General features: G+C 69.9%; 48 protein-coding genes (2 of these 48 running past the window's edge). 24 read left to right on the forward strand and 24 right to left on the reverse strand.

Annotated features, from left to right (window positions below; all coding sequences use genetic code 11):
- Together ABE85_RS03750 and ABE85_RS03755 are read right to left on the reverse strand one after the other, a co-directional pair.
- Positions 1–3,011, reverse strand: partial view of a response regulator gene (locus tag ABE85_RS03750; RefSeq protein WP_067270126.1) — the 5' portion only. 709 nt of this gene lie to the left of the window's left edge; the window shows 3,011 of its 3,720 coding nt (coding positions 1–3,011); its start codon is at positions 3,009–3,011; the stop codon falls past the left edge of the window.
- 122 nt (positions 3,012–3,133) lie between these two features.
- Positions 3,134–4,084, reverse strand: a complete 951-nt coding sequence (locus ABE85_RS03755; RefSeq protein ID WP_067270128.1) for a hypothetical protein — start codon at positions 4,082–4,084, stop codon at positions 3,134–3,136.
- 164 nt (positions 4,085–4,248) lie between these two features.
- Between ABE85_RS03755 and ABE85_RS03760 the strand changes: the two genes are divergently transcribed.
- The 4 genes from ABE85_RS03760 (at position 4,249) to pdeM (ending at position 10,670) form a co-directional block, all read left to right on the forward strand.
- Positions 4,249–5,409 carry a ligase-associated DNA damage response exonuclease gene (locus ABE85_RS03760; protein WP_082938293.1) on the forward strand — a complete coding sequence of 387 codons (1,161 nt, stop codon included), beginning with the start codon at positions 4,249–4,251 and terminating at the stop codon, positions 5,407–5,409.
- Positions 5,406–7,064, forward strand: a complete 1,659-nt coding sequence (locus ABE85_RS03765) for an ATP-dependent DNA ligase (RefSeq protein ID WP_067270132.1) — start codon at positions 5,406–5,408, stop codon at positions 7,062–7,064. Before ABE85_RS03760 ends, ABE85_RS03765 begins: the two co-directional genes overlap by 4 nt.
- 95 nt (positions 7,065–7,159) lie before the next feature.
- The gene (locus ABE85_RS03770) at positions 7,160–9,961 is read left to right on the forward strand and encodes a DEAD/DEAH box helicase (protein WP_082938969.1); all 2,802 of its coding nucleotides are present in this window, start codon (positions 7,160–7,162) and stop codon (positions 9,959–9,961) included.
- 13 nt (positions 9,962–9,974) lie between these two features.
- Complete coding sequence (pdeM, locus tag ABE85_RS03775) at positions 9,975–10,670, forward strand: ligase-associated DNA damage response endonuclease PdeM (protein WP_067270134.1); 696 nt, start codon at positions 9,975–9,977, stop codon at positions 10,668–10,670.
- 25 nt (positions 10,671–10,695) lie between these two features.
- On the opposite strand, the gene ABE85_RS03780 is transcribed toward pdeM, so the two are convergent.
- The 9 genes from ABE85_RS03780 to ABE85_RS03825 form a co-directional block, all read right to left on the reverse strand.
- Positions 10,696–10,932, reverse strand: coding sequence for a hypothetical protein (locus ABE85_RS03780; RefSeq protein WP_067270136.1), 237 nt, complete (start codon positions 10,930–10,932; stop codon positions 10,696–10,698).
- 92 nt (positions 10,933–11,024) lie between these two features.
- Positions 11,025–13,601: a hypothetical protein gene (locus ABE85_RS03785; protein ID WP_157521908.1), complete on the reverse strand. Its 2,577-nt coding sequence runs from the start codon at positions 13,599–13,601 to the stop codon at positions 11,025–11,027.
- A gap of 2,021 nt (positions 13,602–15,622) precedes the next feature.
- Complete coding sequence (locus ABE85_RS03795; protein WP_082938294.1) at positions 15,623–16,237, reverse strand: MgtC/SapB family protein; 615 nt, start codon at positions 16,235–16,237, stop codon at positions 15,623–15,625.
- Positions 16,234–18,036 carry an ABC transporter ATP-binding protein/permease gene (locus tag ABE85_RS03800; RefSeq protein WP_197507335.1) on the reverse strand — a complete coding sequence of 601 codons (1,803 nt, stop codon included), beginning with the start codon at positions 18,034–18,036 and terminating at the stop codon, positions 16,234–16,236. The genes ABE85_RS03795 and ABE85_RS03800 overlap by 4 nt, the downstream gene beginning before the upstream one ends.
- Positions 18,037–18,286: 250 nt before the next feature.
- A complete protein-coding gene (locus ABE85_RS03805) occupies positions 18,287–18,847 on the reverse strand; it encodes a hypothetical protein (RefSeq protein ID WP_067270142.1) in 561 nt (186 codons plus the stop codon).
- 159 nt (positions 18,848–19,006) lie between these two features.
- Positions 19,007–20,044: a serine hydrolase gene (locus ABE85_RS03810; RefSeq protein WP_157521910.1), complete on the reverse strand. Its 1,038-nt coding sequence runs from the start codon at positions 20,042–20,044 to the stop codon at positions 19,007–19,009.
- A 161-nt stretch (positions 20,045–20,205) separates the two neighbouring features.
- A complete protein-coding gene (locus ABE85_RS03815) occupies positions 20,206–20,733 on the reverse strand; it encodes a hypothetical protein (RefSeq protein WP_067270144.1) in 528 nt (175 codons plus the stop codon).
- Positions 20,730–21,224, reverse strand: coding sequence for a hypothetical protein (locus ABE85_RS03820; RefSeq protein WP_067270146.1), 495 nt, complete (start codon positions 21,222–21,224; stop codon positions 20,730–20,732). Before ABE85_RS03820 ends, ABE85_RS03815 begins: the two co-directional genes overlap by 4 nt.
- A gap of 132 nt (positions 21,225–21,356) precedes the next feature.
- Positions 21,357–23,441 carry an ATP-dependent helicase gene (locus ABE85_RS03825; RefSeq protein ID WP_231993223.1) on the reverse strand — a complete coding sequence of 695 codons (2,085 nt, stop codon included), beginning with the start codon at positions 23,439–23,441 and terminating at the stop codon, positions 21,357–21,359.
- A gap of 257 nt (positions 23,442–23,698) precedes the next feature.
- Here ABE85_RS03825 and ABE85_RS03830 point away from each other — a divergent pair, with 257 nt between their 5' ends.
- Entirely contained in the window at positions 23,699–24,577 is an 879-nt protein-coding gene (locus ABE85_RS03830; RefSeq protein ID WP_067270151.1) for a hypothetical protein, read from the forward strand.
- Here the strand turns inward: ABE85_RS03830 and ABE85_RS03835 are convergent.
- The 7 genes from ABE85_RS03835 to ABE85_RS03865 all read right to left on the reverse strand — a co-directional run bounded on the left by ABE85_RS03835 (position 24,492) and on the right by ABE85_RS03865 (position 32,887).
- The gene (locus ABE85_RS03835) at positions 24,492–25,637 is read right to left on the reverse strand and encodes an ABC transporter ATP-binding protein (protein WP_409072572.1); all 1,146 of its coding nucleotides are present in this window, start codon (positions 25,635–25,637) and stop codon (positions 24,492–24,494) included. The genes ABE85_RS03830 and ABE85_RS03835 overlap by 86 nt on opposite strands.
- Positions 25,579–26,502, reverse strand: coding sequence for a carbohydrate ABC transporter permease (locus tag ABE85_RS03840; protein ID WP_082938297.1), 924 nt, complete (start codon positions 26,500–26,502; stop codon positions 25,579–25,581). Before ABE85_RS03840 ends, ABE85_RS03835 begins: the two co-directional genes overlap by 59 nt.
- A gap of 13 nt (positions 26,503–26,515) precedes the next feature.
- Positions 26,516–27,394, reverse strand: coding sequence for a carbohydrate ABC transporter permease (locus tag ABE85_RS03845; protein ID WP_067270156.1), 879 nt, complete (start codon positions 27,392–27,394; stop codon positions 26,516–26,518).
- A gap of 109 nt (positions 27,395–27,503) precedes the next feature.
- Positions 27,504–28,757 (reverse strand): ABC transporter substrate-binding protein, encoded by a 1,254-nt coding sequence (locus ABE85_RS03850; protein ID WP_067270158.1) that lies wholly within the window; start codon positions 28,755–28,757, stop codon positions 27,504–27,506.
- A 176-nt stretch (positions 28,758–28,933) separates the two neighbouring features.
- Positions 28,934–30,133 (reverse strand): carbohydrate porin, encoded by a 1,200-nt coding sequence (locus ABE85_RS03855; RefSeq protein ID WP_067270160.1) that lies wholly within the window; start codon positions 30,131–30,133, stop codon positions 28,934–28,936.
- 398 nt (positions 30,134–30,531) lie between these two features.
- A complete protein-coding gene (locus tag ABE85_RS03860; protein ID WP_067270162.1) occupies positions 30,532–32,052 on the reverse strand; it encodes a sensor histidine kinase in 1,521 nt (506 codons plus the stop codon).
- A gap of 85 nt (positions 32,053–32,137) precedes the next feature.
- Positions 32,138–32,887, reverse strand: coding sequence for a response regulator transcription factor (locus tag ABE85_RS03865; RefSeq protein WP_067270164.1), 750 nt, complete (start codon positions 32,885–32,887; stop codon positions 32,138–32,140).
- A 156-nt stretch (positions 32,888–33,043) separates the two neighbouring features.
- Here ABE85_RS03865 and ABE85_RS03870 point away from each other — a divergent pair, with 156 nt between their 5' ends.
- The 9 genes from ABE85_RS03870 (at position 33,044) to ABE85_RS03910 (ending at position 41,231) form a co-directional block, all read left to right on the forward strand.
- The gene (locus ABE85_RS03870) at positions 33,044–33,259 is read left to right on the forward strand and encodes a hypothetical protein (RefSeq protein ID WP_067270170.1); all 216 of its coding nucleotides are present in this window, start codon (positions 33,044–33,046) and stop codon (positions 33,257–33,259) included.
- A gap of 90 nt (positions 33,260–33,349) precedes the next feature.
- Positions 33,350–34,642 (forward strand): acyl-CoA dehydrogenase family protein, encoded by a 1,293-nt coding sequence (locus ABE85_RS03875; protein WP_082938299.1) that lies wholly within the window; start codon positions 33,350–33,352, stop codon positions 34,640–34,642.
- 14 nt (positions 34,643–34,656) lie between these two features.
- Positions 34,657–35,586 (forward strand): methionine ABC transporter ATP-binding protein, encoded by a 930-nt coding sequence (locus ABE85_RS03880; RefSeq protein ID WP_082938300.1) that lies wholly within the window; start codon positions 34,657–34,659, stop codon positions 35,584–35,586.
- Positions 35,579–36,253: a methionine ABC transporter permease gene (locus tag ABE85_RS03885; RefSeq protein WP_067270171.1), complete on the forward strand. Its 675-nt coding sequence runs from the start codon at positions 35,579–35,581 to the stop codon at positions 36,251–36,253. Before ABE85_RS03880 ends, ABE85_RS03885 begins: the two co-directional genes overlap by 8 nt.
- Positions 36,254–36,299: 46 nt before the next feature.
- Entirely contained in the window at positions 36,300–37,115 is an 816-nt protein-coding gene (locus ABE85_RS03890) for a MetQ/NlpA family ABC transporter substrate-binding protein (protein WP_067270173.1), read from the forward strand.
- Positions 37,112–38,572 carry an LLM class flavin-dependent oxidoreductase gene (locus tag ABE85_RS03895; protein ID WP_067270176.1) on the forward strand — a complete coding sequence of 487 codons (1,461 nt, stop codon included), beginning with the start codon at positions 37,112–37,114 and terminating at the stop codon, positions 38,570–38,572. Before ABE85_RS03890 ends, ABE85_RS03895 begins: the two co-directional genes overlap by 4 nt.
- A complete protein-coding gene (locus ABE85_RS03900; protein ID WP_067270177.1) occupies positions 38,569–39,585 on the forward strand; it encodes an aliphatic sulfonate ABC transporter substrate-binding protein in 1,017 nt (338 codons plus the stop codon). The genes ABE85_RS03895 and ABE85_RS03900 overlap by 4 nt, the downstream gene beginning before the upstream one ends.
- Positions 39,586–39,618: 33 nt before the next feature.
- Positions 39,619–40,503, forward strand: a complete 885-nt coding sequence (locus tag ABE85_RS03905; protein ID WP_082938301.1) for an ABC transporter permease — start codon at positions 39,619–39,621, stop codon at positions 40,501–40,503.
- Positions 40,500–41,231, forward strand: a complete 732-nt coding sequence (locus tag ABE85_RS03910) for an ABC transporter ATP-binding protein (protein ID WP_067270179.1) — start codon at positions 40,500–40,502, stop codon at positions 41,229–41,231. Before ABE85_RS03905 ends, ABE85_RS03910 begins: the two co-directional genes overlap by 4 nt.
- 22 nt (positions 41,232–41,253) lie before the next feature.
- Here ABE85_RS03910 and ABE85_RS03915 read toward each other — a convergent pair whose 3' ends face one another.
- A complete protein-coding gene (locus ABE85_RS03915; protein ID WP_067270181.1) occupies positions 41,254–41,883 on the reverse strand; it encodes a LysE family translocator in 630 nt (209 codons plus the stop codon).
- Between the two features lie 148 nt (positions 41,884–42,031).
- Between ABE85_RS03915 and ABE85_RS03920 the strand changes: the two genes are divergently transcribed.
- On the forward strand, positions 42,032–42,523 hold the full coding sequence (locus ABE85_RS03920) for an Lrp/AsnC family transcriptional regulator (protein ID WP_067270183.1): 492 nt from the start codon (positions 42,032–42,034) through the stop codon (positions 42,521–42,523).
- Between the two features lie 155 nt (positions 42,524–42,678).
- Here the strand turns inward: ABE85_RS03920 and ABE85_RS03925 are convergent, their stop codons facing one another.
- Positions 42,679–43,680: an NADP-dependent oxidoreductase gene (locus ABE85_RS03925; protein ID WP_067270184.1), complete on the reverse strand. Its 1,002-nt coding sequence runs from the start codon at positions 43,678–43,680 to the stop codon at positions 42,679–42,681.
- A gap of 195 nt (positions 43,681–43,875) precedes the next feature.
- Between ABE85_RS03925 and ABE85_RS03930 the strand changes: the two genes are divergently transcribed.
- The 7 genes from ABE85_RS03930 (at position 43,876) to ABE85_RS03960 (ending at position 50,794) form a co-directional block, all read left to right on the forward strand.
- The gene (locus ABE85_RS03930) at positions 43,876–44,511 is read left to right on the forward strand and encodes a TetR/AcrR family transcriptional regulator (RefSeq protein ID WP_067270186.1); all 636 of its coding nucleotides are present in this window, start codon (positions 43,876–43,878) and stop codon (positions 44,509–44,511) included.
- 164 nt (positions 44,512–44,675) lie between these two features.
- Positions 44,676–45,287: an NADPH-dependent FMN reductase gene (gene ssuE / locus ABE85_RS03935; RefSeq protein ID WP_067270188.1), complete on the forward strand. Its 612-nt coding sequence runs from the start codon at positions 44,676–44,678 to the stop codon at positions 45,285–45,287.
- 52 nt (positions 45,288–45,339) lie between these two features.
- Entirely contained in the window at positions 45,340–46,323 is a 984-nt protein-coding gene (locus ABE85_RS03940) for a sulfonate ABC transporter substrate-binding protein (RefSeq protein WP_067270190.1), read from the forward strand.
- 28 nt (positions 46,324–46,351) lie between these two features.
- Positions 46,352–47,533, forward strand: a complete 1,182-nt coding sequence (ssuD, locus tag ABE85_RS03945; RefSeq protein ID WP_067270192.1) for an FMNH2-dependent alkanesulfonate monooxygenase — start codon at positions 46,352–46,354, stop codon at positions 47,531–47,533.
- 1 nt (position 47,534) lies between these two features.
- Positions 47,535–48,380 (forward strand): aliphatic sulfonate ABC transporter permease SsuC, encoded by an 846-nt coding sequence (gene ssuC, locus ABE85_RS03950; RefSeq protein ID WP_082938302.1) that lies wholly within the window; start codon positions 47,535–47,537, stop codon positions 48,378–48,380.
- Between the two features lie 34 nt (positions 48,381–48,414).
- The gene (locus tag ABE85_RS03955; RefSeq protein ID WP_197507193.1) at positions 48,415–49,347 is read left to right on the forward strand and encodes an ATP-binding cassette domain-containing protein; all 933 of its coding nucleotides are present in this window, start codon (positions 48,415–48,417) and stop codon (positions 49,345–49,347) included.
- A 124-nt stretch (positions 49,348–49,471) separates the two neighbouring features.
- Positions 49,472–50,794: a DUF4010 domain-containing protein gene (locus ABE85_RS03960; protein ID WP_067270194.1), complete on the forward strand. Its 1,323-nt coding sequence runs from the start codon at positions 49,472–49,474 to the stop codon at positions 50,792–50,794.
- A gap of 58 nt (positions 50,795–50,852) precedes the next feature.
- On the opposite strand, the gene ABE85_RS03965 is transcribed toward ABE85_RS03960, so the two are convergent.
- The gene (locus tag ABE85_RS03965) at positions 50,853–51,965 is read right to left on the reverse strand and encodes an alpha/beta hydrolase (protein ID WP_082938303.1); all 1,113 of its coding nucleotides are present in this window, start codon (positions 51,963–51,965) and stop codon (positions 50,853–50,855) included.
- Between the two features lie 238 nt (positions 51,966–52,203).
- Here ABE85_RS03965 and ABE85_RS03970 point away from each other — a divergent pair, with 238 nt between their 5' ends.
- Positions 52,204–52,569: a hypothetical protein gene (locus tag ABE85_RS03970; RefSeq protein WP_067270196.1), complete on the forward strand. Its 366-nt coding sequence runs from the start codon at positions 52,204–52,206 to the stop codon at positions 52,567–52,569.
- Positions 52,570–52,611: 42 nt separating this feature from the next.
- Here ABE85_RS03970 and ABE85_RS03975 read toward each other — a convergent pair whose 3' ends face one another.
- The 3 genes from ABE85_RS03975 to ABE85_RS03985 all read right to left on the reverse strand — a co-directional run bounded on the left by ABE85_RS03975 (position 52,612) and on the right by ABE85_RS03985 (position 55,732).
- The gene (locus tag ABE85_RS03975; protein ID WP_067270198.1) at positions 52,612–53,646 is read right to left on the reverse strand and encodes an aldehyde reductase; all 1,035 of its coding nucleotides are present in this window, start codon (positions 53,644–53,646) and stop codon (positions 52,612–52,614) included.
- A 30-nt stretch (positions 53,647–53,676) separates the two neighbouring features.
- A complete protein-coding gene (locus tag ABE85_RS03980) occupies positions 53,677–54,672 on the reverse strand; it encodes an AraC family transcriptional regulator (protein ID WP_067270199.1) in 996 nt (331 codons plus the stop codon).
- A gap of 106 nt (positions 54,673–54,778) precedes the next feature.
- Positions 54,779–55,732: an MBL fold metallo-hydrolase gene (locus ABE85_RS03985; protein WP_067270201.1), complete on the reverse strand. Its 954-nt coding sequence runs from the start codon at positions 55,730–55,732 to the stop codon at positions 54,779–54,781.
- Positions 55,733–55,890: 158 nt separating this feature from the next.
- On the opposite strand from ABE85_RS03985, the gene ABE85_RS03990 reads away from it, so the two are divergent.
- Positions 55,891–56,435: the 5' portion of a LysR family transcriptional regulator gene (locus ABE85_RS03990; protein ID WP_067270203.1), read on the forward strand. 358 nt of this gene lie beyond the right edge of the window; the window shows 545 of its 903 coding nt (coding positions 1–545); its start codon is at positions 55,891–55,893; its stop codon lies off the right edge, out of view.

Consider the following 56,435-nt stretch of genomic DNA (forward strand, 5'->3'; position numbering starts at 1 on the left):
GCCAGCCCCGCCTGCACGTCCAGTCCGGCGATCTGCGGCAGGCTGTCGGGCCTGGCCGCGGGGCCCGTGCCGCCTGCGTTGCCTGCGCTGCCCACGCCGTCGGCGCCGTCCGTCCCGGTCCCGCCGGGCTCGAGGACCTCGCTGCGCCCGTGCTGCGTGTCCACGCGCCGGCCCGCGCCGGAGCGGGTGTCCATCGGGACCTCCGCGGCGGGCATCGCGGGATGCACCCAGCGCGCGAGGGTCTCGAACAGCAGGTCGACGTTGAGCGGCTTGGCGAGGTGGTCGTTCATGCCGGCTTCCAGGACGCGCTCACGGTCGCCGCTCATCGCGTTGGCGGTCATCGCGATGACGGGCAGGTCCGCCCAGCGCGGCTGGGCGCGCAGTGCGCGGGTGGCGGCGTAGCCGTCCAGCACCGGCATCTGGCAGTCCATCAGCACGCCGTCGAAGCCTTCGGGCGAGGCCTCCAGCAGGTCCAGCGCGACGCGCCCGTTGCAGGCCAGGGTCACGTGCACGCCCGCGTCCTCCAGCAGCGCGGTGACGAGTTCCTGGTTCAGCTCGTTGTCCTCCGCCACGAGCAGCCGGGCGCCGGCCACCAGCCGCATCGCCTCGCGCGCGGAGTCGCGCCGGCGCTGCGCCGCCGGGGCGGGCAGGTCGGCGTGGCCGAGCGCCTCGCCGATGGCGCCCAGCATCGACGACGCGGTCACCGGCTTGGTCAGCAGCACCGGCCGGCGCGCCTGGCCCGAGGATTGACCGGCGGCGGCCAGCGCCGCGGTCAGCGAGTCGTCGCGCCCGAACGAGGTCACCAGCACCACGGCCGGCGGCACCCGCAGCCGCCCGTCGACGAGCTGGCGCGTGGCTTCGATGCCGTCGAGCACCGGCATCTGCCAGTCCATCAGCACCAGCGCGTAGGGCCGGCCGTCGGCCTGCGCGCGCTCGGCGTCGCGCACGGCCTCGGCGCCGTCGGCGGCGGTGGAGACCTCCAGCCCGAAGCCCGCGCCCAGCGTGGACAGGATCTCGCGCGCGGCGCGGTTGTCGTCGACCACCAGCGTGCGCAAGTGCGCCAGTTCGTGCGCCATCAGCGCGCGGCGCGCGGGCAGGTCGGAGCCCTCGGCCTGCAGCACGAAGCGGGCCGTGAAGTGGAAGGTCGAGCCTTCGCCCGGCGTCGATTCCAGCCAGATCCGTCCGCCCATCATCTCCACCAGCTGCTTGCAGATCGCCAGGCCCAGGCCGCTGCCGCCGTACTTGCGCGTGGTGGAACTGTCGGCCTGGCTGAAACTGCGGAAGAGCCGGGCCTGCTGGTCCGGCGTCATGCCGATGCCGGTGTCGCGGACCTGGAAGTGGAGCTCGACCTCGGGCGCGCAAGCGGCGACGACGTCCAGCGCGGCGAGGTCCGCCCCGGCCGACGGGCCCACCGCCGCCGCCGTCTGTTCCGGCGCGAGGGTCACGGCCTCGATGCCGACGATGATCTCGCCGTGGTCGGTGAACTTGGCGGCGTTGTTGCCCAGGTTCACCAGCACCTGGCCCAGGCGCAGCGGGTCGCCGATCAGCGCCGTGGGCAGGTCCGGCGGCACGTTCAGCAGCAGCTCCAACCCCTTGTCCTCGACGCGGAAGCCGATCAGGTTGACCAGGTGGTCCAGCACGTCCTCCATCCGGAAGGGCACGCACTCCAGGCTGAGCTTGCCGGCCTCGATGCGGCTGAAGTCCAGGATGTCGTCGATGACGCCGAGCAGGTTCTCGGCGGAGCGGTGCACCTTCTCGATGTAGTTGCGCTGGCGGGCGTCCAGCCCGGTCTGCAGGGCCAGATGGGACATGCCGATGATGGCGTTCATCGGCGTGCGGATCTCGTGGCTCATGTTGGCCAGGAAGTCCGACTTGGCGCGGGTGGCGCCCTCGGCGTCCTCCTTGGCGCGCTGCAGGGTCTCCTGGGCGCGTTCGCGTTCGGCCAGCAGCGACTGCAGCTGGCGGTGCTGGGCCTGCAGCTCCAGGTCCTTGCGGTCGCGCGACGCGCTGTGCGCCAGGCTGCGCAGGCTCGCCGCCAGCAGCCCGAAGGCGAGCAGCGCCACGAGCGCGGTGATCCCCACCCGCGTCGCGCTGGGCTCCAGCGCGTCCAGGTCGCCCAGCAGCACCAACCGCCAGGGACCGGTCGGATCGTTCCAGGACACGTCGGCGTGCGCGACGGCGTGCCGCACGCCGCCGATCTCCACGTCGGGGCCGTCCAGCGTGAACGGCAGGCTGCGCGAGCGCGCGGCGTCCTCGAAGAGCTTGCCGAACTGGCGGGCCGCGGTGATCGCCTGGGCCCGCTGCGGCGTGGCGGGGCCGTGCAGGATCATGCGCCAGTCGCGCCGGCTGGACGCCAGCACCACGCCCGAGGGCGAGATGAGCAGCGCCCCCGCGTAGCTGCGGGTGTCGAGGAAATGGTCCAGCCCGTCGACGTAGACCCGGGCGACGACCGCGCCGACGATCTCGCTGTCCTTGCCCGGACGGCGGTACACCGGCGCGGCGAGCCAGTAGACGCGCTGGCCGGTGCTGAGGCTGATGCCCGCGAAGACGTTGGGCTGGCCGCGCATCGCCTGGCGGAAGTACTGGCGGAAGGCGACGTCCAGGCCGATGGGGGAGGAACCCTCGTCGTCCCAGGCCGCGATGATGCGGCCGCGCGCGTTCACGACGAACACCTGCTGCGCGCCGACGCTGGTGGCGATCACCTCCAGCGTGTCGGCGGCGGGGCGCGTGCGGCGCGTCTCCTCGAAGTCGGTGAGCGTGGCGGTGGTCTTGAGCGACGGGTTCAACTGCCCCGCGAGCACGATGGCGCCCATGCCCTGGCCGGTGAGGGTCAGGCCTTGCAGCGCGAGCGCCTCGCGCTGGGCGGCGTTGTTCAGGCTGCGCTGGAAGTCATGCTCCAGCGAGCGGCGGTGCAACTCGCTCGCGGCGATGCCGAGCGCGAGCGCGGCCCCTGCGGCCAGCGCCCAGGCGAGCGGGCGATGTGCCAGCAGCCAGTCGGAGACACGACCCATCCTCTCCTCCCAAGGAACGCCCCGCGTGCGTGCGCGGGGCGACGGTGGATGAACGCCGGTTCAGTGTAGGGGAGGCGGCGCCCGGCGCAAGCCCCCGTGCGGACGGCGGTTCGACGAGGCGCTCAGCGCGCGGTCGCCGTGTCCTTCGTGTCGGGACCGGCGGCGAACCAGCGCTCGCGGGCCCGGGCGACCAGGGCCTTCGCCTGTGCGACGTCGTCCGCCAGGACGGCGGAAGGCCGGCGGATGGCGGAGCCGGTCGACTGGAAGAGGGGCTCCATGACCTCGCGCAATCGCTCCGAGCGCATCGCGCCGATCTCCCGCAGCGACTCGACCTTCCGGAGAACGACCTCGATGACGGGCACCGAGGCCGTCATGAAGGTCGCCTTCAGCGGAGAGGGGCCACCGGCGGTAGACACCGTGCGCCCCCGCGCGTCATAGCCGCCGAAGCCGGGCGCGCCCAGTGCCTTGAGGAAATCCGCCTCGGTGATCGTGCCCCGCCTGACGGCCAACGACAGCAATTCGAGCGAGGCCGCGAGCGTGGCGGTGCTGCCCAGCAGGGCACGTTGCACCAGCGTTTCCCCGTTCCACGCCTGGAGCAGCACCGAGGCGAAGTCGGTGTCCGGGAGCACACCCTTGTCATGCAGGGCCACGAGCGCCTCCGCGTACTCGCCGAGGCCACGCCAATCGGTCTTGGCGGCGAGCACATGCAGCGCGGGGCTCTGGGCGTCGTCGCTCGCACGGAACAGCGCCAGGGCCTCGGCGGGATCCAGCCTGCCGGCGGCGATCAGGTCGGAGATCCCGTCCAGCAGTTGACGCAGCGCGACGGTGCCCGTCTGCGCGCAGATCTCCTGCCAGGCCGAGCCGCCGTAGGCGTCCTGGCTCAACAGGACGTGGAGCAGGCCGGCCGGACTCAACCGGCCCTCCCGTGCCTGCCGCAGCAGCAGCGCCAGTTCGTCGCGGACGCTGGAAGGCGCGTTCGCCTTCAAGGCGGCCAACAACGGATGCAGGGGGGGCGGGCCCTCGGGGGTGCTCTCGAAGCCGGACTCGAAGCGGGCAGACGGGTAGTCGATCATGGGATCTCGAGGTGAGGGTCGGAGCTGCTTTGTCGCGTACGCCGCAGGCCGGTTCGATCGACTTGCAGGAGGCAGGGGCCGGATGCAGGGGGGGCGGATGCAGGGGGCCGGACGCGGGGTCGTCCTACACCTGCGACGCTGAGGCCTGGGTAGCATCGGTCGACATGGACAGCGCGAATGCCCCACGGGCCGGGGAGACGGTGCAGACGACGGGGGGCAGGGCGGACGCCGGCGCGCCGGCGGCCGGCGATCTCGTCGTCGCGAGGCCCGAGGGGCTCTACTGCCCGCCCGGCGATTTCTACATCGACCCGTGGCGGCCGGTGGACCGCGCCGTGATCACCCACGGCCACAGCGACCATGCGCGCGTGGGCCACGCGCACTACCTGGCGCAGCACGACAGCGCCGCGATCCTGCGGCGCCGGCTCGGCGACGACATCACGCTGCAGACGCTCGCGTATGGCGAGGCGATCGTGCATCACGGGGTGCGCCTGTCGCTGCATCCGGCCGGACACGTGCTGGGGTCGGCGCAGGTGCGGCTCGAACACGGCGGGCGGGTCTGGGTCGCGTCGGGCGACTACAAGCTGGAAGCCGACGGCACCAACGCGCCCTTCGAGCCGGTGCGCTGCGACACCTTCATCACCGAATCGACCTTCGGTCTGCCGATCTACCGCTGGCCTTCGCAGCCGGCGCTGTTCGCCGAGATCAACGACTGGTGGCGCCGCAACGCGGAGGCGGGCCGCGCCTCGGTGCTCTACGCCTATGCGCTGGGCAAGGCGCAGCGGCTGCTGCACGGCGTGGATGCGTCCATCGGCCCGATCGTGGCGCACGGCGCCGTGGAGCCGCTGAACGCCGTCTACCGCGCGGCCGGCGTGCGCCTGCCGCCGACCTTCAACGCCGGCGACCCCGCGCTGGACAAAGCCGCGTTGTCGCGCGCGCTCGTGATCGCGCCGCCGTCGGCGGCGAGCTCGCCATGGCTGAAACGTTTCGGCCCGGACCTCGCGGACGCCTTCGCCAGCGGGTGGATGCAGCTGCGCGGCACGCGGCGCCGGCGCGGTGTCGACCGCGGCTTCGTGGTGTCCGACCACGCCGACTGGCCGGGCCTGATGGCGGCCATCCGGGGCACCGGCGCCGAACGCGTTTTCGTCACGCACGGCAGCGTCGCGACGATGGTGCGCTGGCTGGGCGAGCAGGGCCTGCGGGCGCAGGGTTTCGCGACCGAGTACGGGGACGAGGAGGCGGCCGGAGATACGGCGGCCGGAGATACGGCGCCCGGAGATGCGGCGGGCGGTGATGCGCCGGCGTCGCCGTCGGAGCCTGCGCAATGAAAGCCTTCGCCGCGCTGTACCGCGACCTGGACGCCTCGACTTCCAACCTCGCGAAGCAGGCCGCGCTGCGGGGCTACCTGCGCCAGGCGCCGCCGGAGGACGCCGCGTGGGCGGTGTACTTCCTGGCCGGCGGCAAGCCGCGACAGCTGGTGCCGACCAAGCTGCTGCGCGAGCAGGCGCGTCTGGTGGCCGGCCTGCCCGAGTGGCTCTTCGACGAGAGCTACGAGGCGGTCGGCGATCTGGCCGAGACCATCTCGCTGCTGCTGCCCGAGCCCGCGGAGGTCATCGAGCGGCCGCTGTCGGTCTGGATGACGGAGCACCTGCTGCCGCTGCGCGGGCAGCCGCCGGAAGCGCTCGCCGTGACGTTGCAGGCGCAGTGGGCCGCGCTGGCGATCGAGCAGCGCTTCGTCCACCTCAAGCTCATCACCGGCGCGTTCCGTGTCGGCGTGTCGAAGCTGCAGGTGACGCAGGCGCTCGCCGCGGTCGGCGGGCTGGATGCCAAGCTCGTCGCGCAGCGGCTCATGGGCTACACCCACATCGGCGCGACGCCATCCGCGGCCGACTACGCCGCGCTCATCGCGCCCGCGGACCACGAAGGCGCCGACGGTGCCGGCCGCGGCCTGCAGCCGTATCCGTTCTTCCTCGCGCATCCGTTCAACCTGCCCGTCGAACAGTTCGACGCCGCGATCGGGCCGGCCTCGGAGTGGCTGATCGAGTGGAAGTGGGACGGCATCCGCGCGCAGCTGGTGAAGCGCGGCGGCGAGGTGGCGATCTGGTCGCGCGGCGAGGAGCTCGTCACCGAGCGCTTTCCCGAGTTGCGCGCGATGGGCGAGGCCTTGCCCGATGGCACCGTGCTCGACGGCGAGATCCTGGTCTGGCGCGACGGCCGCGCGATGCCGTTCGCGGAGCTGCAGAAGCGCATCGGCCGCAAGACCCTGAGCGCGAAGCTGCTGGGCGAACTGCCGGCGGCGCTGTGCGTCTACGACCTGCTCGAGGAGAATGGCGAGGACCTGCGTGGGCAGCCGCAGCACGAGCGACGCGCGCGACTGGAACGGCTCGTCGCCGCGCATCCGCTGGCGGGGCTTGAACTCAGTCCGCTCATCAGCGGCGCGGACTGGGACGACCTCGCCCGGCAGCGCGAGCAGGCGCGCTCGCTCGGCGTGGAGGGGATGATGCTCAAGCGCCGGGACGCGCGCTACGGCGTCGGCCGCACCAAGGACGTCGGCGTCTGGTGGAAGTGGAAGATCGACCCGCTCTCCATCGACGCAGTGCTCATCTACGCGCAGCGCGGCCATGGGCGGCGCGCCAGCCTCTACACCGACTACACCTTCGCCGTCTGGAACGGCCCCGCGGACGATCCGGCCCGGCAGCTGGTGCCGTTCGCGAAGGCGTATTCGGGGCTCACCGACGCCGAGATCCGCAGCGTCGACGCGGTGATCCGCAAGACGACGACCGAGACCTTCGGTCCGGTGCGCAGCGTGACGCCGACGATGGTGTTCGAGCTGGGCTTCGAAGGCATCGCGCGCAGCGGCCGGCACAAGAGCGGCATCGCGGTGCGCTTCCCTCGCATGCTGCGTCGGCGCGAGGACAAGCCGGTCGAGGAAGCCGATACCTTGCAGTCGTTGCAGGCGCTGCTGCCGGAGGAGGGCGCGTGACCGGCGATAGTGACGGCGTCGACGGCCGCTGGCCCTCACCCCCACCCTCTCCCGCAAGCGGGAGAGGGAGTCAGAGGGAGGCGGGACCCGACGGGATCGCCGCGATCGACGCGTGGCTCGAGGCAAAGGGCTGGACGTCGTTCCCGTTCCAGCGCCGCGTGTGGGAAGAGATCGGGCGAGGCCGCGGCGGGCTGCTGCATTCGAGCACCGGCAGCGGCAAGACGCTGGCGGTGTGGCTGGGCGCGCTGGCGGCGCTGCGCGACGAAGTCGGCGCCGAAGCGCGTGTCCATGCGGGCAAGTCCATCGCGCCGCCGTTGACGGTGCTGTGGATCACGCCGATGCGCGCGCTGGCCGCCGACACGTTGCGTGCGCTGGAAGCCCCGATGGCGGCCCTGTGTCCCGGCTGGAGCGCGGCGCTGCGCAGCGGCGACACGACGTCCGCTCAGCGGGCCGCGCAGGACCGTCGCCTGCCGACCGTGCTCGTGACGACGCCGGAGAGCCTGTCGCTGCTGCTGTCGCGGGCCGATGCGCGCGATCAGCTCGGTCAGGTGCGGCTGGTCGTCGTCGATGAATGGCACGAGCTGATGGGCAACAAGCGCGGCGTGCAGACGCAGCTCGCGCTGGCGCGGCTGCGCCGCTTCAGGCAGGAGTACTTCGACGGCCGCTGGCCCTCACCCCCCGCCCTCTCCCGCGTTGCGGGAGAGGGAGCCACGGAGCTCGGTGGCGGTTCCTCGAACTCCCTCTCCCGCTTGCGGGAGAGGGCAGGGGTGAGGGCCAGCGGCCGTGGAAGTACGCTGATGATCTGGGGGCTTTCGGCCACGCTCGGCAACCTGCACGAGGCGATGCGGACCCTGCAGGGCACCGCGGCGGCCGCCGCGGACGCCGCGATGGTGCAAGGCGAGACCGACAAGACGCTGGTCATCGACACGCTGCTGCCGGAGACCGCGGAGCGCTTCGCCTGGGCGGGCCACATGGGCCTGCGCATGCTGCCGCAGGTGGTCGAGGCGATCGAGGCCAGCGCGAGCTGCCTGGTCTTCACCAACATGCGCTCGCAGGCCGAGCGCTGGTACCGCGCATTGCTGGAGGCGCGGCCCGACTGGGCCGGCGTGCTGGCGCTGCACCACGGCTCGCTGGACCGCGAGGTGCGGGAGTGGGTGGAGCTCGGCCTCAAGGAAGGCCGCGTGAAGGCCGCGGTCTGCACGTCCAGCCTCGACCTGGGCGTCGACTTCCTGCCGGTGGACCGCGTGCTGCAGATCGGCTCCGCGAAGGGCGTGGCGCGGCTGGTGCAGCGCGCCGGGCGCTCCGGTCACGCGCCGGGCCGGCCGTCGCGGATCACTCTGGTGCCCACGCACAGCCTGGAACTCGTCGAGGCCGCCGCCGCGCGCGAGGCGGTGCGCACCGGCCGGATCGAGGCCCGTCACAGCCCGCGCGAGCCCCTGGACGTGCTGGTCCAGCACCTGGTCACCGTGGCGCTGGGCGGCGGTTTCCGTCCGGAGGACCTGCTCGCGGAGGTCCGCGGCACCGTCGCCTACGAGGCGCTGGGCGAAGCGAACTGGCAGTGGTGCCTGGACTTCGTCCGCCAGGGCGGCCCGTCGCTGACCGCGTACCCGGACTACCACCGCGTCGTGCCCGATGAGGGCGGCCTCTGGCGCGTGCCCGACGCGCGCCTCGCCCGGCGTCATCGCGTCAACATCGGCACCATCGTCAGCGACGCGTCCATCAGCGTGCAGTACCTGAGCGGCGGCAAGCTGGGCAGCGTCGAGGAGAGCTTCATCGCGCGCCTGAAGCCGGGCGACGCGTTCATGTTCAGCGGCCGGCTGCTGGAGCTGGTGCGCGTCGAGCAGATGACGGCGCTTGTGCGCCGCGCCACGGCGGGCCGTGCGGCCTTGCCGCGCTGGAACGGCGGCCGCATGCCGCTGTCGAGCACGCTGGCCGACGCGGTGCTGCGCGAGCTGGCCGCGGCCGACGAGGGCCGCTTCGACTCGCCCGAGATGCAGTGCGTGCGGCCGCTGATCGACATCCAGCGCAGCTGGTCCGGCGTGCCGGGCCCGGACGTGCTGATCGCGGAGACGCTCAAGTCGCGCGAGGGCTGGCACCTCTTCCTCCATCCCTTCGCCGGCCGGCAGGTGCACCTGGGCCTGGCCGGGCTGATCGCCTGGCGCGCGGCGCAGCCCGAGACGGGCACCTTCTCCATCGCGCTGAACGACTACGGCATCGAGCTGCTCAGCGCCAAGCCGATCGACTGGGCGGAGCGTCTGCCGGCGCTGTTGACGCTGCCGTCCATGGAGACGCTGCTGCAGGAGGTGCTCGCGAGCCTGAACGCCACCGAGCTCGCGCGGCGACGCTTCCGCGAGATCGCGCGCATCTCCGGCCTCATCTTCCAGAGCCACCCCGGCGAGCGTCGCAGCAACCGGCAGCTGCAGGCCTCGGCGACCTTGTTCTTCGAGGTGTTCCAGCAGCACGATCCGGGGAACCGGCTGCTGGCGCAGGCGGAGCAGGAACTGCTGACGCAGGAGCTGGACGTGCAGCATCTCGCCGCGGCGCTTGAACGCATGGGACGGCAGACGCTCCAGATCCACGCGCTCAGGAAACCGACGCCGCTGGCGTTCCCGCTGATGGTGGAGCGCTTCCGCGAGAAGCTCAGCAACGAGCCGCTCGGCGACCGCATCGCGCGGATGGTGTCGGAGCTGGAACGCAGCGCCGGCGGCGAGGCGGTCGGCACCGCGCGCGAACCCGCCGAGCGCGCGCTCGCGGTGTTCGCGAAGAAGGATTCGCCGCAGTTCGCCGTCGAGGCGGTGCGGGAGTCGCTCGCGCTGGAGACGCGCGGCGAGGCGTCCGCCAAACGACGCGACAGGCCGCGAGGCCGGCGGGCGGAGAAGGCGGCAGGGCGTCGGTGATGAGGGCGTGGCGATGACCGAAACGAGGCCGCAGGTCGACCCGCCGCCGGGAGCGCTCGCGATGACGCTCGCCGGCGAGCGCGTCTGGCTGCTGCCCGGGCGTGCGCTGTGGTGGCCGGCGACGCGCACGGTCTTCGTCGCCGACGTGCACCTGGGCAAGGCCGCGAGCTTCCGCGCGCTGGGCCAGCCCGTGCCCTCGGGCACGACACGCGACAACCTCGACCGCCTGAGTGCGCTGATCGACGACCTCCGCCCCGCGCGGCTCGTCGTGCTGGGCGACTTCCTCCATGCGGCCGCGGCGCAGCAGCCGCAGGTCCTCGATCCGGTGCACCGGTGGCGCGAGCGGCACGCGGACCTCGCCGGCCTGCTCGTCCGCGGCAATCACGACAGCCGCGCGGGGGATCCGCCGCCGTCGCTGCGTTTCGAGATCGTCGACGAGCCCCACGCGATGGGGCCGTTCGCGGCTTGCCACCATCCGCGCCGCGTGCCCGATGCCTACGTGCTGGCCGGGCATCTGCATCCGGCGACGACGCTGCACGGCCGCGCTCACGAGCGTCATCGGCTGCCGTGCTTCTGCGAGTCCGAGGGGTTGATGATCCTGCCCGCGTTCGGTGCGTTCACCGGCACCACGCAGGCCGGGTTGCCGGAAGGATCACGCTGCCACGCCGTCGGTGGCGGTTCCGTTTGGCCCGCGCCTGGATCCGAATGATGGAAGGGTGCGGTGCGGCCTCGAATTACAGGTTGAACCCACCTACATCGGTGTGGAAGTCGCCGATCTCCGTCCATTCCTTGAGGTCGGCGGGCACGGCGAACCGCGCGGACAGCGCCTTCGCGGCTTCCTCCGCCGACGCAAAGGAGTCCCCCCACGGCATGCTGTCATGTTTCACGCGCCAGCGCCTCGACAGCCGCGGCTTGATCGAGAACGTGCCCTCGGGGCTCTGGAAGATGTACGAGACGGTATCGAGGTCCATGCTGAACTCCGGGTCGGCTCCGGATCGACGACCCTAGCGCATCGAGCGGCAACTGTCATGCCCGCGTCGCCAGAACAGGGCGCGCCGCAGGGTCAAGCGGCGATGGCCACCGGCGGGTCCGCCAGGACAACGCCTCCGGCCGCCCTCACGGCATCGGCCCGCTGCGCGTCGGAGAGGTCGCCGCGGCGCACGGCGTCGTCGAGCAGGCGCAGATGGCTGTCGCTGTGACCGCCGGCCATCGCGGCCGCGCGAACGGATCTCGAGTCGCGGCCGTCGGGTCGTGCCATGAGCAGGCGGGCAGCCGACGCGCCGTCCAGGCGTTCAGCGACCAGGCACTCGTTCAGCAGACGTTCGAAGCTCGTCAACTGGCGCTGTGCGGCGACCCTGCGCCGGGCGGCTTGCCCCTCGGCATCCAGGCGCGAGTATTCCGCCGCCACAGCCCGGGTCAATCCGTCGACATCGACGGTGGCGTCGAGCATCTCGACAAGGTCGGCGTCGGGCAGGACGCCCAGGCGCTTCAGCTCGCCCAATCGCCGGAACAACGCCGAGAGCGGGTCGATGTCGGCATTCGACGCCGCGCGGGCGAGTTCGCTTTGTCTGGTGATCGGCGACCGCGAAAGCAAGCCGTCCCTCAGGCTGGTGCGTGGCAGCAGGTTCTCCTGGATCGCGAGGACCCAGGCGTCCACCAGGGCGAGAAGGGCCGTCGGATCGGGCTCACTCGATTGGCGGCGGAGCGCCAGGTTCCAGGCGGACCATCCCTGCGTGTCAAGTCCGAGCATCAGCTGTGTCGCGTGTTCGCCATCGATCCGCCCTTGACGCCACAGGTCGAGGACTTCGGCGTACCAGCGCGTCAGCGCAGTCGGCGAAGCCAGCTTCGCCGTCCGCTGCGAGAAGGGCGTGCTTCTCGAGGGACGACCGGCGGCGGCCCCCGTGAGGATCCTGCCCAGTTGATCCGCGCTCAAGCCCTGCGGGCCCTGGAGCGCCCGCAGCCGGTCGAGGAACTGTCCGGCCGCGTCGCAGAAGCCGTTTCTGAACACCAACGTCAGACCGTAACCTTCCTCGCCCGCGGTGCCGCCGCCGAGCAGTCGGGTGACCTGATCGGGTGAGAGCCGGCCGTCCCGGAGGGCCGGCGCGATGGCGTCGAGGAAGGCATCCGTGCACCGGGATCTGCTGTCGGCGGCCAACGGGAAGTGATCCTCGGCGCGCCAGAGGATGGACAGGGCCTCGTCCGCCGTCAGTCCCTTGCCGATGCCGCCCAGCACGCCGACCACGACGGCGCGGACCCGGTCTTCGTCGCCGAGGCCGCAGGCCCAGGCCAGGGACCGGTCGTCCAGCCAGTTCCTGGGAACCGACGTCAGACTCTCCAGGACGACCTGCTTGCCGAGTTGGCTGACGTTGCCGGCCACGAGCCCGTGCCGCCATGCGTGGACGCAGGACGTCGCGACCCGCAGGGCGATATCGGGCCGCTCCGTCAGCGCCTGGCGCGCCATCCACCTTGTCATCGCGTCGTCGTCCAGGCGTGCCAGCAATGCGGCGGCCATCGCGGGAGAGCTGATCCGCGAAGCGGGAAAGTCCATGAGTTCATCGATTTCCGATGCCTCGATGACCGTGAGCGCGATACGTTCCCGGGCGTCGTCCGACAGACGATGGCAAAGGCCTCCCGCCTGATCCGCCCGTGCCAGATCAGCCAGGCTCACCGTGGTTTCCGTGCGGCCCGGTCCTGTGGTGCTGACCCACTCGCCGCCTTCGACGCGCAACTGCCGTGACGGCTCACCCGGCAGGTCTGCGGTCACGACATCGGGCTCGGGCGCGCCGCGGGTGGATCGGGCTTCGCGCCACAACGCCCGACCCAGTTGGAATGCGTCGCCGTGCACATGGACCGCGCCGGTCGCCGCGTCCCGCGCGAGGACGCAGTGCTCCGGCACTCGAAATCCCAGCGTGTGCTTCAGGCCGGCCATCCGGATGTTCAGCAGGCTGGCGTCGGCGGGACCTTCGTCCGGACCCGGGGCGCCGATCCTGGACAACAGTTGTCGTGCCAATGCCCGGCAGAGCGCCGCCTCGGTCAGTTGCGGCGCCGCGCGACGCAGGAAGCGCTTGAGCCGCAGATCGTGTTCCGTGGACCAGCCCCAGGATGCCGGCTCCTTCGGAGCGTCGGTCGGTGGCGAGGCGAGTCGCGCATTGGCGGACGACACCAGATAGTCGAGACAGCTGGCTTCAAACGCGCGAGCCGAGGCCTCCTCGTCGGGGAAGCTCCTGATCCTGGGACAGTGCGCGATGTGATCGGCGGCCATCGCGGCAAGCAGGTCGAGGCGGATGCGCGCGAGTTGCCTGGCCAGCGGGGTGGCCTCCGCGATCGGGGAGGGTGCGTGTTCTCGTGGGGAAAGGATCGTCGTCTCGTCGTCGATGACGACGACCAGGGGCTGGGTTGCGGTGTTGAGGGGGTGCATGGGTGTCCTAGCGGCGCGGCGGGCTTGAGTCGACCCTGCGAGGGCCGGGTTCGCGCAGCAGACCGTGGCGTCGTGCCATCGGCTCCAGCGGTTCCGACAGGGTGTGTGAGGTGCGCAAAGCGAATCAACGCTGGCTCCGGCGGCACGTCGCTTGCCGCCTGGCGCCTCAATGACACATCCCTGGCGATTCTTCCGGGCGGGCGGCGCGGACCAAGCGCGCATCGAGTCCGCCGACGACCTCCTCAAGCTCCGCGACCTCGACCAGAAACGCTGGGTCGCGTTGGCCTGTCCCACCCGAGGCCTCGAATTCGACGAGCGCACCCTCGACCTGATCGACCTCGACCGCGACGGACGCATCCGTGCGCCCGAGCTGATCGCCGCCTGCGAGTGGCTAGGCGTGCGCTTGAAGGACTGGCAGCCGCTGCTGCGCGGCGAAGCGCGTCTGGTCCTGTCCTCGCTGGCGGACACCGAGGAAGGCCGCGCGCTGGCGGAGGAGTTCGGGCGCACGCTCGAACTCACGGGTCACGCCGCGCAGGTCGACATCGGCCTGGAGGAGATCCGCGAACGGCAGTCCCATCTGGCCGCCGAGCGGCACAACGGCGACGGCATCGTTCCGGTGGCGGCCGTCGAGGACGCCGCGGATCGTGCGATCGCGCAGCGCATCGGCGAAGCGATGGGCACGGTGGCCGATGCGGGCGGCGAGCCCGGCATCGACGAGACCCGCATCAACGCGTTCTTCGATCAGGCCTCGACGCTGCTCGCCTGGCATCGCGAGGGCGAGGCCGAGGCGGGCTGCGCGGGCCGACGTGCCGCGGCGATGGCGGTGCAGGCCGTGCATGACAAGGTCGAGGACTTCTTCGCGCGCTGCCGGCTGGCGAGTTACGACGCGTCCGCCGCGGCGACGCTCAACGCGACCGATCCCGAGCAGCTGAAGGCGCATGCGACCGGACTGCTGTCGCTGGAGGCCGGCGTGCTCAGGCAGATGCCCATCGCGCCGGTGTCGCCGGGAGCGGCGCTGCCCTTGGACGATCGCGCCAATCCGGCCTGGCGCGGCGCGCTCGCGACCTTGCGCGCGCAGGCCTTGCAGCCCGACTTCGGCGACAGCCTCGACGAGCGCGACTGGCTGGCATTGAAGGACGAGGTGCGCGCCTGCCGGGAATGGCTGCGACGCCAGCCCACCGGGCCGGTCGCGGCGCTCGGTGTCGAGGTCGTGGCCTCGCTCGCCGCCGGACAGCCCGGCGGACATCTGGATGGCGTGCGTGCGCGCCTGCTGAAGCACGTCGAGGACGACCGTGCCGCCGCGCCTCGTCACGCCGCGCTGAACGACCTCGAGAAGCTGCTGCTGCTCCAGCGCGGCCTGTTGCGGCTGGCGCGGAACTTCGTCTCCTTCGAGGACTTCTATGAGGGCCGCGGCGCGGTGTTCCAGGCCGGCACGCTGTTCGTGGACGGCCGCGCCTGCGAGCTGACCGTCGACGTCGCCGATCCCGCCCGACATGCGCCCGTCGCGGGCCTGGCCAAGGCCTATCTGGCGTACTGCGAGTGCGTGCGGCTGAACCAGAAACGCACCATCGTCGCGGTGGTCAGCGCGGGCGATGTGGACTTCCTCTTCGTCGGTCGCAACGGCCTGTTCTACGACCGCGACGGGCACGACTGGGACGCGCGCATCGTCAAGGTGATCGAGAACCCGATCAGCGTCGGGCAGGCCTTCCTGTCGCCGTACAAGAAGCTGGTGCGGCTGGTCGAGGACCATGTGGCCAAGCGCGCCGCGGCGAGCGACTCGACGCAGCAGGGGCGCATGGGGAACCTGGCCGGTCGCATCGCGACGGCGGATCAACCCGCGACGGCGGCAGCGGTGGCGCCTGCGCTACCGGTCGGCGCGGTGGGCGCAGCGGGTACTGGCGGGGCGGCCGGCGCCGCGACGCTGCCCGGCCTCGGACTCCCGGGCCGGCGCGTGGACGTCGGCACCGTCGCGGCGATCGGCGTCGCGCTGGGCAGCATCAGCACGGTGATCGTCGGCGTCTTCGGCCGCTTCGTGGACCTCGGCTGGTGGATCCCGCTGGCGGTGCTGGGCATCGTGCTGTCCATCTCGGGACCGAGCATGCTGATCGCCTGGCTCAAGCTGCGTCAGCGCAGTCTCGGTCCGATCCTGGACGCGAGCGGCTGGGCCATCAACAACCGGATGAAGCTCAGCACCCGGCTGGGCACCGCGCTGACGAAACGTCCGCGGCCGGTGCCGCATGCGGTCACGCTGAGCGATCCCGGCCGCCGTCCTCCTGGGGACGGTCCCGCGAGACATCCTCCGGCCAGTCGGGCTCCTTCCGCGCCTGCGCCTTCCGCTCATCCGCCGTCCGGTCCGCGTCCTTCCGGTCCTCGTCCTTCCGGGGATGCGGCCGCGTGAACAGCGGCAGCACGGCGAGGATGAGCAGCGCCAGCAGCATGCTGAAGACGGCCGTCGCCTCGCGGCCCAGCCCGCAGGCGATGCCGATGGCGGCGGTCATCCAGATGCTGGCGGCGGTGGTCAGGCCGTGGACCTGCTCCTCGTCCTTGAGCTTGAGGATGGCCCCCGCGCCCAGGAAGCCGATGCCGGCGATGACGCCCTGCAGCACCCGGCTCATGTCGGCCAGCGCCATGCCGCCCTGCTGCGGCACCAGCACGAAGAGCGCCGCGCCCAGCGACACCAGCATGTGCGTGCGGATGCCCGCGGCCTTGCCGTGGTGCTCGCGTTCGTAGCCGAGGATCCCGCCCAGCAAGGCCGCCAGCAGCAGGCGCACCGCGATGCGCGTGATCTGCGCGACGTCGGGGACGTCGGAGAACTCGGAGCGCACGGTCTCGACGACCTCGTCAGTCCAGGTGCTCATGTCGACGCTTTCGTTGACGTTTCCTCGCTCGGCTTCGCGACGGGCCCGGTGTCCGCGCCGTTGGCGAGCTTCGCTTCCAGCGCGCTTTCCAGCGCGGCTTCGCGCGCCGCTTCGGCCTCCGCCTCCACCGCGTCGAAGTCGTAGCCCTCGGCGGGATGCAGCTGCCACGCGCCGCCGCCCGTGAGTCGCAGCACGTGGGTGTGATGCTGCAGCACGGCATGGCGGTGGGCGATGCTCACGAGCGTGACGCCGTCGCGGCACAGGCGCTCGTAGAGCCGGCGTTCGTTGCAGCCGTCCAGCGCGCTGGTGGCCTCGTCGAGGATCACCATCTTCGGCGTACGCACCAGCACCCGCGCGAAGGCCAGGCGCTGCTGCTCGCCCATCGACAGCAGCTTCTCCCAGTCCTGCGAGGCGTCCAGCCCGCCCACGCGCTCGGCGAGCTCGGGCAGGCAGACCTCGTCGAGGATGGCGCGCAGCGCGTCGTCGTCCAGCTCGGTGGAGGTGTCCGGATAGATCATCTGGCTGCGCAGCGTGCCGGGCTGCAGGTAGGGGCGCTGCGGAAGGAAGAACACGTCCTCCAGCGGCGGATGTTCGATCGTGCCTTCGCCGCAGCGCCACAGGCCCGCGATCGCGCGCAGCAGCGAGCTCTTGCCGCAACCGCTGACGCCGGTGATGAGCAGGCTCTCGCCGGGCTGGAGCGCGACGTCGAGCTTCTCGACGAGCAGCCGGTCGAACTGCGGCGTGTAGAGCGTCAGCGCGCGCAGCGCGAGCTGGTCGGCGTGTTTCGTCGCGATCTTCTCGCGGGCGCGTTCGTCGCGGGGCTTGCGCTTGTGCATGACCTCGGAGAGCGCGTGCAGCCGGTCGATGCCGGCGACGAAACGGCTCAGGCTCTCGAAGTTGTCGACAATCAGCGAGACGGCGGTCAGCACCGCGGCGAAGGCGCCGGCGGCCTGCACGGCGGCGCCCACCTCGAGGTCGCCCGACAGCACGCGCTCAGCCAGGATCACCGCGGGCACGACCAGCGTGAGCTGGCTGAAGCCGCGCTGGAAGAGGTTGAGCGCGCGTTGCTTGCGGATCAGCTTCCAGTAGTTCTGGTAGACGGACTCGAAGCGGCTCTCGATGTGGGCGCGTTCCTGCGGTTCACCGCGGTAGAACGCGATGGATTCGGCGTTCTCGCGCAGGCGCATGAGGCCGAAGCGGAAGTCGGCCTCGCGGCGCAGCTGCCAGAAGTTGAGCTGGATCAGCGGCGATCCGAAGACGTAGAGCGCGAGGAAGGTGCCCACCGTGGCATAGACGACCAGGAAGGCCACCAGCATCTTGGACAGCGACCACAGCACCGCGCAGAAGGCCACCAGCTGCATCATCGAGCCGATCATCAGCAGCCCGAAGTGGGTGGAGCGGCCGGTGAAGGTGTTGATATCCTCGGAGATGCGCTGGTCGGGGTTGTCGATGTCGCCCGCCGCGCCGGCACCGATCTCGTAGTACTTGCGCCCGTCGAGGTAGCCGTCCAGGAAGCGGCCGGTGAGCCAGCGCCGCCAGTGGTTGGAGAAGGCGTCGCGCATGTAGTAGTAGAAGGCGTACACCGGCACGGCGAAGCCCAGGACGATGAGGCTGTCGCGCACCGCGAGCCAGAAGCGCGAGTGGTTGCGCTCGGCGAGCGCGGAGGTCATCTCCCCGGTCTTGTCGTTGAGCATGACGGCGAGCTGGGTCTCGCACAGCATCAGCACGATCATCAGGAGCAGGAGTCCCCAGGCGGCCTTGCGCTGGTCGCCGAGCCAGTAGGGCCGGGCGATCTGCATGAACTGGCGCCAGGCGGCGCCGGACAGGCGCGGCGGGCGGCGGCGCTTCGCCTTCTTGGGCGTGGCCGGAGGTGCGGACGGCGGCAGGTCCGTCGCAGGGGAGGAGGAGTGAACCATGAGGGTGGGACCCAGTCTGCCGATATGACTCGACAGTAGCTCCGGCGGCTCATGGGGCGGGTAGGACGGGACCTACTGCGGGTGACGGAGGGAGGCGCGAACCGTGCTGGAGGAACGAGCGGCTCAGGCTGCATCACGGCATGAGCTTCGACACCGCGTACGCGAGGCTGCCCGCGGCGGCGGACGAGCTGAGGGCGGCGCGGGCGCACCACTTGAGCAGCCGGAGGTCCGAGGCCTGGCCGCTCATCTTGATGCGATCGTCGACGGTGGCGACCACGGACGCCATCAGCTCCTTCACGTCGATCTTCGTGCGGGCCAGCATCGCGTCGAAGTCTTCGCGCGACTTTTCGCGCATCTTCTGAAGCTCGTCTTTGAAATCGGCACGGGCTTTGCTGAGGTCGGCCCTGAACTCCTTTCGGGATGCATTGAGATCGGCCTTGAATTCGGCGCGACAGCTGGCGAACTCCTTGGCGGACTCCAAGCGTTGATCAGCGAGTTCCTTCTTGAAAATCTCCTGATTCTTCTTGAAGTCCTCCTGATCTTTTCGGATGAGGGCGAAGCCTTCATGCATCTCCTGGCGGAGCTTGTGAGTCTCGGCGGAGAGCAGGTCCAGCCGATACATCACATGATGAAGATCAGGCTGGGCGTTCGGAATCTGCGTGACGTTGGTGATCTGAGGGGCCTGAGGATGCATGCGTCTACTCCTGGACATGCGGTGAGAGGAGCCGCAGATGCTAGGAGTGATCGGCCACAAAGGGCGTGGCGCGAATGCCGAATCTGATGGTTGTTTGACCGGCCTCAAAGAACCTGCTCGCGTCCCTCGCGAGGGGGATTACAGGCGCAACGAAGGGGGTCAGGCTGCGGCGATCTTCGCCAGCGACTTGCGGATCGCGGCCGCGTCGCGCAGGCGCTGCGCGGAGCCGTCGGCGTCCAGCAGGATGACCGTGATGGTCTGGCCGCCGCTCTTCATCCGCATGGCCAGGCAGCGCCCGGCTTCTTCGGTGTAGCCGGTCTTGGACAGGCGGATGTCCCAGCCCTTGGCGCCGACCAAGTGGTTGGTGTTGCGCAGCTCGCGCGGGCGGCCGTTGACCTCGACCTCGCTGGACTTGTCGCTGCTGATGCGCGCAATGACCGCGTACTTCGAGGCGGCCGCGGCGATGCGCGCGACCTCGGCGGCCGTCGAGGTGTTGTTGGGCGACAGGCCCGTCGGATCGGCCAGCGACGTGTGCGACAGGCCCAGCGCGCGGATCTTGGCGACCACCGCCGCCTCGTAGGCCGGGAGGCCACCGGGGAAGTGGCGGGCCAGCGCCGACGCGGCGCGATTTTCTGACGAGATCAGCGCCAGCTCCAGCGCCGCTTCTCTGCTCATCGTGGCGCCGACGCGCACGCGCGACTTGCTGTGCTTGAGGCGGTCGACGTCGGCATCGTCGATCTTGATGTCCTCGTTCATGTCCTGCTTCGCGTCCAGCACGACCATCGCCGTCATCAGCTTGGTCAGCGAGGCGATGGGCACGACGGTGTCCGGCTCCTTGGACATCAGCACGCGGCCCGTGTCGTCGACGACCAGCATGTGGCGGGCGTTGACGGGCAGCTTCATCAGCGGTTCGTCGGACGGCGAGGGCGCGACGACAGTGCCGGGCGACTTGGCAATCAGCGGCGAGGACGCCGTCGGCGCCGGCTCGGGAGTGCCGGCCGACGCGGCCGGTGCCGGCGTCAGGACGCCGTTGGGGCTGATGGCCGCGGTCGTGGGTGCGGTGGTGGGGACGACGACCTCGGGATCGTCGCTGGCGGCCTGCACGATCAGGCTGCCGCAGGTGAGGATCAGCGCCGGCAGCGCGAGCTTCCAGTTGGTGTGGGCAAGGGTGCGGAGAACGGTGTCGCGGATCGTCACGGCGGTCGGGCTGGGCTGGCGGGCTGGGTCCGGGAGGTGGTCCGGAGACCTTCCGGAAAATGCGGGGTCAGGGTTTGACCGTCACGAAGTTTAAGTTGTTCGCGACGGACCGCCATCCGGGCTTGCCGTAACGTGCGTTACGCGCGCGAGTGGCATGCCCTTCACGAGCTCAGCGTGCGCGATCCTGCATCGGTCCAGGCAAAGCGCTCCTTCAATGCACGTCGCTGACGGCGGAACCATCCGAGCAGGCCATCGCCGTCGATCAGATCCTGGATCCTCAGTTTCCGGTCCCGCTCGAATGAAGCGAGGGTGGCTGGATCGATGACATCGGAGAGGATGACGTCGATCTTGATCACCTTGTCATGTACCAGATCGAAAAGGCGCTCGACGGCATACGAAACGTGCTGCGCCTGCCAAATTTCGCGCCCGCGGGAGTCCTGGATAGCGAGCACGTGCAAGAAGTTGTCGGTGCTTCCGAACCTCGGGGTGGGAGGGGATATCGGCCTTTCACGGTAAAGCGCGAGCTGGATTCCCTTATGCACCGCCATGAAATGCCACGGCTGCGATGGTTGGATGCCCGGGGGAGGAGAAGGCGGCTCCACGATCCGCCATTCGATGGCGCTGGCCTCGGTCAGGCTTTGCAGAGTAGCGACAAATGCCTGAGTCTTGTTGTCTGCGTAATGGATCATTTCCAGTCCAGTGCAAGTGAGGTTTGGAAGACGCCGGTCTCTGCAGCCTTGAGTGCGCCCAATGTCTTTCCCAGGTCGAGCGCATGGCAACGCGGTGTACTGTCGAGTTGGACACGGGCGGCCTTCACGGCAAGGATCGCTTCGTTGACGGGTGCTCGGGAGCGGCTCGGCATCAGTTCCCCAGCGGTGGCAAGCAGCGTGGCGATGCCCCCGAACATCTGGTGCAGATCCTGACGCGTGGTGCCGGCAGCTTTCGATGCCTTGTCGAGCTCCTTGCGTGAAGCGCATATTTCGTCAGCCAGGCCGGGCAATCGCGCCTTCGCTTGAAACGACAGCCGCACGCTCCTCACCTGCCACCAGACGACGATCGTGATCGCGAAGCCGATCAGACCGACGAGTGTGTTGAGATCCTGGATCCACTGCGGGATCAGGCTGGGCGGACAGGCCGCGAGGAGGGCGGCAACCGCTGTGGCAAGGGCGGGAGACTGCATGCCTTCATGCTATGAGCGCTCTGCCGCGCCGCGATGCACCCAGTTGCACCTCTGCGACGAACGCGAAGGGTGCGCACCAATGAGGGATTGAATCGATCGCGGCGGGGGATGTGTCCCGCCTGATGGGGGAGCTCAGTCCCAGGCCTTGCGCAGCTTCGCGGCGACATCCATCGCCGGTTTCACGAGCTCCGGCAACGGCGCCTGCGCCTGATTGGCCGGGCCGACCTTCTCGAAGTGGCGCACCACCTTGCCGGGCAGGAAGCGCGACACGCTCGCATAGAGGTGCCGGTCGCCGTTGCGCGTCTGCTGCGTCACGTAGAAGCGCTGCGGCACCATCACCGCAAGGTGGTCCTTCGCCCGCGTCATCGCGACGTAGAGCAGCCGCCGTTCTTCCTCGATCTGCGCCTGCGCGCCCGTGCTCAAGTCCGACGGCATGCAGCCGTCCACGCAGTTCAGCAGGTACACCGCGTTCCACTCCTGGCCCTTGGCGGAATGGATCGTCGACAGGATCAGGTAGTCCTCATCCTTCGACGGCACGCCCGACTCGTCGCTGCTCGCGTCGGGCGGGTCCAGCGTCAGCTCGGTCAGGAAACGCTCCCGCGAGCCGTAGCCCTGCGCGATGCGCGTGATCTGCTCCAGGTCGGACAGGCGCACCGGCGCGTCGTCGTACAGCCGCTCCAGATGCGGCGCGTACCACTGCACCGCTTCTTCGAGATCCATCGGCCAGCTCGACCCCGAGATCAGTTGCAGCACCAGGTCGCGCAACGCGGCCCATGACGCGGACGCTGCGCGTGGCGCTTCGAAATCACGCAGCGCCTGCGCGGGATCCGCCGACGGTGACATCGCATCGAGCAGGCGTCTCGCGCTCGCCGGGCCGAAGCCCGGCAGCAGCTGCGCCACGCGGAAACCGGCGAGTCGACCGCGCGGGTTCTCCGCCCAGCGCAGCACGCTCAGCACGTCCTTCACATGCGTGCTCTCGAGGAACTTCAGTCCGCCGAACTTGACGAACGGGATGTTGCGCCGCGTCAGCTCCAGCTCCAATGGCGCGGCGTGACTCGAGGTCCGGAACAGCACCGCCTGGCGCGTCAGCTTCAGGCCCTGCTCGCGGCGCTCCAGCACCTTGTCGGCGACCCATTGCGCCTGCCGCGCCTCGTCGTCGACGGTGACCAGATGCGGCAGCTCGCTCGAGACCTTGTCGGTCCACAGGCGCTTCTCGTGGCGCTCGCGCGCCATCGCGATCACGGCGTTCGACGCGTCCAGGATGGTCTGCGTCGAGCGGTAGTTGCGCTCCAGCGCGACCACGCGCGCGGGCGGGTCGAACTGCGCGGGGAACTCCAGGATGTTCTTCACCTCCGCCGCGCGGAACGAGTAGATCGCCTGCGCGTCGTCCCCGACCACCGTCAAGCGGTCGCCGCGCGGCTTGAGCCGCTTCAGGATCGTCGCCTGCAACCGGTTGGTGTCCTGGTACTCGTCGACCAGCACGTGCTGGAAGCGCTCGCCGAGCTCGGCCGCGAGCGTGTCGTCGCTCATCAGCTCCGACCAGTAGAGCAGCAGGTCGTCGTAGTCGAGCAGCTGCTGGTGCTGCTTCTCCTCGACGTAGGCCTTGAACAGGCGCTTGAGCTCGTCATGCACCGCGAAGCACCACGGAAAGTGCTCCTGCAGGACCTGATCCAATCGCGCCTCGCTGTTGACGACGCGCGAGTAGATGTTGAGACAGGTCCCCTTCATCGGGAAGCGGTCGGTCGTCTCGGCCAGGCCGAGCGCCTGGCGCTGCAGGCCCATCAGGTCCTCGGCGTCGGCGCGGTCGAGGATGGTGAAGTTGGGCGCGAGGCCGATGCGATGGGCGTACTCGCGCAGCAGGCGCGCGCCGACGCTGTGGAAGGTGCCGGCCCACGGGAAGCGCGGCGGCGCCTGCGTCGAGGCCAGGCCCAGCGCGCGATGCAGCACACGACCGGCGCGGCGCTCCATCTCGCCGGCGGCACGGCGGGAGAACGTCAGCAGCAGCAGCCGTTGAGGATCGGCGCCGGACTGGATGAGCCGCGCCACGCGCGAGGCCAGCGTCTTGGTCTTGCCCGATCCCGCGCCGGCGATCACCAGCAGCGGCCTGTGCCCGTCCTGCGACGTCTCGCCGAGGCCGTGCTCCACCGCGGAGCGCTGCTCGGGGTTGAGGTCGGCGAAGACGTCGTTCTGCGTGTCGGCGAGGGCAGCGGGGCACATGGCCGCGATCATAGCTGTATGCATCAACAGTGATTCGACGTGTGCCGCGAGCCTCTGTACTGCCCCCGCCGCTGGCCCTCACCCCAACCCTCTCCCGCAAGCGGGAGAGGGAGTAAGAAGGGCGCCAATTGGACTCCCTCTCCCGCACCGCGGGAGAGGGCGGGGGTGAGGGCTGCGGTCTTCGCAGGAGGGCCTTCGGTCAGGGGGCACATGGCTTGCCGGGATCGGAGCAGACTTGCTTTGCACTCTTCGATCCCATGCTCCAGATCCTCGTCATCTTCAGCGCGCTGTCCATGCCTCTCGTGGCTTGGGCGTCCCAACGGGGCGTCTTCGGCCCCGACAACGGCGCGATCTCCGACCGTTTCCCCACGCTGCTCGTGGCCGATGGCTACGCGTTCTCGATCTGGGGGGTGATCTTCCTGCTCGACCTTGTCTTCGCTGCCTGGCTGCTGCGCGGCCAGCCGGTCCCGGACCGGGAAGGGCACCGCGATTCCCATCGCTGCCACTGGCTGGTCGTCATCGGCTTCGCGCTGACCGCGAGCTGGATGATCGTGTTCTCGCAGCAGTGGTTCGGGCTGGCGCTCGCCGTCATCTGGGCCGCGCTGGCGAGCCTGCTGTGGGCGCTGATGCTGGTCGCGCGCGCGATGCCGCGCGGCGCGCAGTCATGGCTCGCCGTGTTCCCGCTCGCGCTGCATGCGGGATGGCTGTCGCTGACGGCGTTCCTGGACACCGCGCAGACCGTCGTCGCTTCGCAGGTGTTGCCCACGCAGGACCAGTTGCCCTGGACCCTCGTGCTGTGGGCGCTTGCCGCGTTGCTGCTGCTCGTCGCGAACGCGCGCCTGCATGCGCCGGGCACCGGCCCCGCGGCGCTCGGGTATGCGGGCGCCGCGGTGTGGGGCCTGATCGGCGTCTACGTGAAGCAGACCGCCTCGCCGATGACCGGCTCCGACGGTTCCGCCTGGATCGCGCTGGTGCTCGCCGCGGTGCTCGCGGCGCAGACGATCTGGCTGCGGGTGAGGCCGCTGGGCCCCACCGGCGGGAGCCGCCCGCTCAAGCCAGGCGGCGCTCGTCCTTCGCATCGAACAGGTGGGCAGACTCCGCCGCCCATTGCAGGCGAACCGCGTCACCGACATTGAGGTGGGGGTTGCCCGAGACGCGCGCCGTCATCGGACCGCTCGGCGTGTCCACCAGCAGGTAGGTCTCCGGGCCGGTGGGCTCGCTCATCTTCAGCACGCCCGGCATGCCGCCCGCGCCGTCGGTCGTGTCGGCCAGCCGGATGTGTTCCGGACGCACGCCGTAGAGCACGCCGCCCGCCGCGTCGATCGAGGTCTGCTGAGCCGCGTTCACCGGCAGGGTCACGCCTTGCGCGGCGAGCGCGCCGCCGCCGTTGCGCTCCGCGCTGACGAAGTTCATCGTCGGTGAGCCGATGAACTCGGCCACGAAGCGGTTGGCCGGCCGCGTGTAGATCTCTTCCGGCGTGCCGAACTGCTGCACCAGCCCGTCGCGCATCACCGCGATGCGGTCGCCCAGCGTCATCGCCTCGACCTGGTCGTGGGTGACGTAGACCGTCGTCGTCTTCGTGCGCTGGTGCAGCAGCTTGATCTCCGCGCGCATCTCGATGCGCAGCTTCGCGTCCAGGTTGGACAGCGGCTCGTCGAACAGGAACAGCTTCGGATCGCGCGCCAGCGCGCGCCCCATCGCCACACGCTGCCGCTGGCCGCCCGACAGCTGGCCCGGCTTGCGATCGAGCAGATGGTCGATCTGCAGCATCTTCGCCACGCGCTGCACCGTGGTCTCGCGCTGCGCCTTCGGCACCTTGCGCATCTCCAGCCCGAAGGCGATGTTCTGCGCGACGTTCATGTTCGGATAGAGCGCGTAGCTCTGGAACACCATCGCGATGTCGCGGTCCTTGCTCGGCAGGTAGGTGACGTCCCGGTCGCCGATGTGGATCGCGCCCGAGGTCGGGTGCTCCAGGCCGGCGATCATCGCCAGCAGCGTCGATTTGCCGCAGCCCGACGGGCCGACCAGGATGAGGAATTCGCCGGCCTCGATCGACAGGTCGATGCCCTTGAGGATGTCGGCCGATCCGTAGCTCTTGCGGACTTGAGAAATGGCGAGCGCGCCCATGCTTGACTCCTTAACCCTTGACGGCGCCGGCGGTGAGCCCACGCACGAAATACTTGCCCGCGACCACATAGACCACGAGCGTCGGCAGCGCGGCGATCAGCGCCGCGGCCATGTCCACGTTGTATTCCTTGACCGAGCTGGACGTGTTGGCCAGGTTGTTCAGCCCAACCGTGATCGGCTTGCTGTCGGCCCCGGAGAACACCACCCCGTACAGGAAGTCGTTCCAGATCGAGGTGAACTGCCAGATCAGCGTCACCACGAGGATGGGCGTCGACAGCGGCACCACGATGCGCCAGAAGATCTGGAAGAAGTTGGCGCCGTCCAGCGTCGCCGCCTTGATCAGCTCGTCGGGCAGGCCGGCGTAGTAGTTGCGGAAGAACAGCGTGGTGGACGGCATGCCGGCCAGGATGTGGACCAGGATCAGGCCCCACACGGAGCTCGCGATGCCCAGCGTGCCCAGCACCTGGCTCATCGGCAGCAGCACGACCTGCATCGGCATGAACACGCCGAACAGCAGCAGCCCGAACAGCAGCTCGCTGCCGCGGAAGCGCCACTTGGTCAGCACGTAGCCGTTGATCGCGCCCAGCGCGGTGGAGATCAGCACCGCCGGCACGACCATCAGCACCGAGTTCATGAAGAAGGGCTTCAGCCCGCCGCAGTCGGTGCCGGTGCAGGCGCTGTGCCAGGCCTTGGACCAGGCGTCCAGCGAGGGCGCCAGCGGCACCGACAGCAGCGTGCCGTTGCGCACTTCATCCATGCCCTTGAGCGAGGTGCTGACCATCACGTACAGCGGCAGCAGGAAGAAGAAGGCGAAGACCAGCAGCACGGCCCACAGCAGCACGCGCTGCACGGTGAGGCTGCGCGCGCTCGCCGGGCCGGAGGCCGGCGGGCGGGAAGGGGAACGGGAAGGGGAGGAGGAGGTGAGGGTACTCATCACGGCGCTCGCTTCACTGCTTCGAGCGGAGCTCGGAATAGAGGTAGGGCACGACGATGGCCGCGATCGTGGCCAGCATCACCGTGGCGCTGGCCGCGCCCAGGCCGATCTGGCCGCGCGAGAACGCCATCGTGTACATGAAGGTCGCCGGCAGGTCGGTGGCGTAGCCGGGGCCGCCCGCGGTCAGCGCCATCACGAGGTCGAAGCTCTTGATGGCGATGTGCGCCACGACCATCAGCGTCGAGAAGAACACCGGCCGCAGCGTCGGGATGATGATGCGCCAGTAGATGCGCGGCAGCGAGGCGCCGTCGACCTGCGCGGCCTTGATGATGGAATCGTCGATGCCGCGCAGTCCCGCCAGGAACAGCGCCATCACGAAGCCCGCCGACTGCCACACACCGGCGATGACGACGCAGTAGATGGCCATGTCGGGGTCGACCAGCCAGCCGAAGCTGAAGTTCTCGAAGCCCCATTGCTGCATCAGGTGCTCGATGCCGAGACCCGGGTTGAGGATCCACTTCCACGCCGTGCCGGTCACGATGAAGGACAGCGCCATCGGGTACAGGTACACCGTGCGCAGCACGCCTTCGCCGCGGATCTTCTGGTCCAGCAGGATGGCCAGCAGCAGGCCCACGGCCATCGCGCCGCCGATGAACAGCGCGCCGAAGATGCCCAGGTTGGTCAGGGCCAGCCACCAGCGCTCGTTGTCGAACAGCGCGCGGTACTGGTCCAGGCCGACGAACTCGTAGTTCGGCAGCAGCCGCGACGCGGACAGCGACAGATAGCCGTTCCACGCCATCAGGCCGTAGATGAAGAGGAAGGAGACGAGGAAGGTCGGCGCGACCACCAGCTTGGGAAGCCAGGGACTGCGGGGGGCTCGGGAAGCGGACATGCGTGGGAGCGGACCTGAGGACGCGCCGCGGGCGGCGCGTCGGGGGAAACGGAGCGGGGGCGGTCCAGCCGGTGCGGCGGGTCCGCCCCCTCGGGGACGCCTGCTGCGTTTACTTCGTCTTGGCGGCGGCGGCGAGCTTGGTCTGCGCGTCCTTGGCCGTCATCTTGTCGCTGTTCCAGAACTGGCTCACGACGTCCTTCATCGCGCCTTCGGCCGCGGCGGGGACCGCCATGCCGTGCGCGATCGAGGGCACCAGGGTGCCCGACTTGGCATCGGCGGCGAAGTCCGTCGCGGACTGCTTGGCGCAGTCGTCGAACTTGTCCATCTTCATGCCGGTGCGCACGGGAATCGATCCCTTGTTCAGGTTGAACAGCTCCTGGAAGTCCGGCGACATGATCGCGGTGGCCAGGTCCTGCTGGGCCTTTTCATTCGCGGCGTTCTTCAGCTTGAACAGCGCGAAGGAGTCGATGTTGAAGGTGAAGGCCTTCTGCGTGCCCGGGGCGGCGACGCACAGCACGTCCTTGCCCGGCGTCTTGCCCGCGGCGACCCATTCGCCCTTGGCCCAGTCGCCCATGATCTGCATGCCGGCCTCGCCCTTGATCACCATCGCGGTGGCCAGGTTCCAGTCGCGGCCCGACGCGTTCTTGTCGGTGTAGTCCTTGATGCGCTTGAAGGTGGTCAGCACCTTCTCCATCTGCGGACCGGTCAGCGTGGCGGGGTCCAGCTGCACCAGCGCCTTCTTGTAGAAGTCCGTGCCGCCCACGCCCAGCGCGACGGCCTCGAAGGTGGTGAAGTCCTGCCAGTTCTGGCCGCCGTGCGCGACCGGGATCAGTCCGGCCTTCTTCAGCGCCTCGGCCGTGACGAAGAACTCGTCCCAGGTCGTGGGCAGCTTGGCGTTGGCCTTCTTCAGCGCCTCGGGGTTGACCCACAGCCAGTTCACGCGGTGCACGTTGACCGGCGCGGCGATGTAGTGGCCCTGGTACTTCATGATGTTGGCGACCACCGGCGGGATGACTTCATCCCACTTGCCGGCCTTGGCCACGGCGTCGACGTTGGTCAGCACGCCTTCAGCCGCCCATTCCTGCAGCGACGGGCCCTTGATCTGCGCGGCGGCCGGGGCGTTGCCCGACACCACGCGCGACTTCAGCACCGTCATGGCGGAGTCGCCGCCGCCGCCGGCCACCGCGAAGTCCTTCCACGTGTGGCCCTGCTTCTGCAGCGTGGCCTTCAGCGCGGTGGCGGCCTTGGCCTCGCCGCCGCTGGTCCACCAGTGCAGGACCTCGACCTCGCCGGCCTGGGCCGCGCCGGCGGCCATCAGCGCGCACAGCGCGGCGGCCTGGGACAGTTGCTTGAGCTTCATCATTCGGTTGTCTCCGTATCGTTTGAAATCGCGTCAGGGCAGCGCGTCGTTCGTCGTGCGTCGTTCGTCGTTCAGTAAGGCGATGTTGTCATGGGATGTCGGATGAGGCCGGGCGCCGGGGCACCCTGCGGCCTTGTCCGATCAGCCCACGACGTCGGCGCCCGGTGTCAGCTCCGTCTTCAGAACCAGACTTCGACCTGCGCACCGAAGCTGGTGCCCGAGGTCTCGCCGTCGTAGCCCGGCACGCCGGTGACGTTGCCGGCGGCCTTGTTCCACTTCGCGTGGGTGACGTAGAGGCGGAACTCGGGTCGGTCCATCAGCGCCGGGCCGGTGGACAGGGTCGGGGCGAAGGTCACCTTGGTCAGGCGCGCGCGCTGGCCGCCGTCGGGCTTGTACTGCGACACGCCGGCTTCGCCCAGCAGCTTGAAGTTGCGGGTCACGCCGTAGGACAGGCGGCCGCCGACCGAGGTGGACACCGTGGCCTTGCCGGCGTTGTCCTTCTCGTTGGCCCACAGCAGCATGCCCATGCCGCCCCAGGCGCCTTGCTGGAAGTTCACCGACTCGACGACGCGGAACTTCTTGGCCGCGGAGGTGTCGGTCTGGTTGCCGAAGTTGGAGTTCAGGCCGGTGGAGCCCTGCGCGTACTGAACCCACAGCACGTTGTTGAAGTCCGAGCCGAACAGCTTGGCCTGGACGTGCTTGGCGGTCAGGCCCCAGCCGTTGGTGCCGCCGTCGAACTGCGACTTGGTCGCGGTGCCGAAGAAGGCCAGCGTGCCGTCGGTGTTGGAGTTGATGTCGACGTACTCGACGTTGCCGCGGTGGGCCGGACGCTGGTTGTTGTCCTTGTCGTTGGTGTAGTACGCGACGCCGAGCTTGCCCGGGCCGACGTTGAGGCCCTTGAAGCCCGCGCCGATGCCGGCCATCTCGGTGAAGTAGGTGTCGACGATGTGGACGTCGCCGCGGCGGCCGCGTTCCTTGCCGGCCCAGACGGTGGCCTCGGGGGCGATGTCGAAGCCCTTGGCCTCGGCGTACATCTGCGCCAGGCGCAGGTGCTTGGCGTCGTCCGCGTCCGAATGCGGATTGAAGTAGTCCGTCATCAGCACGACCTTGTAGTCGATGCCGTCCTTCTTGAAGCCCTGGGCGAGCTGGAACTCGCCGTAGATGTCGCACTCGTTGCCGAGGCGGTACTTCATGCCGGCCGTGCCGCCTTGCAGGGCGTAGCAGGCGCGGCTGGCGCCGCCGCTGGTGGTGCCGCCGGGGCCGGCGCGGAAGTAGCCGGTGTAGTCCAGGGCCTGGGCGGAACCGGCGGCCATCATCAGGCCGGCAGCGGTCGTGAGCGTCGAAAGCGTGGTGGCGCGCAAGCGCGAAGTGCGTGTCATGTTTAGTCTCCGGTTGTCTCCGACCCACGGTGCTCCGGGCGTGCCGCCGTTCATCGGACGTTTATCTTTCTTGCATGCGGGCTGAACTTTAATAATTCATTAATGAAACTATATTGGTGCTTACCACTAGCGTTCTGGTGCATGGAAAACGGGAAATTCGGGCGATTGACAGAGACTTCGGGCGGCTGGCGTGTTGTCCGGGCAGTCTTGGTGCGTCGCGGGCGAGGTCGAGCGCGCAGGTTCAGGGAGGCGATCGCGGTGGCAAGTCCTGCGAGGACCGACATGCGATGACCGGGACGCGATGACCGGACGCGATGCCCGGACGCGATGACCGGACGCGGTGGCGTCATCGCCCGATCGATCGCCTCATCCATCGCCCCTTGCGGCGCGGAACGCGCTCAGGCGGCCAGCGGCAGGCTCATCAGGACGCGCAGGCCGTGGGGCTGGGCGGTCGACAGGGCGATGCGGCCGCCGTGGCGTTCGACGATCTCCTTGACGATCGCCAGGCCCAGGCCGCAGCCGTTGCCTTCGTGGGTGGCGCGGAAGAAGCGTTCGAAGACCTGCTCCCGCAGGTCCTCCGGGATGCCGGGACCGTTGTCGGTGACGACCAGTTCCGCGCGGTCCGGACCGCCGTGGACCTGCACGGTCACGCGGGCGCCGCGGCCCGCGTACCGCAGCGCGTTGTCGACCAGGTTGACCAGCGCCTCGCGCAGCAGCAGCGGGATGCCGGTGACCTCGACGGGGCGGTCCTGCTGGGTCTGTTCCAGCGTCTGCAGCGCGTCCTGCCTGCGGGCGATGCCCGGGAGCGTGGACGGCTCCTCGAGCTGCGAGGCGGAGGCGCAGTCCGGATCGCAGTCGGGGCCGTCGTAGCCCAGGTCCACGTTCTGCTGGAGCGCGCGCGGCACGAGTTCGGCGGTGACCTCGCGGGCCAGGCGGCCGAGGTCGAAACGCACCGGCGTCTGCCGCGTCAGCGACTCCGGTTCGGTGCGCGCGAGCGCCAGCAGCTGGTTGACCAGGTGGGCGCTGCGCGTGGCGCTTTCATGCACGCGGGCGAGCCGCATCGTCAACGGTCCGGGCGGCGCCTCGGCCAGCGCGAGTTCGCTCTGGCTCTTGAGTCCCGCCAGGGGCGTGCGCAGCTGGTGGGCGGCGTCGCTGATGAAGCGGCGCTGGCCCTGCACGTTGTGGCTCACGGCCTCGAGCAGGTCGTTGATCGCCTGCGCGAGCGAGCGCAGTTCCTGCGGCGCGGCGTCCAGCTCGATGGGCCGCAGGTCGTTGGGCCTGCGGCCCTCGACCAGCCGGCGCAGCCGCGCGATCGGCGCGAGCCCCGCGCCCACGCCGGCCCACACGATCATGCTCATCAGCACGATGAGCAGGGACAGCGGCAGCATGGTGTCGATCAGCAGCCGGCGCGCGAGCAGCTCGCGGTTGGCGCTGGAGCGGGCCACCTGCACCAGCATCGTCTGCTGGGCCCGGGGGTTGTCGCCGAACTGCAGGTAGAGCGCGGCCACGCGCACGGGCGAGGCGGTGCGCGCGGTGTCGGCCTCGATCTCGCCGTCGTAGAACTGGGCCTGGCCCAGCGGGGGGCTGGCCGGCATGGCGGGCGGGCTCGGCAGGTTGCGGTTGCCGAGGATGAACTTGCCCGGCGGCGAGCTGACCGTGTAGAGCAGCTTGTCGCTGGGGTCGGCCTCGAGCACGTCCTGCGCCGCGCGCGGGAAGTCGATCAGCAGCCCGTTGCCCATGGGCTTGACCTGGCGCGCGAGCGAGCGCGTGGCCTGCAGCAGCGTGGCGTCGACGGCCTCGTTGGCGTAGCGGCCCGCGAGGCGGTAGCTGAAGACCGCGCCCGCCAGCCACAGCACCACCTGCGGCAGCAGCAGCCACAGCAGCAACTGCCGCTTGAGGGAGAACCGGGCGGGGGCCATCGGAAAGCGTCGGGGGAACGTGTGGGCTGAAGGCGAGGGGGAACGCGTGGGCGGCAAGCGTCGGAGGCCGGCGGCGGGCGGCGCCTCAGGCGCGTTCCAGCTCCAGCAGGTAACCCAGGCCGCGCACGGTGCGGATGGCCACCTGCGAGCCTTCGAGCTTGCGGCGCAGGCGGTGGATGTAGACCTCGACCGCGTTGGTCGCCGCGCCGCTGTCGGCGGCATGGGGGGCAGCGGCCGCACTGCCGGCATTGGCGGCATTGGCGGCATGGCCCGAGCCGACGCCGGCCCCGTTGCGGTCGCCCGACCAGGCCTGGTTGATCTGTTCCTTCGTGATCACGCGGCCCTGGTGCGTGAGCAGCAGGTCGAGCAGGTCGAACTCGCGCGGGCTGAGCTCCAGCATCTCGCCGCGCACCTGCGCGCTGCGGGTCTCGCGCTGCATGCTGAGCTGGCCCAGCTCGGTGCTCGCCTTCGAGGCGCGGCTGCGGCGCAGCAGGGCGCGCAGGCGGGCTTCGAGTTCGGGGAAGTCGAAGGGTTTGGTCAGGTAGTCGTCGGCGCCGGCGTTGAGGCCGGCGACGCGGTCCTCCAGGCTGTCCAGCGCGGTCAGGATCAGCACGGGCAGCGAGGCGTCGGTCTGACGGAGTTGCCGGAGCACCTCGATGCCGCCCACCATCGGCAGGCCGAGGTCCAGCACCACCACCTGGAACTGCTGCTTGGCGAGCAGGTATTGCGCGACCGCCCCGTTGGGCGCGTGCTCGACGGTGAAGCCGCTGGCGCGCATCTGTTCGCACAGGGCGTCGGCCAGGATCGCGTCGTCTTCGGCGAGCAGCAGGTTCATGAATGGAAGATTAACAGCCCCGCCTCCCGCACTGGACTGGGGCAAGCCCGGGGCGCCACTCCGGCACGCGACGCCCCGATGTAGGGCAACGCCTGACACGCGGTGACGAGGATGCCCTCTCGCGCGGGATGCGGGAGTTTCGGAATACTCCCCATCATGCAAGCCAGCGACCTCAAACAGACGCTCTGGCGCGTCGTCTACACCAAGAACGCGAACCTGCAGAGCAGCGGGGACGCCGCCGGGCCGTGGCATCCCGACAAGCGCCACATCGAGCAATGCGCGCACCGGATGCGGGCGCTGCTCTCCCAGGACGTCGGCATCCAGAGCAACGCGCAGGCGGCGAAGAACGACTGCACGTGGATCAGCGCATAAGCACAGACGAATTTCTCGCTTCGGTCCGCGCGGTCGGACAGGAACACTCGGCGGCATCGCGCATTGCCGCCCCCCGAGTTCCTCCCGCCCATGACCGCTCCCGTGCTGCGGCGTCCCGACGACGCCCCTTCGCCCGATTCTTCGACCGCTTCTTCGACCGCTGCCTCGACCGCCTCCTCGACCGCTGCCTCCCCTGATCCCTCCGAGCGCCCGCTGGCTCACCTGCTGGGGCCAGGTCTTGACCAGGTCGTGGCGCAACTGGCCGCCACGGCCGTGCAACGCGATCGCGAGGGCGGCCACGCCGCCGAGCAGCGCGAGCTGATCCGCGCCAGCGGCCTGCTCGCGCTGACGATCCCCGAGGCGCACGGCGGCCTGGGCGGCGGCATCCCTGAATTCTTCGAGGTCGTGCGACGCATCGCCCGCGTCGACAGCGCGCTGGCGCATGTGCTGGCCTTCCACCATCTGCAGCTCTACGGCGTGTCGCTGTACGGCGGACCGGCCGCGACCGCGCACGGCGCGCGCCATCTGCGCGAGACGGCCGAGCAGCGCCTGTTCTGGGGCAATGCGCTCAATCCCGCCGACACGCGGCTGACGGCGGTGCGCGACGGCGCCGGTTGGCGCCTCGAGGGCGTGAAGAGCTTCTGCTCGGGCGCACTGGGCTCAGACCGGCTCACGGTGTCCGCGACGACGGCCGAGGGCGGTTTCCTCATCGGCATCGTGCCGACGCGACGCGACGGCGTGCGCGTCGAGCAGGACTGGGATGCCTTCGGCCAGCGCCAGACGGACAGCGGCACGGTGCGCTTCGACGCGGTGCGACTGGACGACGACGAACTGCTGCAGGTGCCGGGCCAGAGCCCGACGCCGCGCGCGACGCTGCGCTCGCAGATCGCTCAGCTGGTGATGACCCACCTGTACCTGGGCATCGGAGAAGGCGCCTTCGACGAGGCGCGCCGCTACACGGCGACGCGGGCCCGGGCCTGGTCGGCCTCGGGCGTGGACCGCGCGGTCGACGATCCGCTGGTGCAGCACCGCTACGGCGACCTGTGGCTGAAGGTGAGGGCGGCGCAGGCCGTGTCCGCCGAAGCCGTCGAGCGCCTGCGCCGCGCGCTGGACCGCGGCGACGCCCTGACCGCGCAGGAGCGCGGCGAGGTCGCGGTCGCTGGCGCCGAGGCCAAGGTACTCGCGCACCGCGCCGGCGTCGAGGTCGCCAGCCAGTTGTTCGAGCTGACCGGCGCGCGCAGCACGTCGGCGGAATTCGGCCTCGACCGCTTCTGGCGCAACGCGCGGGTGCACACGCTGCACGACCCGGTCGACTACAAGCTGCGCGACCTGGGTCGCTTCTTCCTCGACGGCCGGATCCCCGATCCGACCGCGTACTCCTGATCGGGACCGTCACCATGAGCGATCAGAAAAGCGACCCGAAGAACGACCCGAAGAACGACTTGAAGAACGACCTGAAGAGCAGCTCCGGGAGCGGCCAGCAGAGCGATCCGCTGATCCGCCTCGACGGCGTATCGAAGTCCTTCGCGCTGCCCGACGGGCGGCGTTTCGATGCCGTGCGCGACGTGAGCCTGTCCGTGCGCCCCGGCGAGATCCTCGGCCTGATCGGCAAGAGCGGCGCGGGCAAGTCCACGCTGCTGCGGCTGATCAACCTGCTGGAGCGACCGGACGCCGGTCAGGTGCATGTCGCGGGCCGCGAGCTGACCGCGCTGAAGCCGGCCGAACTGCGCCGAGAGCGGCAACGGCTCGGGATGATCTTCCAGCAGTTCAACCTGCTGCAGAACGCGACCGCGGCGGAGAACGTCGCCTTCCCGCTGCAGCTGCACGCGGGCCGCTCGCGCCGCGAGATCGCCGACCGCGTCGCCGACTGCCTGGCGCTGGTCGGACTCACCGACAAGGCCGATCAATACCCGGCGCAGTTGAGCGGCGGCCAGAAGCAGCGCGTCGCGATCGCGCGGTCGCTGGCGCCGCAACCCGACGTGCTGCTGTGCGACGAGCCGACGTCCGCGCTCGACGCCGGGACCACGCGCGAGCTGCTCGCCACGCTGGCCGACATCAACGCGCGCCTGGGCGTCACCATCGTGATCGTCACGCATGAACTGGAGGTCGTGCAGGCGCTGTGCCGCCGCGCGGCGGTCATCGCGGACGGCCGGCTGGTCGAGCAGTTCGACGTCGTCGACGCGACGCGCGTGGCGACCTCGCCGCTGGGTCTGGAACTCGCGCGCCTGCAGCGGCAGGCGGCGAACCTCGCCGCGCTGGACGCCTCGGCGCTGGCGGCCTCCGAAGTGATCGCCTCGATCGGGCGCCGGGAGGTCCGCCATGCTTGAGAACCTCATCGCGCTGCTGCCGGAGATCTGGACCGCGCTGGGCCAGACTGGGCTGATGCTCGCGATCGGTCTGGGCGCGGCGGTGCTGTTCGGCGGCCCGCTGGGCGTGCTGCTGTTCCTGCTGAGTCCGGGGCAGTCGCTGTCGGGCTACGGCGGCGCGGGCCTGCTGCACCGGCTGATCAACGCGGTGGTGAACACCGTGCGCAGCTTCCCCTTCATCATCCTGCTGGTCGCGCTGGTGCCGATAACGCGCGTGATCGCGGGCACCTCGATCGGGCCGCTGGCTGCGGCGGTGCCGCTGTCCTTCGCGGCGATCCCGTACTTCGCGCGCCTGGTCGAGCAATGCCTGCGCGAGGTGCCGCGCGGCGTCATCGAGGCCGCGCACGCCATGGGCGCGTCCGAGACCCAGATCGTCCTTCGCGTGCTGGTGCGCGAAGCGCGCGCGGGCCTGGTGGGCGCGCTGACGGTGCTGGCGATCAGCTTCCTGTCGTACTCGGCGGTGGCTGGCGTGGTCGGCGGCGGCGGTATCGGCGACCTCGCGATCCGCTACGGCTACTACCGCTTCCAGACCGACGTCATGGTGCTGACCGTCGCGATCCTCGTCGTGCTCGTGCAACTGATCCAGTTCACCGGTCAGCGCGTGGCGAGGCGGCTCGACAAGCGCTGAGCGCATCCATCTCTCCCATTCCTCCCGGACCTTCAAGGACTTCCCGATGACCTTCTCCCGCCGCGCCGTGCTGGCCCTCGCGCTCACCGCCTTCACGTCCACCTTCTTCGCGCCCGTCGTCCAGGCGCAGGACAAGAAGGAGATCACCATCGGCGCGACCGCCGGTTCCAACATCGAGGTGCTGCGCCAGGGCATCAAGCCGCTGCTGGAGAAGCGCGGCTACACGGTCAAGCTGGTCGAGTTCAACGACTACGTGCAGCCCAACATCGCGCTGGCGCAGGGCGCGCTCGATGCCAACTTCTTTCAGCACATCACCTACCTCAACCGCTTCCGCGAGGACCGCAAGCTCGACATCGTGGACGTGGTGCAGGGACCGATGGCGCCGTTCGGGATCTATTCGAAGAAGCGCAAGAGCCTGGCCGACGTGAAGGCCGGCGACCGCATCACGCTGGCCAACGATCCGGCCAACCTCGCGCACGGCCTGGCACTGCTGGCCGACCAGAAGCTGCTGACGCTCAAGCCGGGCGCCGATCCGATCCGCGTGACGGAGAAGGACATCGCCAGCAACCCGCTCAACCTGAAGCTGCAACCGATCGAGGCCGCGCAGATTCCGCGCACGCTCGACGACGCGGAGTACGCGATCGTCAACGGCAACTTCGCGATCTCCAGCGGTCTGAAGCTGACCGACGCGCTGCTGCTGGAGAAGACGCCCGACCACTACATGCTGGTGCTGGCGGTGAAGGGCAAGGACAAGCAGGCGCCGTGGACCCTGGCGCTGGCGGACGCCTTCCGCGCGCCGGAGTTCAAGGCGGTGCTGGTGCAGAAGTTCCCCGGCTACGCGCGGCCGGCGTTCCTGCAATGAGCGCCGGCGGGCCGCGGCCGATCCGCTTCAACGCCTTCGCGATGAACACGGTCGGGCACCAGTCGCCCGGGCTGTGGACGCATCCGCGCGACGAGTCGCATCGCTACACCGAGCCGGAGTACTGGATCGAGCTGGCGCGGCTGCTGGAGCGCGGCGGTTTCGACAGCGTGTTCCTCGCCGACGTGCTGGGCGTCTACGACGTGCACGGCGGCTCGCCCGACGCGGCCCTGCGCCATGCGGTGCAGGTGCCGCTCAACGATCCGCTGGCGCTGGTGCCGCTGATGGCGTCGGTGACCAAGCACCTCGGCTTCGGCGTGACGGTGGCGCTGACCTACGAGCCGCCGTACAGCTTCGCGCGGCGGATCTCGACGCTCGATCACCTGACGCGCGGCCGCATCGGCTGGAACATCGTCACCGGCTACCTCGACAGCGCGGCGCGCAACCTCGGTCATACGGGGCAGCGCGCGCACGACGAGCGCTACGACCTGGCCGACGAGTACCTCGACGTCGTCTACAAGCTGTGGGAACTCAGCTGGGAGGACGGCGCGGTCAAACGCGACAAGGCGGGCCGCGTGTTCACGGACCCGGCCAAGGTCCACGCGATCAACCACCGCGGCGAGCACTACCGCGTGCCCGGCGTGCATCTCTGCGAGCCCTCGCCGCAACGCACGCCGGTGCTGTTCCAGGCCGGCACATCGAGCCGCGGCCGCGCCTTCGCCGGCCGGCATGCGGAGTGCGTCTTCGTGAGCGGCCCCAGCACCTCCGTCGTGAAGGGCTACGTGAACGGCCTGCGCGATGCGGTCGAGGAAGCGGGCCGGGCGCGCGACGACGTGCTGATCTACGGCCAGGCGCTGATCATCACCGCGCCGACCAGCGCTGAAGCGCACGCGAAGCACGAGGACCTGAAGTCCCACATCGACATCGAGGCCGCGCTGGCCTTGCTGTCGGGCTGGACCGGCGTCGACTTCAGTCGCTATCCGCTGGACGCGACGATCGACTACCTCGACACGCAGGCGGGGCGCACGGCGCTGGCCTCGTTCAGCAGCGCGGATCCGACGCGGCGCTGGACGGTGGGCGAGGCCGCCGCGTTCATCGGTCTCGGCGGGCGAGGGCCCGTCTTCGTTGGCGATCCATCGGAGATCGCCGATCAGCTCATCGAGTGGCAGGACGCCACGGGCCTCGACGGCTTCAACCTCGCCTTCGCGCTGGCGCACGAGACCTTCCGCGATGTCGTGGACCTCCTGGTTCCGGAACTGCGCCGGCGTGGCCGCTATCGGCCAGAAGCAGGCGAGGGCGCCGACGTGACGGCCACGCCGAAGACCTTGCGTGCGCGGCTGTTCGGCGCAGGCGACGGCCTCAAGCCGACGCATGCCGGGCGTCGGGTCCGCCTCGACGAGCCGAGCACGGCCACCCCGCCGACTTCCTTGGACATTCCCCTGACGGAGCCCGTCGCATGACCCGCAAGACCGATTCGAAGAACAACAGCCCGACACGTCGCGATGCGCTCGTCCTCGGCGCGGGCCTCGCGGCCGGATTGGCCTCCGGCCCGCTGCGCGCTCAAGGCACGGCCGCGCCTAAGGAGCTCAAGCTCGACTACGCCTACTACTCGCCGACCAGCCTGGTGCTGCGCCGCTTCGGCTGGCTGGAGGAGGACCTCGCCAAGGACGGCACGTCGGTGCGCTGGGTGCTGAGCGCCGGCAGCAACCGCGCGCTGGAGTACCTCAACGCCGGCAGCATCGACATCGGCTCCACGGCCGGCCTGGCCGCGCTGCTGGCGCGCGCGAACGGCAATCCGATCCGCGCGCCCTACATCTTCTCGCGGCCGGAATGGACCGCGCTGGTCGTTCGTCCGGACTCCGGCATCCGCTCGCTGGCCGACCTGAAGGGCAAGAAGATCGCTGCGACCAAGGGCACCGATCCCTACCTCTTCCTGCTGCGCGCGCTGCACACGGTGGGCCTGAAGCGCGGCGACATCGAGCATGTCGCGCTCCAGCACGCCGACGGCCGCGCGGCGCTGGAGCAGGGCCGCGTCGACGCCTGGGCCGGGCTGGATCCGCTGATGGCGGCGAGCGAGCTCGATGCCGGATCCAAGCTGCTGTACCGCAACGTCGGCTTCAACACCTACGGTTTCCTGAACGTCCGCGAGGAGTTCCTGAACCGCCATCCGCAGACGGTCAAGCGCGTGATCGCGGCCTACGAGCGGGCGCGCGCGTGGACGATCGCGAACCCGTCGGACGCCGCGAAGGTCCTGTCCGAGGAGGCCAAGGTCGGCCTGCCGGTGGCGCTGCTGCAGGTGAAGCTGCGCAGCGACTTCTCGCATCCGCAGCCGTCGGACGAGCATGTGAAGGCGCTGCAGGCGGCGGCGCCCATCCTGAGCGCGGAGCAGCTGGTGAAGCCGGGCGTGGACCTGAACCGCACCATCGCGGAACTGGTCGACACGCGCTTCGCCAACGGCCTGATCAAGGCCTGACCCCGCAGCGATGCAATGACCGAGGCCAGACCCATGAGCGCCGATCCCGACCTCGTCGCGCGCGCCGTCTCGTCGCTGGGGCCGGTCCTGCCGGAGCAGCCTGCGGCGAACGCGACGCGATCGCCGCAATCGCCGCGATCACCGTCCGAGTGGCGATGGCCCGCGTGGCTGCTGGGCGCACTGCCGCCCGTCGCCGTGCTCGCACTGGCGGAAGCTGCGGTGCGGCTCGGCTGGATCGCGCCGAATCTGCTGCCGGCGCCGAGCGACGTCGCCGCGGCGCTCGCGCAGATGCTGCGCGACGGTCAACTGACGCAGCACGTCCTCGCGAGCACCTTGCGCGTGGCCGGCGGTTTTGCGCTGGGCGCGGTGCTGGCGGTACTGTTCGGCGCACTGGTCGGCCTGTCCGGTTTGGCGGCGGCGGTGCTGACGCCAAGCTTCCAGGCCTTGCGCGCGATCCCGTCGCTCGCATGGGTCCCGTTGCTGCTGCTCTGGCTCGGCATCGACGAGGCGTCCAAGATCGCGTTGATCGCCATCGGCGCCTTCTTCCCCGTCTACATGGGCGTGTCCTCGGGCTTCCGCGACGTGGACCGCAAGCTGGTGGAGGTCGCGCGCCTGCGCGGGCTCGGCCGCGTGGCGCTCGCGCGCCGCGTGCTGCTGCCCGCCGCGCTGCCTGCGCTGCTCACCGGCTTGCGCAACGGACTCAGCCTCGCGTGGATGTTCATGGTCGCCGCGGAGCTGATCGCGGCGAGCCGTGGCCTGGGCTACCTGCTCACCGACGGACGCGAGACCGGCCGCGCGGATCTGGTGATGGCGGCCATCGTTCTGCTGGCCCTGCTGGGCAAACTGACCGACAGCCTGATGGCTGCGGTGGAACAACGCGCGCTGCACTGGCGCGACAGCTTCGGAGGCCACGCATGAGCCTGTTGACCGTGTCCGTGCGCGCCAAGCGCTTCGCCCGCGACGATGCGGCGCCCGTCCTGCAGGACGTCCACTTCGACCTGGCCGCTGGGGAGGTGCTCGGCCTCGTCGGCGCGAGCGGTTGCGGCAAGAGCACGCTGCTGCGCATCGCGGCCGGGCTGGATCCGGACTTCGACGGCGAGGTGCGCCTCGACGGCCGCGCGCGCCGAGGGCCGGACCGTGACATCGGCGTCGTGTTCCAGGAGCCGCGGCTGTTCCCGTGGCTGACGGTGGCTGAGAACGTCGGCTTCGATCTCGGCCAGGGACACGACGAGGCGTGGGTGAACACGCTGCTGCGCGAAGTCGGCCTGGGCGAACTCGGCGAGGCCTTGCCGCGCCAGCTGTCCGGCGGACAGGCGCAGCGCGCGGCGATCGCGCGGGCGCTCTACACGCGGCCGCGCGTGCTGCTGCTCGACGAGCCGTTCTCCGCGCTCGATGCCTTCACGCGGATGCGCCTGCAGGACCTCGTGCGCGAGGTCGCGGCAAGACATGGCACCAGCCTGATCCTGGTGACGCACGACGTGGAGGAGGCCGTGCTGCTGGCCGACCGCGTGCTGGTGCTCGGCGCCGCGCCGGGCCGCATCGTGCGGCGCATCGAGGTGCCGCTGATGCATCCGCGCGGACGCGGCAGCGCGGCGGTGGCCGACCTGCGCGGCGAAGTGCTGCGAGAACTCGAACGCCTCTCCTGAGGCGTCGCTTCTACGGCCGCTTTTACGGTCGTGCCACCAGCGCCAGCCGCGCGCCGAAGCCGATGAGCATGGCGGCGAAGGTCCAGCGCTGTAGCGTCTCCGCGAACGGACGCCGTTGCATCCACTGCCGCATCGCGCCGCCCGCCAGGGCATACAGCACGTCGAACGCCAGACCCAGCGCCACCAGCACGGTGCCCAGCAGCAGGAACTGCGCGCCGACATGACCGGCGCTGGCGTCCACAAACTGCGGCAGCAGCACCGAGCAGAACAGCAGCGCCTTCGGATTGGTGATGTTGGTCAGCAGCCCGCGCCACATCGCGGCGCGATAGGCGGAGGAGGTCGAGGCCGCGGCCGATTCCAGTTCCGGCGCGAGGCTCGATGCCCGCGCGAGCTTGAGGCCGAGCCACACCAGGTAGACCACGCCGATGATCCGCACGAGTTCGAACGCCCAGGGCACGGCCTTGAGCAGCGCAGCCAGGCCGATGGCGGCGAGGGTGACATGGGCGGCACGTGCCGCACCGAGGCCGACGGCGGTCGCGAGCGCCTGCCGGCGACCCTGCGTGCTGGCGGTCTGCAGCACGAGGACCATGTCCGGTCCGGGCACCAGATAGACGGCGACCAGCGCGCCAATGAAAACTCCGAGATTCGCCATGACCGTGAGCCGGTTCGCCGGCTCGCCGTGTAGTTGAGCAAGACCTGGCACTTTATCGACAACGACCGAGGGACGCATTGCGAAGTGAGTCGCCGATCTCGGATGGATTGGCATACTCTGCTTCAAAAGCATCCATCGGATTGATTTCATGCCAATGTTGAAACTCGACAACCTGGATCGGCGGATCCTCGCCGCGCTCCAGCGCGACGCCCGGCTGACCAACGTGCAGCTGGCGGAGGAGGTGGGCCTGTCGCCGTCGCCCTGTCTGCGTCGCGTGCGCCTGCTCGAAGAGGCGGGCGTCATCCGCGGCTATCACGCGAACCTGGATCGGGCCGGCGTCGGGCTGGGTCTGACGGTGTTCGTCGGCGTGAGAGTGGAACGGCACCAGGACGTGACCTCGACGGCCTTCCGCGAAGCGGTCGCGCAACTGCCGGAGGTGGTGTCCTGCCACCTCGTCTCGGGAGAATCGGACTTCCTGCTGCAGGTGGTGGTGACCGATCTCCCGGCCTACGAGCAGTTCCTGCTGGGCGTGCTGCTCAAGCTGCCGGGCGTCAGCGACATCCGAAGCAACTTCGCGATCGCCACGGTGAAGGCGCAGACGGAGATGCCGCTCGGGCATCTGCCGCAAGGGACGCAGTGACGGGCGGTTGTTCCCGTGGTCGCAGGGATAAAAAACGCCCCGGACGTTGCCGTCCGAGGCGAATGGGTCGTGTGCCGAATGCACGACAACCCCTGGATCGGTGACGGGCCTGGCAGTCGCCGCGTTCCTGGGCGGCGGCCGAGGCGTGCCCGGATCTACTTGACCTTGATGACGACCTTGCCCTTCGCGCGGCCGGCCTTGACGTACGCCAGGGCGTCGTTGGTCGACTCGAAGGGGAAGACCCGATCGATCACGGGCCGGATGGCGCCAGCCTCGATGAGGCGGGTGATCTCTCGCAACTGCGACCCGTCCGCCCGCATGAAAAGGAACGAGTAGCCGAGGCCTTGCCGGCGCGACTTGCGACGGATGGCCGAACTCAGCAATCGCACGATCAGTCGCACGAAGCCGGGCGCGCCTATCCCCTTGGCGAAATCGGGGTCCGGCGGCCCCGAGATGGAGACGACCTTCCCGCCACGCTGGAGGACGCCGAGCGACTTCTGGAGCGTGGCGCCGTCCTGGCTGTTGAGCACCACGTCGTAGTCGCGCAGGACGCCGGCGAAGTCCTGCTTCCTGTAGTCGACGACCACGTCGGCACCGAGGCTCTTCACGAGCGCGACGTTGGTCGTTCCCGTCGTCGTGGCAACCGTCGCACCAATGTGCTTGGCCAGCTGGATGGCGATGGTGCCGACGCCCCCGGATCCGGCCTGGATGAAGACCTTCTGCCCACGCTTCAGGTCGGCCTTCTCGACCAGGGCCTGCCAGGCGGTCAAGCCGACCAGCGGGATCGAGGCGGCCTCTTCCATCGTGAGGTTCCTGGGCTTGAGCGCCAGCGAGGATTCCTTCACCGGCACGAAGTGGGCGAAGGTGCCGATCCGGAAATCGTCCACCCGCGCGTAGACCTCATCGCCCGGCTTGAACAGGCGGACCCGCGATCCCACCCGGACCACCACGCCCGCGACGTCGTGACCCAGCACGAGCGGCAGCCGATAAGGCAGGATCAGCTTGAACTCGCCGTCCCTGATCTTGGAATCCAGCAGGTTCACGCCGGCGGCATGGACCTCGACCAGCACCTCGTCCTCCCGGGGCTCGGGCGTCGGCATCTCCACCGGCTTGAGCGTGCTCTGCTTGCCGTAGCGTTCCAGGGCAAATGCTTTCATGGGCTTCTTCATTCCTCGCGGTAGACGGGGGCAGTCGAGGTGGGCGACGCTGGCTTGGATGGCATGCAACGGCGGTGGTGACGTCGCGATCGGGATCAATGATTATGGTTGTCATCCAAAAAGTCAAGACTTTGATGATGATCAGCATCTATGTATAGTCAAGTCCGTGGATCCCTCCACGCGCAGGGATGAAAGATGAAGGTCACCAAGGCACAGGCTCAGGCCAATCGAGAGCACGTCGTGCAGACGGCGTCCACGGTGTTCCGCGAGCGGGGGTATGACGGCATCGGCGTCGTCGACCTGATGGCCGCGGCCGGTTTCACGCACGGGGGCTTCTACAAGCAGTTCCAGTCCAAGGCTGAACTGATGGCGGAGTCCGCCGCCTGCGGCATCGCGCAGACGGCGGCGCAGGCGGCTGGCGTGACGGCATCGGATTTCGCCAGCTTCTATCTTTCGCGCGAACATCGCGACGCCCCGGGGACGGGGTGCTCGATGGCCGCGCTCGGCGGCGATGCGGCGCGTCAGCCGGACGCCGTGCGGGCCACGTTCGCGGACGGCATCGAACGCCTGCTGGCAGCGTTGAACATCGAAGGCACCGTGCTTGAGACCCTGGGCGCCGACGAGGCGCGGGCCAAGTCGCTCGACGTCTTCGCGCGGGCGGTCGGGGCGATCGTCATGTCACGCGCCTGCCCGGACGACTCGCCGCTGGCGGACGAGATCCTGGCTACCTGCCGCGATGAGATCCTGGCGTCGCTCGTTCCGGCGAAGAAGGCGGCAAAGAAGCCGGCGCAGAAGCCGTCATCCCCCGCGCGCAAGCGAAGCAAGGGCTGAACGGCCGGGGCTGAACAAAAGGGGTTGGCGGGCGCGGCCGTCGCCGCGCATCGAAGGAGGCGGGCGGCCATAGCCGTAAACCAGCTAAGCATCGGCGATCTCCTTCGTTCGGCGGGGGAGGGGCGGTTCGCAGAATGAGGCGGTTCCTGCTTCCTCCCCCCGCCATGACCGCCTCCGCCACTGCCTCGACCGCCGACCTTCCGGGCTCGCCCGTCCTGCTCATCGCCGCAAGCCCCAGCGTGAAGTCGCGCTCGAGCGCCTTGCTCGGCGCCGCCGCGGAGCGGCTTCAACATCACGGCCTGTCCACCCGCACGCTGCGGATCCGCGACCTGCCGGCCCAACCGCTGCTGCACGCCGATTTCGACGACGTCGAGATCCGTGCCGCGCTCGCGGCCGTCGCCGAAGCGCGCGTCGTCGTGCTCGCCACCCCGATCTACAAGGCCGCATACAGCGGGTTGCTGAAGGTCTTCCTCGACCTGCTGCCGCAGGACGGCCTCGCGGGCAAGAGCGTCTGGACGCTGGCCACCGGCGGCAGCATGGCGCATCTGCTGGCGCTGGACTACGGCCTGCTGCCGGTCCTGTCCGCACTCGGCGCGCGCTCGCATGTCGACGGCGTCTACGCCTGCGACGCGCAGATCGCCAAGGACGCCGCCGGCGAGTACCGCATCAACGACGACATCGCCCGCCGCCTGCTCGCCGGAGCGTCGCAGGTGCTGGACCGCGTGCCGGTGCCGCAGCCGGCCGCGCCGGTCTCGCGTCCCGCGCTGGTGCTCTGAGCGCGCCGCGACCCTCACGCCTTCCGATTCCTCTTTCTCCAGGACCACCACCATGACGTTCTTCCTCGACCGCCGCGGGGCCCTCGCTTTCGTCGCCGCGCTGACGACTTCGCTCAGCCTGTTCTCCGGTGTCGCCAGCGCACAGACACCCGCGAAGCCCGCGGAGGTCCGCATCGGCTTCCAGAAGTACGGCACGCTCACGGTGCTGAAGGCCAAGGGGGATCTGGACAAGCGCCTGAACGCGCAAGGCATCGCCGTGCGATGGACCGAGTTCCCCGCCGGCCCGCAGCTGCTGGAAGGCCTGAACGTCGGCTCCATCGACTTCGGCACCGTCGGCGAGGCGCCACCGATCTTCGCGCAGGCCGCCGGCGCGGACCTGGTCTACGTCGCCAACCAGCCGCCCGCACCGGCCGCGGAAGCGCTGATCGTGCCGAAGGATTCGCCGATCAGGACGCTCGCCGACCTGAAGGGCAAGAAGGTCGTGCTGAACAAGGGCTCCAACGTCCACTACCTGCTGGTCAAGCTGCTGGAGAAGCAGGGCCTGAAGTACACCGACATCACCGTCGTCTACCTGCCGCCGGCCGACGCGCGCGCCGCGTTCGAGCGCGGTGCCGTCGACGCCTGGGTGATCTGGGATCCGTTCCTGGCCGCGGCGGAACGCCAGCTCGGCGCGCGTGTCGTGGCCGACGGCAAGGGCCTCGTCGCAAACCACCAGTTCTACCTGGCCGAGCGCAGCTACGCGGACAAGTATCCGCAGGTGGTCCAGGCCATCATCGAGGAACTCGCCAAGCTCGACCGCTGGTCCGAGAACAACAGCGCCGCCGTCGCCGCGCTGCTCTCGCCGCAGATCGGGCTCGACCTCGCGACGACCGAGATCGCCGCCGCGCGTTTCGCCTACGGCATCCAGCCGATCACGCCGGCCATCGCCGCCGAGCAGCAGAAGATCGCCGACGCCTTCCATGCGCTCAAGCTGATCCCCAAGCCGATCCGCATCGCCGACGCGCTGCCGAAATCGATCCGCACCGCGGCCAAGTAAGCGCCGTCCTTCAACACGAGCTTCCCCCATGAAGATCCTCTGGTTCATCCCCACGCACGGCGATTCGCGCTACCTCGGCACCTCCAAGGGCGCGCGCGTCGCGGACTTCGACTACTACCGCCAGATCGCCATCGCCGCCGACAGCCTCGGCTACGAAGGCGTGCTGCTGCCCACGGGCCGCAGCTGCGAAGACAGCTGGATCGTCGCGGCCAGTCTCATCGAGGCGACGCGGCGTTTGAAATTCCTCGTCGCGCTGCGGCCGGGGCTGGTGCAGCCGGTGCAGTCCGCGCGGATGGCGGCCACCCTGGATCGCCTGTCGGGCGGACGTCTGCTGGTGAACCTCGTCACCGGCGGGGATCCGGATGAACTCGCCGGCGACGGCCTGTTCCTGCCGCACGAGGAGCGCTACGCGCTGTCGACCGAGTTCCTGACCGTGTGGCGCGACGTGCTGCGCGCAAGCCACGAGGGCGAAGCCATCGACTTCGACGGCGAGCAGTTGCGCGTCAAGGGCGGCAAGCTGCTCTACCCGCCGATCAACAGGCCGTATCCGCCGGTCTTCTTCGGCGGATCGTCGGGCCCGGCGATCGACCTCGCCGCCGAGCAGGTCGACACCTACCTCACCTGGGGCGAGCCGCCCAAGGCCGTCGCCGAGAAGATCGGCGAAGTGCGCGCGGCCGCTGAAGCCAAGGGCCGCAAGCTCGACTACGGCATCCGCCTGCACGTCATCGTGCGCGAGACCGAAGAGGACGCCTGGGCCGCCGCCGGCGACCTGGTCAAGCATCTGGATGAGGACGTGATCGCTTCGGCGCAAGCCAAGTTCGCCTCGATGGATTCGGTCGGACAGCGCCGCATGGCGGAGCTGCACGGCGGGCGCTTCGACAAGAACGACATCCGCGCCGGACTGGAGATCTCGCCCAACCTGTGGGCCGGCGTGGGCCTGGTGCGCGGCGGCGCGGGCACGGCGCTGGTCGGCAATCCGCAGCAGGTCGCCGATCGCATCCAGGAGTACGCGGCCCTCGGCCTCGAGTACTTCGTGCTCAGCGGCTACCCGCATCTGGAGGAGGCCTACCGCTTCGCCGAGCTGGTCTTCCCGCTGCTGCCGCTGGACGTGCGCGAGAAGCTCAGCGCGCCCAAGCTGACCGGGCCCTTCGGCGAGATCGTCGCCAACAACTTCGTCCCCGGGCCGGCCAAGCTGGCCGCGGCGAGCTGAGATGGGCACCGTCGCGATCAAGGCCCAGGCCTCTGCCGAGGACGAGGCCAAACCCCGGGCGGCCCAGACGGCACCGGGCCGCGGCATCGTCGCGTTCAAGGGCCTCGTGCCCTGGCTCGTGCCGCTGACGGTCCTGGCGCTGTGGCAGTTGAGCGCGCAGGCGGGCTGGCTGTCGACGCGCGTGCTGCCGGCGCCGTCGTCGGTGGCCAAGGCCGCGTGGGAGCTGGCGCTGTCGGGCGAGCTGTGGCGGCACCTCGCGGTCAGCACCGGCCGTGCCTTCATCGGCTTCACGATAGGCGGCGGGCTCGGGCTGCTGCTGGGCCTGCTGACCGGCTCGCAGCGCTGGGCCGAGACGGCGCTCGACACGACGCTGCAGATGCTGCGCAACATCCCGCCGCTGGCGCTGATCCCGCTGGTGATCCTGTGGTTCGGGATCGACGAGACGGCCAAGCTGTTCCTGGTCGCGCTGGGCGTGTTCTTCCCGGTCTACCTCAACACCTTCCACGGCATCCGCGGCGTGGACCGCGACCTGATCGAGATGGCGCGTTCGTACGGCCTCAGCGGCTGGTCGCTGTACCGGCAGGTGATCCTGCCCGGCGCGATCGCGTCCATCCTCGTGGGGCTGCGCTTCTCGCTCGGCCTGATGTGGGTGCTGCTGATCGTGGCCGAGACGATCTCGGCGCAGAGCGGCATCGGCTACATGACGATGAACGCGCGCGAGTTCCTGCAGACCGACGTGGTGCTGGTCGGCATCCTGATCTACGCGCTGCTGGGCAAGCTGGCCGACGTCGCGGCGCAGGCGCTGGAGCGGGCGTGGCTGCGCTGGCATCCGGGGTATCAGGCATGACCGCAGACGTGACCGCAGACGTGATGGGCAAGACATGATGAGCGTGACCGAGATCGACGTCCTGACCGAATGGCAGGATTCGCAGCCCGCGGGGCTGCCGGCCGCGGCCTCGCCGCGCGCGACGACCGTGCACCGCGATGCCGTCGCGACGGGGCCGGCGCAGGGACGGGCGGATGGGCAAGCCAAAGGGAAGGTGAACGGCCAGACCGTGAAGCTCGACGGCCTGGGCAAGGCGTTCGGCGAGCGCCAGGTCTTGCAGGGAATCGATCTGGACATCGCGCCCGGCGAGTTCGTCGCCATCATCGGCCGTAGCGGCTGCGGCAAGAGCACGCTGCTGCGCCTGCTGGCGGGGTTGGAGACGCCGAGCGCAGGTGCGCTCGAAGCGGGCGAGTCGGAGGACACGCGCTTCATGTTCCAGGACGCGCGGCTGCTGCCGTGGGCGCGGGTGCTGGACAACGTGGCGCTGGGATTGAAGGGCGACGATGCGCGCGAGCGCGCCCGTCAGGCGCTGGCGCAGGTCGGTCTCGCGGACCGCGCCGGCGAATGGCCCGCGCGCCTGTCCGGCGGTCAGCGGCAGCGTGTCGCGCTGGCGCGTGCGCTGGTCCATGCGCCCAAGCTGCTGCTGCTCGATGAGCCGCTAGGCGCGCTGGATGCGTTGACCCGCATCGACATGCAGCGGCTGATCGAGACATTGTGGACGCGCCATCGCTTCACCGCGCTGCTCGTGACACATGACGTGGCCGAGGCGGTCGCGCTCGCGGACCGCGTGCTGCTGATCGAGGACGGCCAGCTCGCGCTGGACCTGCGCATCGATCTGCCGCGTCCGCGTCGTCGCGATGCGGCCTTCGCGTCGCTGGAGCAGCGACTGCTCGACCGCGTGCTGAGCACCCCCGGCCGTGAGCCTGAAGCCGCTCACGAGCCGGCACCCCTTGCCGTCGCCGCGCCGATGCTGCGCTGGGCGGTGTAAGAGCGCCCGCCGGCCGTCGGTGCTTGAAGGGCCGGGGGGCCTTCCACACCGACGGTCCGGCGCGGCCATCCCGGCGGGAGCGGGCGCTTGAGCCTCACGGCACGCTTGCGGTACCCTGGGTCGGATGACTCCCGTGCTCCCGACGTCCACGCCACTGCCCAACGCCGAGTGGCCCTATCTCGAGATCCTGATCCGCCTGGCGCTGGCCCTCTCCCTGGGCCTGCTGCTGGGCCTTGAACGAGAGCGGCGCGGCAAGGAAGCCGGTCTGCGGACCTTCGGTTTCATCGCGCTGCTGGGCGCGCTGGGCGGCTCGCTCGGCGAGCACTACGCGCTGCTGAGCCTGCTGCTCGCGGCGGGCCTGGCGGTGCCGCTCAACGTCCATACGATGCGCAGTGGCCACGGCCCGGAACTCACCACCTCCGCGGCCATGCTGGTGACCTGCATGGCAGGCATCCTGTGCGGACTGGGGCACACCGTGACCCCGGCGGCGGTGATGGTCAGCACGACCGCGCTGCTCGCCTGGAAGGAGCGCCTCTCCGGCCTGTCGATGGGCTTGACCGAGGGCGAGGTGCGTTCCGCGTTGCTGCTCGCGATCCTGGCGATCGTGATCTACCCGGCGCTGCCGGCCGGACCCATCGGACCGTGGCACCTGATCGAGCCGCGCGCGGCCTGGGTGACGGTGATCCTGATCGCGAGCATCGGCTTCGTGAACTACATCCTGTGGAAGCTCTACGGCTCCAAGGGCGCGGAGCTGTCCGCGTTCTTCGGCGGGCTGGTCAACAGCAACTTCACCGTGGTGGAGATGGCGACCCGCGTGCGCGAGACCGCCGGCCGCTTCGCCGAAGGGGCGTACCGCGCGGTGCTCGTCGCCGTCGCCGCGATGGTGTTGCGCAACGCGGTGCTGCTGCTGATCCTCACGCCGCTGGCCTTCGTCAACGCGGCGGCGGCCTTCGGCTTCATGGTGCTGTCGGCGGCCGGTTTCGTGGTGCTGAGCCTGCTGTCGCGCCGCAATGGCGCGCCGGTCGAGGACGTCACCGACATCAAGCTGGAGCTGCCGTTCTCGCTGCCCGTGGCGCTGCGTTATGGCGTGCTGTTCCTGGCGTTGCACGTCGTGGGACGGCTGATGCAGCGCGAGTTCGGCGAGGGCGGCTTCTACCTGGTCACGGTGATCGGCGGGCTGCTTTCCAGCGCCAGCGCGGTGGCGGCGGCCGCCAGCATGGCGTCCCAGGGCGCGATCGGTTTCGACGTCGCGGCCAACGGCGCGGTGCTGGCCTCGATGACGAGCCTGGCCTTCAGCCTGTCGTTCATCCTGAAGACGGGCCATCGCCGCCTGATCGCGCGCCTGGCGCTGGCGATGGTGGGCATCGCGGTGGCAGGCGGGCTCGGCGTGCTGTTGCGCGAACTGGTCGCGCCCCTGATCGCCGGTTTGCTGCCTCACGGCAGCTGATCCCTCGACACAGGGTCGGCAGGAGCAGCGGCGCCGGCCGTTGCTCGCCGCGACGGTCTCAGTTCCCGAATGCCTTGCGCAGCCGTTCACCGGCGAAGGCCTGCGCATTGCGCGCCTTCTCCACGACGGCGGCCATGCCGAAGAACTCGTGCGTGACGCCTTCGTAGTCGCGGCGCTCGACCAGCACGTCGGCCTTCTTCAGCGCGTCTTCCATCTTCGCGCTGTCCGAGCGCAGCGGATCCACGCGGGCGCTGATCAGCGTCACCGACGGCAGGCCGGAGAGCTTCGCGTCGATCAGGTTCAGCCGCCAGTCCTTGAGCTGCTCCTTGTTGTCGATCAGCTTGTCGATGAACCATTCGACCATCGCGCGGTTGAGCGGCTGGGCGGCGGCGTTCTCGAGGTAGGACTCGGTGCTCAGGCTGCTCTGCGTGACCGGGTAGACGGCGAGCACATGCGCGGGCTTCTGCAGGCCGGCGTCGCGCGCCGAGATCGCGGTGGCCAGCGCGAGGTTGCCGCCGGCGCTTTCGCCCGCCAGCGCGACGCGGCTGACGTCGCCCTTGAACTTCGCCGCATTCGCCAGCGTCCACTTGTAGGCGGCCAGCGCGTCGTCCCAGGCGGCGGGGAACTTGTTCTCCGGGGCCTGCCGGTAGTCGACGGAGACGACGACCGCCTGCGCCTCCTTCGCGATGCCGCGCGCGCTGGCGTCGTAGACCTGCTTGTCGGCGATGACCCAGCCGCCGCCGTGGAAGTAGACGACGACAGGGAAGGGGCCCGGTCCGGCCGGGGTGTAGAAGCGCGCCGGGATCATGCCCGCGCCGCCTTGCACGGTGCCGTCGAGGCTGGTCACGCCGGGCACGAGCTGCGCGGGGTCGGTGCTGCGGCCGTTCTGGCGCAGCAGCGCGTTGACGGCGTCGGCGACGGTGGGGTTGGCGCGGGCGGCGGGCACGTCGATCTTCTCGATCGCCTTGGGCCTGAGGCCCTCATGCGCCTTCAGGACGGCGAGCATGTCGCCGTCCAGCCGGATCTTTCCGACGGTCTTGGCGATGGCGCTCTTGAGCTTGCCGGGCTGCTCGTTGCCGGTGCCCTTGCCGGCCTCGTCGGCGGCGTGCACGAAGGGCAGGGTGAGCAGCAGCGCGCTGAGCGCGGCGACCTGGAAATGAAGGCGGGGCATAGCGATGTCCTTGTTGAGCGGTGCGGCGCATCCGATGCGGATGCTCGCGGCAGGCTCAGCAAACCGGGTGCCCGATCGGTTAATCTCCCGCGCGGCGCCTTGGAACGCGCCGACAAGAACGAGCCGGACCACCGGCATCCAGGGAGGAACCACTGTCGCACGATCCCGGTCGCGGAAGCGCGTGAGCCTGCCTGCATGCCAGCGACGGCTCACCCGCCCACCTCAACGCAAGATCATCATGCGACTCCACCGTTTCTCCCTGCGCAGCGCCGTCCTGAGCCTGCTCGTCCTCTGCTCCGCCGCGAATGCCGACCCCCAGTGGTGTACCGGCAAGGTGATGCGGCTGCTGCAGGACAGGGACGGCACCGTCCACGCCTACATGAATTTCCGGAACGACTGGATCCAGCTCTGCAACACGGAAACCGCCTGGAACGGCGTCAGCCCCAGCATCTGCAAGGGCTGGGTGAGCTCGGCCAAGGTGGCGGTCGCGGCGGGGTTGAACGTCACCATCCAGTACGGCGAGGCGCCGGCCTGTCATCTGCTGCCGCTGTACGGCGCAGCGCCGGGACCGGGCTACTTCATGCTGCTGACGCCTGGCCTGTGAGGCGCTGCCCCCGGGTCGTGGCGGGACGGGACGGCCGGGCGTTCAGCGCTTCAGGATCCCGCCGGCCACCATGCTGCGGCCCGCGGCAATGATGGCCTCGTCGGCCGGTCGTGGCTGCCAGCCGAGCAGCGCGGCGGCCCTCGCATTCGACGTGCGCTTGGCATGACCGAGGTCGTGGACGATCGATCGCAACTCGGCTCTGAACAGCGCCATGACGCGTAGCACGAGGTCGGGGATGCGACGCGTCGGCACGCGCCGGGCGGCTTCACCAAGCGCGGTCTTGAGGATGGCGGCGATCTCGTTCATCCCGAGTGCCTGCCCATTCGACAGCAGGAATCGCTGGCCGGCGGCCTCCGGCGCGGTCATCGCCAGAAGGTGGGCGGTGGCGACGTCGCGGACGTCGACGACCGGAATGAAGAGGTTGGGAAGTCCCGGCATCCCGCCTTCGAGCAGGCGCTGGACCAGGTGGTTCGAGCCTGAGATGTTCCTGCCCATGACCGGTCCCATGACGGCGACGGGGAGCATCGTCACGAGCTCCATCCCTCGGCCTTGCGTGCCGATGAAGTCCCAGGCCGCGCGTTCGGCCAGCGTCTTGCTCCTGCCGTAGGCATCGACGCCGGGGCCGTCGAGCACGGTCCAGTCGTCTTCGGTGAACGTGTGGTCGCCGTGCGGCCAGCCCCAGCTCATCGCGTGGAAGGCCGAGGTCAGCACGACCCGCTTCACGCCCGCGTCGCGCGCGGCGCGGAGCACGCGCAGCGTGCCCTCCCGCGCGGGGCGGATCAGCGCGTTCTCGTCGGCCACGTGGCCGGGTTGCACCGGCGATGCGACGTGCAACACGACGTCCACGCCCTCGACGGCCTGCGGCCAGCCGGCGTCGCTCGTGAGGTCCGCTGCCACGAAGGTGAGCCGCTCGCCGTGGGTCAGTCCCGACTGCTTGAGCGCGGTCCGGACGGCGTCCTCCTGGCTCAGCGATCGAAGGGTCGCGCGGACCGCGTGGCCCTGCGCCAGCAGCTGAAGGAGGCAATGTCCGGCGATGAAGCCGGAACCGCCCGTGACGAGGATGGGCTTTGAGCTCATGTCGAGGATCCTGTGTGATTCAAGCGTGATTCATGCGGGACGCAGGCCCGGCGCCGCGGCGTGACGCTCACGCCAGCGCCGGGGCGTCGTCTGCTCCCAGGCGCGGAAGGCGCGGGCGAACGAATTGGGTTCCTCGAAGCCGAGCAGCATCGCGATCGCGATGGTGTCGAGGTCGGTGTGGGCCAGCAGTCGGCCGGCGATCGTCCGCCTCACGGCGGCGAGTTGCTCCTGGAAGCAGGTCCCGCCTTCGGCCAGTCGGCGCTGCAGCGTGCGGCTGCTGGTCGCGAGACGGCGGGCCACGGCGGCGGCCGCGGGTGAGAGGCCGGTGCCCAGTTGCTGGGCGATGGCCACGCGCACCCGGCCCACGAGCGGTGCGAATCCCTGGCCGTCGACGAGCGCCTGCTCCAGACCCGCCAGCACGCGCGCAAAGGCGCCGCCGTCCGCGGTGGTGAACGGGACGGCCAGCGACGCACGCGGGAACACCATGGCGTTGTGCTCCGCGCCGAACACGATGGGACAGCCGAAGTGCCGACGCAGCAGCGGCCCGTCCTTCGCGCGCCGCGCCAGCTCCAGCCGGATCGGCAAGACCTGACCCGAGGTGCCTTGCCGCGCCAGTTCCTTCAAAGACGCCATGGTCGTGTCGATCAGCAGGCGCGGCACATCGCCGTCCGCCTGCAGCCACCGATAACGCACGACGACGTCGTCGCCCACGGGCTCGATCTCGACGAGTTCGGGACAGGTCAGGCGCTTGTATCGGGACAGCGCTTCCAGCGCCCGGCGGAAGTCCGGCGCATGGAGCGCGACGATCGCCGCGACACCGTAGCCGCGGCTGATGCCCTCCGCGCCGAAGCGCAGTCCGGCGGCGCGATCGACGAGCTCCTCGTCCAGGGCAGCCCAGAGGCGGAAGAAATCGTCGGTCCGCCAGGCATTCGTGGGCGCGACGCCCGCGCGGGCGCACAGCCGCTCCAGCGACAAGCCGAGCTTGTCGAGGAGATGCGCGGGCACGGAGAAGGTGTCGGGAGGCATGGCGCCAGCTTAGGGAGCTGCCCGGCATGCCGCAAATCAGATCGCGCCAGACAGGTCTTCCGACGAAAGCCGACGTCGGGCGTGCTGGCGCTCACCTGAGGGACGCTCACCTCACCGGCGTCATCGAGGCCGACGCGAATTCCTTGAACAGGCCGTTCACGCTGTCCTCGACGATGTCGGGGATCCCGGTGGGATTGATGTAGCGGAAGCGCGTGTTGATGCGTCGGACGGCCGCCCTCTTGGCGTCGTCGGTGAAGCCGGCGCGGGCGATCTCCTCGGCGGCGATCGCCCGGCAGGTGCGCAGATAGCGGCGCTGATCGTCGAACATCGGCTGCTTCGGGCCTGACACCCCGTGGCCCGGATGCACGACGCGCACGTTCGGGTACATCGCGTCGAGCTTGTCCAGGATGCCCAGCCACGGACCGCTCGCGCTTTCCTCCAGCGGTCCGTGCAGGCGGTTCAGGATCACGTCGCCGACGTAGAGATCGCCCGAGGCCGGGAGGTAGTAGGCGGTGGTGTCATGCGCCTCGCCCGGCCCCAGTTCGCGCGTGACGATGCTCAGGCCGTCGATGCGCAGCGTCGCGTTGTCGTCGAAGGCCCGGTCGGGTGGGACGAAGACCTGCGGCGTGACGTCCGGCGCCGCCTGCTGCGTGACGGCGTTGTAGCCGTAGGTGTCGTTGCGGATCGCGGCGATGGTGGAGGCCGAGGCGTACACGGGCGCCTCGGGGAAGGCCTCCTTGAACAGGCCGATGCCGGTGTAATGGTCGGGATGCGCGTGGGTGATCAGGATCGCCCGGACCGGCTTGCCGACGGCGCGCACCGCCGCGACGGCCTGCGCCGCATGACGGAGGTCGCGCTGCGTGTCGATCACCACCAGCCCGCCGCCCGGCGTTTCCACCCAGTAGGTATTCACCGTGCCGGTGCCGGCGTAGGTCCAGACGCCGGTCTTCGCGGCCGGAGCCGCCGCCGCTTGCCGGGGCGCGGCGCTCCCTGCGACGGGCGCGGCGATGAGCAGGGCCGACAGGAGCACGGCGGGCGGAAAAAGGCGGGAGGGTGTCATGAGGACTTTCTGACCAGTGGGGAGGGTGGGGCGTGCATGGCGACCTCGCGGAATCAATCCGTCCGGTGAGCGGGTTCGCAGTGATCGTAGGCAGGGGGGACCAGCGTTGGTGGCGATGTTTGCTCCATGCATTGGCGAGCTTGTTTCTACAATTGGCCATGACCGATGCCTTCAACGACATCCCCGCCTTCGTGGCCGCCGTGGAAGCGAATGGATTCGCCGCGGCCGCACGGCGCTTGAACCTGTCCCGCTCGGCCGTGGGCAAGGCCATCGCGCGCTTGGAATTGCGACTGGGCGTCCGCCTCTTCCACCGGACCACCCGCCACCAGACCCTCACCGAAGACGGCATGGCCTACTTCGAGCATTGCCTGCGCGCGATGGAGGAACTCGGCGCCGGCAAGGCGCGACTGGAGGCGGGACGCCAGGCCATCGGCGGCCGCTTGCGTGTGTCGATGCCGGTGCTCTTCGGGCGGCTCTGCATCGCGCCGGTGTTGACGCGGCTGGCGGCGTCGCATCCGGATCTCGAGCTCGAACTGCAGTTCAGCGATCGCATCGTGGACCTCATCGAGGACGGCATCGATCTCAGCATCCGCATGGGCGCGCTGGGACCGGGCGTCGGCCTGATGACGCGCCGCATCGCACGCGAGCAGATGGTGATCTGCTGCGCGCCGTCGGTCGTGGCGGCGGGGACGGTGAAGAGCGT

Origin of the sequence: Mitsuaria sp. 7, assembly GCF_001653795.1 — a bacterium.
GTDB lineage: Bacteria > Pseudomonadota > Gammaproteobacteria > Burkholderiales > Burkholderiaceae_C > Roseateles.

Coding starts and splice junctions, on each gene's coding strand:
- ABE85_RS03915 (WP_067270181.1), bottom strand. CDS start 41,883: ATGGCGAATCTCGGAGTTTTCATTGGCGCGCTGGTCGCCGTCTATCTG.
- ABE85_RS03855 (WP_067270160.1), bottom strand. CDS start 30,133: ATGACACGCACTTCGCGCTTGCGCGCCACCACGCTTTCGACGCTCACG.
- ABE85_RS03860 (WP_067270162.1), bottom strand. CDS start 32,052: ATGGCCCCCGCCCGGTTCTCCCTCAAGCGGCAGTTGCTGCTGTGGCTG.
- ABE85_RS03910 (WP_067270179.1), top strand. CDS start 40,500: ATGAGCCTGTTGACCGTGTCCGTGCGCGCCAAGCGCTTCGCCCGCGAC.
- ABE85_RS03970 (WP_067270196.1), top strand. CDS start 52,204: ATGCGACTCCACCGTTTCTCCCTGCGCAGCGCCGTCCTGAGCCTGCTC.
- ABE85_RS03765 (WP_067270132.1), top strand. CDS start 5,406: ATGAAAGCCTTCGCCGCGCTGTACCGCGACCTGGACGCCTCGACTTCC.
- ABE85_RS03890 (WP_067270173.1), top strand. CDS start 36,300: ATGACCTTCTCCCGCCGCGCCGTGCTGGCCCTCGCGCTCACCGCCTTC.
- ABE85_RS03815 (WP_067270144.1), bottom strand. CDS start 20,733: ATGATCCATTACGCAGACAACAAGACTCAGGCATTTGTCGCTACTCTG.
- ABE85_RS03820 (WP_067270146.1), bottom strand. CDS start 21,224: ATGCAGTCTCCCGCCCTTGCCACAGCGGTTGCCGCCCTCCTCGCGGCC.
- ABE85_RS03965 (WP_082938303.1), bottom strand. CDS start 51,965: ATGCCCCGCCTTCATTTCCAGGTCGCCGCGCTCAGCGCGCTGCTGCTC.
- ABE85_RS03865 (WP_067270164.1), bottom strand. CDS start 32,887: ATGAACCTGCTGCTCGCCGAAGACGACGCGATCCTGGCCGACGCCCTG.
- ABE85_RS03880 (WP_082938300.1), top strand. CDS start 34,657: ATGAGCGATCAGAAAAGCGACCCGAAGAACGACCCGAAGAACGACTTG.
- ABE85_RS03835 (WP_409072572.1), bottom strand. CDS start 25,637: ATGTGGTCGCGGGCAAGTATTTCGTGCGTGGGCTCACCGCCGGCGCCG.
- ssuE (WP_067270188.1), top strand. CDS start 44,676: ATGACCGCCTCCGCCACTGCCTCGACCGCCGACCTTCCGGGCTCGCCC.
- ABE85_RS03805 (WP_067270142.1), bottom strand. CDS start 18,847: ATGCATCCTCAGGCCCCTCAGATCACCAACGTCACGCAGATTCCGAAC.
- ABE85_RS03955 (WP_197507193.1), top strand. CDS start 48,415: ATGATGAGCGTGACCGAGATCGACGTCCTGACCGAATGGCAGGATTCG.
- ABE85_RS03920 (WP_067270183.1), top strand. CDS start 42,032: ATGCCAATGTTGAAACTCGACAACCTGGATCGGCGGATCCTCGCCGCG.
- ssuC (WP_082938302.1), top strand. CDS start 47,535: ATGGGCACCGTCGCGATCAAGGCCCAGGCCTCTGCCGAGGACGAGGCC.
- ABE85_RS03840 (WP_082938297.1), bottom strand. CDS start 26,502: ATGAGTACCCTCACCTCCTCCTCCCCTTCCCGTTCCCCTTCCCGCCCG.
- ABE85_RS03900 (WP_067270177.1), top strand. CDS start 38,569: ATGACCCGCAAGACCGATTCGAAGAACAACAGCCCGACACGTCGCGAT.
- ABE85_RS03755 (WP_067270128.1), bottom strand. CDS start 4,084: ATGATCGACTACCCGTCTGCCCGCTTCGAGTCCGGCTTCGAGAGCACC.
- ABE85_RS03780 (WP_067270136.1), bottom strand. CDS start 10,932: ATGGACCTCGATACCGTCTCGTACATCTTCCAGAGCCCCGAGGGCACG.
- ABE85_RS03985 (WP_067270201.1), bottom strand. CDS start 55,732: ATGACACCCTCCCGCCTTTTTCCGCCCGCCGTGCTCCTGTCGGCCCTG.
- ABE85_RS03795 (WP_082938294.1), bottom strand. CDS start 16,237: ATGAGCACCTGGACTGACGAGGTCGTCGAGACCGTGCGCTCCGAGTTC.
- ABE85_RS03905 (WP_082938301.1), top strand. CDS start 39,619: ATGAGCGCCGATCCCGACCTCGTCGCGCGCGCCGTCTCGTCGCTGGGG.
- ABE85_RS03870 (WP_067270170.1), top strand. CDS start 33,044: ATGCAAGCCAGCGACCTCAAACAGACGCTCTGGCGCGTCGTCTACACC.
- ABE85_RS03875 (WP_082938299.1), top strand. CDS start 33,350: ATGACCGCTCCCGTGCTGCGGCGTCCCGACGACGCCCCTTCGCCCGAT.
- ABE85_RS03760 (WP_082938293.1), top strand. CDS start 4,249: ATGGACAGCGCGAATGCCCCACGGGCCGGGGAGACGGTGCAGACGACG.
- ABE85_RS03785 (WP_157521908.1), bottom strand. CDS start 13,601: ATGCGCGCTTGGTCCGCGCCGCCCGCCCGGAAGAATCGCCAGGGATGT.
- ssuD (WP_067270192.1), top strand. CDS start 46,352: ATGAAGATCCTCTGGTTCATCCCCACGCACGGCGATTCGCGCTACCTC.
- ABE85_RS03800 (WP_197507335.1), bottom strand. CDS start 18,036: ATGCAGATCGCCCGGCCCTACTGGCTCGGCGACCAGCGCAAGGCCGCC.
- ABE85_RS03975 (WP_067270198.1), bottom strand. CDS start 53,646: ATGAGCTCAAAGCCCATCCTCGTCACGGGCGGTTCCGGCTTCATCGCC.
- ABE85_RS03980 (WP_067270199.1), bottom strand. CDS start 54,672: ATGCCTCCCGACACCTTCTCCGTGCCCGCGCATCTCCTCGACAAGCTC.
- ABE85_RS03960 (WP_067270194.1), top strand. CDS start 49,472: ATGACTCCCGTGCTCCCGACGTCCACGCCACTGCCCAACGCCGAGTGG.
- ABE85_RS03930 (WP_067270186.1), top strand. CDS start 43,876: ATGAAGGTCACCAAGGCACAGGCTCAGGCCAATCGAGAGCACGTCGTG.
- ABE85_RS03925 (WP_067270184.1), bottom strand. CDS start 43,680: ATGAAAGCATTTGCCCTGGAACGCTACGGCAAGCAGAGCACGCTCAAG.
- pdeM (WP_067270134.1), top strand. CDS start 9,975: ATGACCGAAACGAGGCCGCAGGTCGACCCGCCGCCGGGAGCGCTCGCG.
- ABE85_RS03850 (WP_067270158.1), bottom strand. CDS start 28,757: ATGATGAAGCTCAAGCAACTGTCCCAGGCCGCCGCGCTGTGCGCGCTG.
- ABE85_RS03940 (WP_067270190.1), top strand. CDS start 45,340: ATGACGTTCTTCCTCGACCGCCGCGGGGCCCTCGCTTTCGTCGCCGCG.
- ABE85_RS03825 (WP_231993223.1), bottom strand. CDS start 23,441: ATGTGCCCCGCTGCCCTCGCCGACACGCAGAACGACGTCTTCGCCGAC.
- ABE85_RS03895 (WP_067270176.1), top strand. CDS start 37,112: ATGAGCGCCGGCGGGCCGCGGCCGATCCGCTTCAACGCCTTCGCGATG.
- ABE85_RS03885 (WP_067270171.1), top strand. CDS start 35,579: ATGCTTGAGAACCTCATCGCGCTGCTGCCGGAGATCTGGACCGCGCTG.
- ABE85_RS03845 (WP_067270156.1), bottom strand. CDS start 27,394: ATGTCCGCTTCCCGAGCCCCCCGCAGTCCCTGGCTTCCCAAGCTGGTG.
- ABE85_RS03830 (WP_067270151.1), top strand. CDS start 23,699: ATGCTCCAGATCCTCGTCATCTTCAGCGCGCTGTCCATGCCTCTCGTG.